51 protein-coding genes and 1 riboswitch (2 of these 52 running past the window's edge) are annotated in these 56847 nt (G+C 69.6%); of the genes, 23 read left to right on the top strand and 28 right to left on the bottom strand.

The genetic code is table 11. The features are described 5' to 3' along the window. The 4 genes in view from cobG to V8J36_RS14675 are tightly spaced (at most 9 nt apart) and all read right to left on the bottom strand, a layout consistent with a single transcriptional unit that may run on beyond the window. On the bottom strand, positions 1-72 hold the beginning of the coding sequence (gene cobG / locus V8J36_RS14690; protein ID WP_336468063.1) for a precorrin-3B synthase. Its footprint begins 1110 nt before the window's first position; 72 of the gene's 1182 nt are visible here — the first part of the coding sequence; the start codon lies at positions 70-72; its stop codon lies off the left edge, out of view. Further along, complete coding sequence (gene cobN / locus V8J36_RS14685; protein WP_336468062.1) at positions 69-3449, bottom strand: cobaltochelatase subunit CobN; 3381 nt, start codon at positions 3447-3449, stop codon at positions 69-71. Before cobN ends, cobG begins: the two co-directional genes overlap by 4 nt. 9 nt (positions 3450-3458) lie before the next feature. Then, a complete protein-coding gene (gene cobW, locus V8J36_RS14680) occupies positions 3459-4505 on the bottom strand; it encodes a cobalamin biosynthesis protein CobW (protein ID WP_336468061.1) in 1047 nt (348 codons plus the stop codon). Next, the gene (locus V8J36_RS14675; protein ID WP_336468060.1) at positions 4506-4865 is read right to left on the bottom strand and encodes a DUF1636 domain-containing protein; all 360 of its coding nucleotides are present in this window, start codon (positions 4863-4865) and stop codon (positions 4506-4508) included. A 93-nt stretch (positions 4866-4958) separates the two neighbouring features. Next, positions 4959-5180, bottom strand: a riboswitch (cobalamin riboswitch). A 37-nt stretch (positions 5181-5217) separates the two neighbouring features. On the opposite strand from V8J36_RS14675, the gene cobO reads away from it, so the two are divergent. Next, positions 5218-5862, top strand: a complete 645-nt coding sequence (gene cobO, locus V8J36_RS14670; protein WP_336468059.1) for a cob(I)yrinic acid a,c-diamide adenosyltransferase — start codon at positions 5218-5220, stop codon at positions 5860-5862. A 431-nt stretch (positions 5863-6293) separates the two neighbouring features. On the opposite strand, the gene V8J36_RS14665 is transcribed toward cobO, so the two are convergent. From V8J36_RS14665 to V8J36_RS14650, 4 genes are all read right to left on the bottom strand, one after another. Continuing rightward, positions 6294-7055, bottom strand: coding sequence for a DeoR/GlpR family DNA-binding transcription regulator (locus V8J36_RS14665; protein WP_336468058.1), 762 nt, complete (start codon positions 7053-7055; stop codon positions 6294-6296). A 117-nt stretch (positions 7056-7172) separates the two neighbouring features. Beyond that, a complete protein-coding gene (gene fba, locus V8J36_RS14660; protein ID WP_336468057.1) occupies positions 7173-8207 on the bottom strand; it encodes a class II fructose-bisphosphate aldolase in 1035 nt (344 codons plus the stop codon). Between the two features lie 136 nt (positions 8208-8343). After that, the gene (derI, locus tag V8J36_RS14655) at positions 8344-8802 is read right to left on the bottom strand and encodes a D-erythrulose-4-phosphate isomerase (protein ID WP_336468056.1); all 459 of its coding nucleotides are present in this window, start codon (positions 8800-8802) and stop codon (positions 8344-8346) included. An 11-nt stretch (positions 8803-8813) separates the two neighbouring features. Further along, positions 8814-9569 carry a triose-phosphate isomerase gene (locus tag V8J36_RS14650; protein WP_336468055.1) on the bottom strand — a complete coding sequence of 252 codons (756 nt, stop codon included), beginning with the start codon at positions 9567-9569 and terminating at the stop codon, positions 8814-8816. A gap of 124 nt (positions 9570-9693) precedes the next feature. Between V8J36_RS14650 and tkt the strand changes: the two genes are divergently transcribed. Beyond that, entirely contained in the window at positions 9694-11697 is a 2004-nt protein-coding gene (gene tkt / locus V8J36_RS14645; RefSeq protein WP_336468054.1) for a transketolase, read from the top strand. A gap of 75 nt (positions 11698-11772) precedes the next feature. On the opposite strand, the gene dhaL is transcribed toward tkt, so the two are convergent. From dhaL to V8J36_RS14620, 5 genes are all read right to left on the bottom strand, one after another. After that, the gene (gene dhaL / locus V8J36_RS14640; protein WP_336468053.1) at positions 11773-13515 is read right to left on the bottom strand and encodes a dihydroxyacetone kinase subunit DhaL; all 1743 of its coding nucleotides are present in this window, start codon (positions 13513-13515) and stop codon (positions 11773-11775) included. 87 nt (positions 13516-13602) lie between these two features. After that, positions 13603-14436 (bottom strand): sugar phosphate isomerase/epimerase family protein, encoded by an 834-nt coding sequence (locus V8J36_RS14635; RefSeq protein ID WP_336468052.1) that lies wholly within the window; start codon positions 14434-14436, stop codon positions 13603-13605. Positions 14437-14489: 53 nt separating this feature from the next. After that, complete coding sequence (locus tag V8J36_RS14630; RefSeq protein ID WP_336468051.1) at positions 14490-15248, bottom strand: SDR family NAD(P)-dependent oxidoreductase; 759 nt, start codon at positions 15246-15248, stop codon at positions 14490-14492. A 77-nt stretch (positions 15249-15325) separates the two neighbouring features. Beyond that, positions 15326-16363, bottom strand: a complete 1038-nt coding sequence (locus V8J36_RS14625) for a transketolase family protein (protein ID WP_336468050.1) — start codon at positions 16361-16363, stop codon at positions 15326-15328. A gap of 16 nt (positions 16364-16379) precedes the next feature. Then, complete coding sequence (locus V8J36_RS14620; RefSeq protein WP_336468049.1) at positions 16380-17234, bottom strand: transketolase; 855 nt, start codon at positions 17232-17234, stop codon at positions 16380-16382. Positions 17235-17529: 295 nt separating this feature from the next. On the opposite strand from V8J36_RS14620, the gene V8J36_RS14615 reads away from it, so the two are divergent. The 7 genes from V8J36_RS14615 (at position 17530) to V8J36_RS14585 (ending at position 23669) form a co-directional block, all read left to right on the top strand. Further along, complete coding sequence (locus V8J36_RS14615; protein WP_336468048.1) at positions 17530-18510, top strand: TRAP transporter substrate-binding protein; 981 nt, start codon at positions 17530-17532, stop codon at positions 18508-18510. Then, positions 18510-19076, top strand: a complete 567-nt coding sequence (locus V8J36_RS14610) for a TRAP transporter small permease (RefSeq protein ID WP_336468047.1) — start codon at positions 18510-18512, stop codon at positions 19074-19076. Before V8J36_RS14615 ends, V8J36_RS14610 begins: the two co-directional genes overlap by 1 nt. After that, positions 19073-20332: a TRAP transporter large permease gene (locus V8J36_RS14605; RefSeq protein ID WP_336468046.1), complete on the top strand. Its 1260-nt coding sequence runs from the start codon at positions 19073-19075 to the stop codon at positions 20330-20332. Before V8J36_RS14610 ends, V8J36_RS14605 begins: the two co-directional genes overlap by 4 nt. Positions 20333-20342: 10 nt before the next feature. After that, on the top strand, positions 20343-21230 hold the full coding sequence (locus V8J36_RS14600) for an NAD(P)-dependent oxidoreductase (protein ID WP_336468045.1): 888 nt from the start codon (positions 20343-20345) through the stop codon (positions 21228-21230). 174 nt (positions 21231-21404) lie between these two features. Next, positions 21405-22379 carry a LysR family transcriptional regulator gene (locus tag V8J36_RS14595; protein WP_336468044.1) on the top strand — a complete coding sequence of 325 codons (975 nt, stop codon included), beginning with the start codon at positions 21405-21407 and terminating at the stop codon, positions 22377-22379. 162 nt (positions 22380-22541) lie between these two features. Continuing rightward, positions 22542-23138, top strand: a complete 597-nt coding sequence (locus tag V8J36_RS14590; RefSeq protein WP_336468043.1) for a malonic semialdehyde reductase — start codon at positions 22542-22544, stop codon at positions 23136-23138. A gap of 36 nt (positions 23139-23174) precedes the next feature. Continuing rightward, the gene (locus V8J36_RS14585; RefSeq protein ID WP_336468042.1) at positions 23175-23669 is read left to right on the top strand and encodes a flavin reductase; all 495 of its coding nucleotides are present in this window, start codon (positions 23175-23177) and stop codon (positions 23667-23669) included. Positions 23670-23711: 42 nt separating this feature from the next. Here V8J36_RS14585 and aroQ read toward each other — a convergent pair whose 3' ends face one another. Both aroQ and V8J36_RS14575 read right to left on the bottom strand, forming a co-directional pair. Next, the gene (gene aroQ, locus V8J36_RS14580; RefSeq protein WP_336468041.1) at positions 23712-24152 is read right to left on the bottom strand and encodes a type II 3-dehydroquinate dehydratase; all 441 of its coding nucleotides are present in this window, start codon (positions 24150-24152) and stop codon (positions 23712-23714) included. Positions 24153-24248: 96 nt separating this feature from the next. Then, on the bottom strand, positions 24249-24428 hold the full coding sequence (locus tag V8J36_RS14575) for a hypothetical protein (RefSeq protein WP_336468040.1): 180 nt from the start codon (positions 24426-24428) through the stop codon (positions 24249-24251). A gap of 172 nt (positions 24429-24600) precedes the next feature. Between V8J36_RS14575 and queC the strand changes: the two genes are divergently transcribed. Genes queC through queE form a run of 3 tightly spaced genes read left to right on the top strand, consistent with a single transcriptional unit; the run spans position 24601 to position 26370 of the window. Then, positions 24601-25323: a 7-cyano-7-deazaguanine synthase QueC gene (queC, locus tag V8J36_RS14570; RefSeq protein ID WP_336468039.1), complete on the top strand. Its 723-nt coding sequence runs from the start codon at positions 24601-24603 to the stop codon at positions 25321-25323. Continuing rightward, positions 25316-25669, top strand: coding sequence for a 6-pyruvoyl trahydropterin synthase family protein (locus V8J36_RS14565; protein WP_336468038.1), 354 nt, complete (start codon positions 25316-25318; stop codon positions 25667-25669). Before queC ends, V8J36_RS14565 begins: the two co-directional genes overlap by 8 nt. After that, entirely contained in the window at positions 25666-26370 is a 705-nt protein-coding gene (queE, locus tag V8J36_RS14560) for a 7-carboxy-7-deazaguanine synthase QueE (protein ID WP_336468037.1), read from the top strand. Before V8J36_RS14565 ends, queE begins: the two co-directional genes overlap by 4 nt. Before the next feature lies 1 nt (position 26371). Here queE and V8J36_RS14555 read toward each other — a convergent pair whose 3' ends face one another. From V8J36_RS14555 to V8J36_RS14545, 3 genes are all read right to left on the bottom strand, one after another. Continuing rightward, on the bottom strand, positions 26372-27814 hold the full coding sequence (locus V8J36_RS14555) for a sugar porter family MFS transporter (protein ID WP_336468036.1): 1443 nt from the start codon (positions 27812-27814) through the stop codon (positions 26372-26374). Positions 27815-27928: 114 nt separating this feature from the next. Beyond that, a complete protein-coding gene (locus tag V8J36_RS14550; protein WP_336468035.1) occupies positions 27929-29155 on the bottom strand; it encodes an amidohydrolase family protein in 1227 nt (408 codons plus the stop codon). A gap of 136 nt (positions 29156-29291) precedes the next feature. Then, positions 29292-30653, bottom strand: coding sequence for a dicarboxylate/amino acid:cation symporter (locus V8J36_RS14545; RefSeq protein ID WP_336468034.1), 1362 nt, complete (start codon positions 30651-30653; stop codon positions 29292-29294). A gap of 200 nt (positions 30654-30853) precedes the next feature. On the opposite strand from V8J36_RS14545, the gene V8J36_RS14540 reads away from it, so the two are divergent. The 3 genes from V8J36_RS14540 to V8J36_RS14530 all read left to right on the top strand — a co-directional run bounded on the left by V8J36_RS14540 (position 30854) and on the right by V8J36_RS14530 (position 34864). Further along, entirely contained in the window at positions 30854-32542 is a 1689-nt protein-coding gene (locus V8J36_RS14540) for a sensor histidine kinase (RefSeq protein ID WP_336468033.1), read from the top strand. Next, complete coding sequence (locus tag V8J36_RS14535; RefSeq protein ID WP_336468032.1) at positions 32539-33873, top strand: sigma-54-dependent transcriptional regulator; 1335 nt, start codon at positions 32539-32541, stop codon at positions 33871-33873. Before V8J36_RS14540 ends, V8J36_RS14535 begins: the two co-directional genes overlap by 4 nt. Before the next feature lie 88 nt (positions 33874-33961). Beyond that, a complete protein-coding gene (locus V8J36_RS14530) occupies positions 33962-34864 on the top strand; it encodes a sugar kinase (protein ID WP_336468031.1) in 903 nt (300 codons plus the stop codon). 74 nt (positions 34865-34938) lie between these two features. On the opposite strand, the gene V8J36_RS14525 is transcribed toward V8J36_RS14530, so the two are convergent. From V8J36_RS14525 to V8J36_RS14515, 3 genes are read right to left on the bottom strand one after another with little or no spacing between them, the layout of a single operon-like run. Continuing rightward, the gene (locus V8J36_RS14525) at positions 34939-36468 is read right to left on the bottom strand and encodes a UxaA family hydrolase (protein ID WP_336468030.1); all 1530 of its coding nucleotides are present in this window, start codon (positions 36466-36468) and stop codon (positions 34939-34941) included. Then, on the bottom strand, positions 36465-37562 hold the full coding sequence (locus tag V8J36_RS14520; RefSeq protein WP_336468029.1) for a mannitol dehydrogenase family protein: 1098 nt from the start codon (positions 37560-37562) through the stop codon (positions 36465-36467). The genes V8J36_RS14525 and V8J36_RS14520 overlap by 4 nt, the downstream gene beginning before the upstream one ends. Next, positions 37555-38547 (bottom strand): zinc-binding alcohol dehydrogenase family protein, encoded by a 993-nt coding sequence (locus tag V8J36_RS14515; protein WP_336468028.1) that lies wholly within the window; start codon positions 38545-38547, stop codon positions 37555-37557. The genes V8J36_RS14520 and V8J36_RS14515 overlap by 8 nt, the downstream gene beginning before the upstream one ends. Before the next feature lie 127 nt (positions 38548-38674). On the opposite strand from V8J36_RS14515, the gene V8J36_RS14510 reads away from it, so the two are divergent. From V8J36_RS14510 to V8J36_RS14490, 5 genes are all read left to right on the top strand, one after another. Then, positions 38675-39568 carry a GntR family transcriptional regulator gene (locus V8J36_RS14510; protein WP_336468027.1) on the top strand — a complete coding sequence of 298 codons (894 nt, stop codon included), beginning with the start codon at positions 38675-38677 and terminating at the stop codon, positions 39566-39568. Positions 39569-39668: 100 nt separating this feature from the next. Next, the gene (locus V8J36_RS14505) at positions 39669-40361 is read left to right on the top strand and encodes a FadR/GntR family transcriptional regulator (RefSeq protein ID WP_336468026.1); all 693 of its coding nucleotides are present in this window, start codon (positions 39669-39671) and stop codon (positions 40359-40361) included. 20 nt (positions 40362-40381) lie between these two features. Beyond that, a complete protein-coding gene (locus tag V8J36_RS14500; protein WP_336468025.1) occupies positions 40382-41356 on the top strand; it encodes a C4-dicarboxylate TRAP transporter substrate-binding protein in 975 nt (324 codons plus the stop codon). A gap of 68 nt (positions 41357-41424) precedes the next feature. After that, complete coding sequence (locus V8J36_RS14495; protein ID WP_336468024.1) at positions 41425-41898, top strand: TRAP transporter small permease; 474 nt, start codon at positions 41425-41427, stop codon at positions 41896-41898. Between the two features lie 9 nt (positions 41899-41907). Next, positions 41908-43179, top strand: a complete 1272-nt coding sequence (locus V8J36_RS14490) for a TRAP transporter large permease (RefSeq protein WP_336468023.1) — start codon at positions 41908-41910, stop codon at positions 43177-43179. Between the two features lie 61 nt (positions 43180-43240). Here the strand turns inward: V8J36_RS14490 and V8J36_RS14485 are convergent, their stop codons facing one another. Then, positions 43241-44272 carry an NADP-dependent oxidoreductase gene (locus tag V8J36_RS14485; protein ID WP_336468022.1) on the bottom strand — a complete coding sequence of 344 codons (1032 nt, stop codon included), beginning with the start codon at positions 44270-44272 and terminating at the stop codon, positions 43241-43243. Between the two features lie 152 nt (positions 44273-44424). Between V8J36_RS14485 and V8J36_RS14480 the strand changes: the two genes are divergently transcribed. The 3 genes from V8J36_RS14480 (at position 44425) to V8J36_RS14470 (ending at position 51047) form a co-directional block, all read left to right on the top strand. Beyond that, positions 44425-45414: an asparaginase gene (locus V8J36_RS14480; protein ID WP_336468021.1), complete on the top strand. Its 990-nt coding sequence runs from the start codon at positions 44425-44427 to the stop codon at positions 45412-45414. Positions 45415-45649: 235 nt separating this feature from the next. Further along, the gene (locus tag V8J36_RS14475) at positions 45650-48298 is read left to right on the top strand and encodes a PAS domain S-box protein (protein ID WP_336468020.1); all 2649 of its coding nucleotides are present in this window, start codon (positions 45650-45652) and stop codon (positions 48296-48298) included. 211 nt (positions 48299-48509) lie between these two features. Beyond that, positions 48510-51047 carry a response regulator gene (locus tag V8J36_RS14470; protein WP_336468019.1) on the top strand — a complete coding sequence of 846 codons (2538 nt, stop codon included), beginning with the start codon at positions 48510-48512 and terminating at the stop codon, positions 51045-51047. Here the strand turns inward: V8J36_RS14470 and V8J36_RS14465 are convergent. The 6 genes from V8J36_RS14465 to V8J36_RS14440 all read right to left on the bottom strand — a co-directional run. After that, a complete protein-coding gene (locus tag V8J36_RS14465) occupies positions 51044-51838 on the bottom strand; it encodes an ABC transporter ATP-binding protein (RefSeq protein ID WP_336468018.1) in 795 nt (264 codons plus the stop codon). The genes V8J36_RS14470 and V8J36_RS14465 overlap by 4 nt on opposite strands. Further along, positions 51835-52722: an ABC transporter ATP-binding protein gene (locus V8J36_RS14460; protein WP_336468017.1), complete on the bottom strand. Its 888-nt coding sequence runs from the start codon at positions 52720-52722 to the stop codon at positions 51835-51837. The genes V8J36_RS14465 and V8J36_RS14460 overlap by 4 nt, the downstream gene beginning before the upstream one ends. Continuing rightward, a complete protein-coding gene (locus V8J36_RS14455; RefSeq protein WP_336468016.1) occupies positions 52722-53564 on the bottom strand; it encodes an ABC transporter permease in 843 nt (280 codons plus the stop codon). Before V8J36_RS14455 ends, V8J36_RS14460 begins: the two co-directional genes overlap by 1 nt. A 4-nt stretch (positions 53565-53568) precedes the next feature. After that, positions 53569-54597, bottom strand: a complete 1029-nt coding sequence (locus tag V8J36_RS14450) for an ABC transporter permease (RefSeq protein ID WP_336468015.1) — start codon at positions 54595-54597, stop codon at positions 53569-53571. Positions 54598-54774: 177 nt separating this feature from the next. Then, on the bottom strand, positions 54775-56394 hold the full coding sequence (locus V8J36_RS14445) for an ABC transporter substrate-binding protein (RefSeq protein ID WP_336468014.1): 1620 nt from the start codon (positions 56392-56394) through the stop codon (positions 54775-54777). A gap of 32 nt (positions 56395-56426) precedes the next feature. After that, on the bottom strand, positions 56427-56847 hold the final stretch of the coding sequence (locus tag V8J36_RS14440) for a hydantoinase B/oxoprolinase family protein (protein ID WP_336468013.1). The gene runs 1187 nt beyond the window's last position; only the last 421 of its 1608 coding nucleotides appear in the window; its start codon lies beyond the right edge, outside the window; the stop codon is at positions 56427-56429.

Genomic DNA, 56847 nt, shown 5'->3' with positions numbered 1-56847 from the left:
CACCAGCCCGTCGCCCGATGCCATCGGGCGCAGCGCGCCGGGGCACCAACCCTTGATGTCGAACCCGCTCATGGCGCGCCTCCCAACCCGGCCGCGATCGAATTGGACCTTGTGTGCCACAGCCCGGCGGCGGCAAGACGGCGAAAAACGTCCCTCAGCGCGGCAAGGGCGGCGGGGTTGGCGTCCTGCATGAAGGCCACGAGGTCGTCTCGGCCGAGCGTCGCCTGATGGTAGAGGTCGAAAAGATGCGGCGGCACCACCTGCGCGAGATGGGCGAAGGCGGCCATGTGCTCGGCCGTCGCCGCGATCTCGGCGGCGCCGCGGAAGCCGTGGCGCATCATCCCCGTGGCCCAGGCCGGGTTCGCGGCGCGGGCGCGGGTGACGCGGGCGATCTCTTCGGTGAGGCTGCGGGCGCGCGGGGCTTCGGGGTTGGTGTTGTCGAGGTGATAAAGGCTCGGTTTCGCCGCGCCGAGCGTCGCGGCGGCGGCGGCGAAGCCCGCCTCGTGCGCGGCATAGTCCGAGGCCAGCAGCAGGTCGGATTCGGCAAGGTCCTGGGCATGGACGAAGGCGTCGGCGCCGCGGACGCGGGTTTCGAGCGCGGCGCGGGCCTCGTGCGCCTCGCCGTCCGCGCCGATCGCCCAGGCCGAGGCGGCAAGCCAAGCCTCGCCGGCGGCGGCGCGGGCCTCGGGCGTGAAATCGTCAAGCTCGGCGGTCATGCCGACGCCGTAGAGGCCGGGTTTCGGGCCGAAGAGGCGGGGGATTTCCGTCAGATAGGGGTTGTCGGCGGGGTCTTCATCGCGCGCGGCCAGCGCGGCGGTGCCGGTCTCGAACAGCTGGGCGAGGCCCGGGAAGATGTCGCGGAACAGGCCCGAGACGCGCAGCGTGACGTCGATGCGCGGGCGGTTCAGGAGTGCGAGCGGTGTGACCTCGATCCCCGTCACCCGGCCCGAGCCGGCATCCCAGGTGGGGGCAAGGCCCGCGAGATGCAGGGCCATGGCGAAATCCTCGCCCGCGGTGCGCATCGTGGCCGAGCCCCAGAGGTCGACGACCAGCCCCGAGGGCCAGTCGCCCTGATCCTGCAGGTGGCGGCGGATCAGTTCCTCGGCCAGCCGCACGCCCTGCGCATGGGCGGCCTTCGAGGGCACGGCGCGGGGATCGACCGAATAGAGGTTTCGCCCGGTGGGCAGCACGTCGCTGCGGCCGCGGGCGGGCGAGCCCGAGGGGCCGGCCTCGACCCGCCGGCCGCCAAGCGCCGCCCGCAGGCCCGCGCGTTCGGCGTCGCCGCAGGCCCCGCGGCCGTAGACATGCAGCCCGTCGCCGAAGCGGCTTTCCTTCAGGTCGCAGACGAAGCGGTCGATCTGGGGAATAGCCTCGGCCGGGGCGGCGGTGGCGGGGATCGCGAGGTCGGTTTCCACGCCCGCGGCCTGCGCCTCGGTGCGGATCGCGGCGATCAGCCGGTCGCGCCGCGCCGGGTCGAGCCCGTCGGCGGTGGAATATTCGTCGAGCAGCCGCTCCAGTTCGCGCAGGCTCTCGGGCGTTTCCGAGGCGGCGAGCGGCGGCGGCAGGTGGCCGAGCGTGATCGCCCCGATCCGGCGGCGGGCCTGCGCGGCCTCGCCGGGGTCGTTGACGATGAACGGGTAGATCACCGGGGTCGCGCCGGTCAGCGCCTCGGGCCAGCAGGCGGCCGAGAGGGCGACGGATTTGCCCGGCAGCCATTCCAGCGTGCCATGCGCGCCCATGTGGATCATCGCGTCGACCCCTTGGGCGCGGAGCCAGAGGTAGAAGGCGACATAGCCGTGGCGCGGGGTGCGCGCGAGGTCGTGGTAGCTGTCGTCGCGGGTCGCGACCTCGCCGCGTTCGGGCTGCAGCGCGACCAGGGTGCGGCCGAGGCGGAGCGCGGGGAAGCGGAAGGTGGTGCCATCGCAAAGCGGGTCGGCCTCGGGGGCGCCCCAGGCTTGGATCAGGCTCTGCTGCAACGGCTCGGGCAGGGTGGCGAGGGCCGCGCGATAGGCGTCGAGCGGCCAGTCGAGGGTTTCGGACAGGAGCCGGTCGGCAAGGTCGGGTTCGGGGCGCGCGTCATGGCCGGCGGCGGCGAGGTCCGCGAGCAGCGCCTCGGTCGAGGCCAGCGCGTCGAGGCCGACGGCATGGGCGATCTGATGCGCGCGGCCGGGGTAGGTCGAGAGCACCACCGCGAGGGTTTTTTCAGCCGGGGCGAGGGTTTGCAGCCGTTGCCAGCCGGCAATCCGTGCGACGGCGGCGGCGATGCGGTCGGGGTCGGCGCGATGGGCGAAACGCGACCACTCGAGATCGGGGTCGCGGGGGGAGGGCTGCTTGAAGCTGATGACCCCGGCGGTCAGGCGGCCGTCGACCTCTGGCAGGACCACGTGCATCGCAAGGTCGGCGGGCGAGAGGCCGCGGTCGGACGCTGCCCAGTCGCGGCGCCGCGCGGTGGAAAGCGCGACCTGGAAGACGGGCGCGTCGAGGGCGTCGAACGGGGTGCGACCCTGCCCGTCGCGGGCCGAGAAGGCGGTGGCGTTGACCACGGCCGCGGGCGGGTGCGCCGCGAGATGCGCGGCGAGCCAGGCGGCGGTGGCAGGGGATTTCAGCGAGGGGGCGAAGATCCCGTAGGCCGCGAAACCCCGCGCCTCGAGCGCCGCGATCAGGGCGGCGATCGGGTCGGTGTCGGCGGCGGTCAGGTAGCTGCGGTAGAAGGTGACGGCGATCTGCGGGCGCGCCTTCTGGCCGGCGGGGGAAGGGGGCTCTGCCCCCGCGGCTGCGCCGCCCCCCCGGGATATTTTCGCCAATGAGAAAGCACCGGCGGGGAGGGGGCCGGTCGTGGGGTGCCAGAAGCCGTGATCGGGCAGGGTCTTGGCGCCGGGCGGGGGCGCGAGCCAGAGGCCGGCGGCGAGCGCGAGCTGCGAGAGCGCGGCTTCGGCGGCGAGGGCGCCGCCGGTGTCGCAGAGCGCCTTGAGCCGGTCGAGGGTCGATTTCGGGACCGTGGAGAGGGCCGTCAGGCGCGGGTCGTCCTGGCCGTCGGCTGGGAGGAGCGCCAGCGCGATGTTGCGGCGGCGGGCGAGGTCCTGAAGGGTCGCGAGGCCGTAGGGCCAATAGGCCTCGCCGCCGATCAGGCGCACGAGGATGGCCTTGGCGCCCTGCAGGGTGGTCTCGGCATAGGTGTCGGTCGAGATCGGGTGCTTCAGCGCGACAAGGTTGCAAAGTCTGAGGCTTGGCAGGTCCGAGGGGGGGTGATCCCCGTGCACCCCCTGTACACCCCCTGTACACCGCCGCGCTGCAGCATCGCGGGCTTTCGCCTGCCGCCAGCCTTCCGCGAAGGCGCCGAGGTCGCTGTCGGAGAAGGACAGCACCACCAGATCCGCGGGGCTCTGCCCGGGATCGTAGGGGGTGGCCGTCTCGTCGAGGCCGTGGCTTTCGCGGAAGACGACGTGCATCGGCGCCCGTCAGGCCTCGACGGGGTCGAGCAGGACCGAGCGGATCGCGGCGAGGTCGACATGGTCGTGCTCTGCGATCACCACGAGCCGCGAGGCGCGGGGCCGCGCGCCCCAGGGCGCGTCGAACTGGTGGCGCACACGCTCGCCCACCGCCTGCACCAGAAGCCGCATCGGCTTGCCGGTGACCGCGATGTAGCCCTTCACGCGCAGGATCTGCTGTTCGCGGGCGAGGCGCTGGATGCGGGTGGCGAGGTCGGCGGGATCGGCGATCTCGGGCAGGTCGATGACGACGGTGTCGAAATCGTCATGCTCGTGGTCGTCATGCCCGTCGTGATGCGAGGGGCGGTTGGCGAGGTCGTCCTCGGCCGCGGCGGACAGGCCGAGGATCAGGGCGGGGTCGATCGCGCCCTCGGTCACCGGGATCGTCGGCAGCGGGCGCGGCGCCTCGGCCGCGATCACTTCGCGCGCGGCGGCAAGGCCCGCTTCGCCCGCGAGGTCGGCCTTGGTCAGAAGCACGATGTCGGCGCAGGCGATCTGGTCCTCGAACACCTCCGACAGCGGGGTCTCGTGGTCGATGCTGTCATCGGCCTCGCGCTGGGCGTTCACCGCGTCCACGTCGGGGGCGAAGCGGCCGGCGGCCACGGCTTCGGCATCGGCGAGCGCGATCACGCCGTCGACGGTGATCTTCGAGCGGATCGCGGGCCAGTCGAAGGCCTTCAGGAGCGGCTTCGGCAGGGCGAGGCCCGAGGTCTCGATCAGGATGTGCTCGGGGCGCACGGGCTGGGCGAGCAGCTTCTCGATCGTCGGGATGAAATCGTCGGCGACGGTGCAGCAGATGCAGCCGTTCGCCAGCTCGAGGATGTTCTCTTCCGGGCAGTTCTCGTCGGCGCAGCCCTTCAGGATCTCGCCATCGACGCCGACGGTGCCGAATTCGTTGACCAGCACGGCAAGGCGGCGGCCGCCGGGGTTCTGCAGCAGGTGGCGCACCAGCGTGGTCTTGCCCGAGCCGAGGAAGCCGGTGATCACGGTGACGGGGATTTTCGTGAGGTCGGACATTCAGGCCTCCTGCTGGATGGGGGGGATGCGGGCAAGCGACTGCTTGCGGAAGATGACGGGCCGCTCGCGCCAGGGCACGAGCCCGTCGGCGGTGGCGGCATAGGCGGCGGCGCCCTTCAGGATCTCTGGCGCGTCGGCGGGGGTCATGTGGCCGTAGACATAGGCCCAGCGGCCCGGGGCCGAGAGCGCGACCGCGCAGCCGGTGTTGCAGGCCGAGAGGCATTCGACGGGCACCACGGTGACGCCCGCGGGCGCCGGGCCTTCGGTCAGGGCCGCGTGCAGGCGGGCGCCGGGACGCAGGCCGCCCTCGGGCACCTCTTCGGTGCCGCGGCAGGTGGTGCAGACATGCAGGACCGTCATCGCGCGGTGCCTCCCAGTGAGTGCGGGCGGGGGCCGAACGGGCGAAAGGGCGGGCATGCCGCCTTGCGCCGGTCGCGGAACACCCCGTCCGCCCGAAACTTTCCCGCGCCGGCAGGTCTCCCGGCTTGCGGATCCAGGGAGGAGGCCCCCCAGCGGTCCGTCCCGCCTTCCCGCATCCCCGAGGGGGCACAGTGGCCTTGGGCGGACCTTTCCGGTCACGGTCGCGGGGGCGGCTGCGCTTGACCGGGAGGACCCGGGCATCGCATTCCCTCTTCGCCTGCCCTATGGACAGGAACCAGCGCCCCGCCACCTGAGGCAGGAGGGGGGCTTTTGTCAAGCTGAGGAGGCCCGGATGAGCGACGAGACCAAGGTCGGGGAGAGCGCGCCGGCGCTGTCCGAGGACGAGCGCCACGCGAAGAAGATGGCCAAGAAGAAGGCCGCGCGCGACCGGATGATGGCGACCAAGGAGGGCGAGAAGGGGCTGATCATCGTTCATACCGGGGCGGGGAAGGGCAAGTCGTCCTCTGGCTTCGGGATGATCCTGCGCTGCGTGGCGCATGGCATGCCCTGCGCGGTGGTGCAGTTCATCAAGGGCGCCTGGGACACCGGCGAGCGGCGGCTGCTGACGACGCATTTCGGCGAGCTGTGCCAGTTCCACGCGATGGGCGAGGGCTTCACCTGGGAGACGCAGGACAAGGCGCGCGACATCGCCGCGGCCCGGGCGGGCTGGGAAAAGGCCAAGGAGCTGATCCGCGACCCGTCGATCCGCATGGTGCTGCTGGACGAGATCAACATCGCGCTGCGCTACGACTATCTCGACGAGGCCGAGGTGCTGGCCTTCCTGCGCGACGAGAAGCCGGCGATGACCCATGTCGTGCTGACCGGGCGCAACGCGCGCGAGGCGCTGATCGAGGCCGCGGATCTGGTGACCGAGATGACGCTGGTCAAGCATCCGTTCCGCTCGGGCGTGAAGGGGCAGGCGGGCGTCGAGTTCTGACCCTGCCACAGGTGCCGCGCGCGGGGGTCGTCCGCGCGCCGGCGCTTCGGCGGTTCGCGCGCCGAGGTCTCAGGGGCCTGGGTGTGATCGGGCAGGGGCCGGGCTGCCCGGCATGCGACGGCGTTCGGCCTGCCGCTGGTGCGATGCTGGCTTTCGCGCCCGTGACGCCGGGTGACCCCGGGAAGGACCGCGCGATCTTCTGCGCCCCGGCGTCGTCGCGCTCGGGGAGGGGCAGTCGGGTCGGCTTGGGCCGTCACTGCGGTCGACCAGTCTTGCCCGCCGATGATGGTCGGCAAGGAGGCGCGCCCGGTTGACGGCTGCTGTGGGCCGTCGCGTGGCAGAGAGACGCGCAATGTGCGGTGTCACCGCCGGCTCGCCTCGGCGCGTCGGGGCCGGGGCGATCGGGCGGCGGGTGGCGAAGGCCGGGGCGCTCAGGTGGCGATGGTCAGGGGGATGCCGGCCGTGGCGAGGGCTGCCTGCGCGCCGGGGGCGGGGGCGGCGTCGGTGATGACGGCCGCGAACTCGCCCAGACCCGCCAGGACGTGCAGCGCGGTGCGGTCGAAGCGCGCGTGGTTCACCAGAAGCGCCGAGCGTTCGGCGCAGTCCATCATCCGCCGCTTCACGCGGGTGATGTCGTCATCCATGTGGAAGGCCTGCAGCCCCGCCACCGCGGGGGCCGAGATGAAGGCCAGATCGGCGCGCAGGCCCTTCAGCGCCTCTTCCGTCACCCGCCCGATCCAGGCGTTGTACTTGGCCGAGTAGCGCCCGCCGAGCGCGATCACGGTCATGCCCGGTTCTGTCTTCAGCGCCTCGATCACCGCGTCGTTGTTGGTGATCACGGTCAGCGGCCGCCGTTCGGTCAGCATCGCGCCCAGCATCGCCGCCATCGAGCCGTCGTTGATGATCACCGTCATCCCCGGCTCGACCAGCGCGAGCGCGGCGCGGGCCATCCGCTCCTTGGCGTCGTGGCCCTGCAGCTGGCGGAAGCGGAAGTCGCTTTCGAACTGGGTGCCGGCCTCGATCGAGGCGCCGCCGCGGATCTTGCGCAACAGCCCCTCGGCCTCGAGATCGTCGAGGTCGCGGTGGATCGTCATCTTGGAAACGCCGAAGGCCCCGGCCAGCGCGTCGAGCTGGACCGAGCCTTCGCGCACCAGCTCGTCGAGGATGCGCTGCCGGCGGTCGTCGCGCTTCATGCCGCGCAGCCGTCGTGAAGAGATGCCGTCATGCGCCGCGCGCCCCGTCGGTGTCCTTGGTCCCGCGCCACCCTAACCCGCTGTGAGGGCGGGGAAAAGGGGCGCGGGACGCCGGGGTCAGTAGCGCTTGCTCATCGCTTCGAGCGGGACCGGGGTGATCTGGTCGGCATGGCCGGCGGTGCCGAAGGCTTCGAACCTTGCCTTGCACAACTCCTTCACCAGGCCCATGCCTTCCTTCAGGTATTTGCGCGGGTCGAATTCGCCGGGGTTCTGGGCCAGCACGCGGCGCACGCCGGCGGTCATCGCCATGCGGTTGTCGGTGTCGATGTTGACCTTGCGCACGCCCGAGCGGATGCCGCGCTGGATCTCTTCCACCGGCACGCCCCAGGTCGGGCGGATGTCGCCGCCGAAGTTGTTGATGACCTGCTGCAGGTCCTCGGGCACCGAGGACGAGCCGTGCATCACCAGATGCGTGTTCGGCAGGCGGCGGTTGATCTCTTCGATCACCGTCATGGCGAGGATCGCGCCGTCGGGCTTGCGGGTGAACTTGTAGGCCCCGTGCGAGGTGCCCATCGCGACGGCCAGCGCGTCGACGCCGGTTTCCCTCACGAATTTCTCGGCCTCTTCGGGATCGGTCAGCAGCTGGTCTTCCGACAGCTTGCCGGTGGCGCCGTGGCCGTCCTCCTGATCGCCCATGCCGCTTTCCAGCGAGCCGAGCACGCCCAGCTCGCCCTCGACCGAGACGCCGCAGGCATGGGCCATCTCGACCACGCGGGCGGTGATGTCGCGGTTGTAGGCATAGTCGGCCGGGGTGACGCCGTCGGCCTTCAGCGAGCCGTCCATCATCACCGAGGTGAAGCCGTGCTGGATCGCGGTGGCGCAGGTCGCGAGCGTGTTGCCGTGGTCGAGATGCATGCAGATCGGCACTTCGGGGAAGGTCGCGACCAGCCCGTCGATCAGCCGGGCCAGCAGGATGTCGCCGGCATAGCTGCGCGCCCCGCGCGAGGCGGCGAGGATCACCGGCGCGTTGGTTTCGCGCGCGGCGGAGACGATGGCGAGGCCGGTCTCCATGTTGGTGACGTTGAAGGCCGGGACGGCGTAGCCGTGTTCGGCGGCATGGTCGAGAAGCTGGCGCAGGGTGATGCGGGCCATGAGGGGTCCCCGTGGGTCGGAAGCTGGATGAGGGTGGTCCCGACCTTGCCGGGGCGGGTAGTGGGCGGGCGGTGGGCTGCGGTGGCCGCCCGCTGCCCCGGGGGGCGGCGGGCGGGCCGGTGTCAGGTGGCCGGTGTCAGGGGTGGTACTTCGCGTCGAGCGCGTCGATCGCCTGCACGTTGCCGGCGGACTTGCCCGCGGGGTCGAAGGCGGCGGTCAGGAAGGCCTCGGCGATGTCCTTGGCCAGTTCCGCGCCCACGACCCGCGCGCCCATCGTGATGATCTGCGCGTTGTTCGAGGTCGCGGCCTTGCCGGCGGAATAGGTGTCGTGGGTCTGGGCGGCGCGGATGCCCGGCACCTTGTTGGCCGAAAGGCAGACGCCGATGCCGGTGCCGCAGCACAGGATCGCGCGGTCGTAGGTGCCGTCGAGCACGCCGGCCGCAACCCGTTCCGAGAGGTTGGCATAGAAGGCGTCGGGCCCGGCCTCGGTGCGCGAGGTTTCGGTCACCTCGTAGGCGGGGTTCTGCTTCAGGTGGTCCGCGAGGATCTTCGCGAGGCCTTCTCCGGCGCTGTCGCCGGCAACCGCGATCTTCATGGGGCTTCTCCTCAGAGCTTTGCGGCGCAGCGCGCCAGGATGTCGAGATAGCCGGCCACGTCCCAGGCAGAGCGCCCGATGAAGAGGCCGTCGATATGCGGGCAGGCGATCAGTTCCTCACAGTTGCCCGTGTTGACGGAGCCGCCGTAGAGGCAGGGCACGCGGCGGCCGAGCACGTCTTCGGCCACGGCGATGATCTCTGCCTGCCGGGCGTCGGCGTAATCGGCAGTGGCGGGGATGCCGTTTTCGCCGATGGCCCAGACCGGCTCGTAGGCCAGCCAGATCTCGGCCTGCGTCTGCGCGCCGGACAGTTTCGAGAGCGCGCCGCGCACCTCGCGTTCCAGCACCTCGGCCGCGCGGCCGCTTTCACGGTCGGCGAGGGTCTCGCCGATGCAGATCAGCGGGATCAGCCCGTGGCGCACCGCGGCCTCTGTCTTCAGGCCGACGGTCTCGTCGGTTTCGCCGAAGAATTCGCGCCGCTCGGAATGGCCCAGCTCGACGATGTCGAGCCCGCAGTCGACCAGCATCGGGGCCGAGACCTCGCCGGTCCAGGCGCCGCGGTCGGCCCAGTGCATGTTCTGCGCACCGACCTTCGCCGGGGTGTCGGCCAGCATCTGCTTGACCTCGCGCACAGCGGTGAAGGGCGGGATCACGAAGCTCTGGATCCGGGGATCGAGCGGCGCGGCGGCCAGCCCCGCGGCAAAGGCGCGGGCCTCGGCCAGCGTCTTGTTCATCTTCCAGCTGGTGCCGATCCAGGCCTGGGTCATGCGTTGTCCTCCCGAGTCTTCCGGACAGAGAGATAACATTTCGGCGTGATGAAACAACATAAAAAATGTGATGTTGTTAGAATCTGATGTTACGCATAGTTTGCGCTAACAGGAGGACTTCCAGATGCTCGACACCCAGACCCTTGCGGCGAAGGCCGCGATCGACCCGCAGAATTTCGCGCTGGCCAACTGCCTGCGCGCCTTGGCCATCGATGCGGTGAACGCCGCGGACTCGGGCCACCCCGGCGCACCGATGGGCATGGCCGATGCCGCGACCGTGCTGTTCCGCAACCATCTGAAATTCGACGCCTCGGCCCCGGACTGGCCGGACCGCGACCGGTTCGTGCTGTCGAACGGCCATGCCTCGATGCTGCTTTACGGGCTGCTGCACCTGACCGGCTACGAGGACATGACCATCGGGCAGATCCGCAACTTCCGCCAATGGGGCGCGATCACCGCGGGCCATCCGGAATGGGGCCATGCCAAGGGGGTCGAGACGACGACCGGCCCGCTGGGGCAGGGGATCGCCACCGCGGTCGGCATGGCGCTGGCCGAGCGCGCGCTGGCGGCCGAGTTCCCGGGGCTGGTCGATCACCGCACCTGGGTGATGCTGGGCGACGGGTGCCTGCAGGAGGGGATCGGGCAGGAGGCGATCTCGCTGGCCGGGCACCTCGGGCTGGGCAAGCTGAACGTGCTTTACGACGACAACGACATCACCATCGACGGGGCGACCTCTGTCAGCTTTTCCGAGGATGTGCCGGCGCGGCTGCGCGCCTGCGGCTGGCATGTGGTGCGCTGCGACGGGCATGACGCGGCGGCGCTCGATGCGGCGATGGCCGAGGCGAAGGCCGAGACCGGCCGGCCGAGCCTGATCGCGATGAAGACGGTGATCGGCTTCGGGTCGCCGAACCGTGCGGGCACGGCCAAGGCGCATGGCTCGCCGCTGGGGGCGGACGAGGGCGCGTTGGCCAAGGCGGCGCTTGGCTGGACGGCGGCGCCCTTCGAGATCCCCGCGGATCTGGCGGCGGAGTGGCGGGCGATCGGGGCGCGCGGGGCCGCGGCCCGGGCCGAGTGGCAGGCGCGGCTGGACGGCTCGGCCGAGGCCGGGGCGTTTGCGCAACGGCTGTCGGGCGATCTGCCCGCGGGCTATGGCGCGGCGGTGGCGGCGGCGCGGGCGGCGCTGTTCGACGCGCCCCAGGCGGTCGCGACGCGGCGTGCGAGCCAGATCGCGCTCGAGGCGCTGGCGGCGGCGGTGCCGGCGATGATCGGCGGCTCGGCCGATCTGACCGGGTCGAACCTGACGCGGGTGCCGGCGGTCGACAGCCAGTTCACCCCGCAGGCGCCGGGGCGCTACATCGGCTATGGCGTGCGCGAATTCGGCATGGCGGCGGCGATGAACGGGCTGGCGCTGCATGGCGGGTTCCGGCCCTATGGCGGCACCTTCCTTGTCTTCTCGGACTATGCGCGCAACGCGATCCGGCTGTCGGCGCTGATGGGGCTGCCGGTCACCTACGTGATGACGCATGACTCGATCGGGCTGGGCGAGGACGGGCCGACCCACCAGCCGGTCGAGCACCTGGCCTCGTTGCGGGCGATCCCGAACCTGCTGGTGTTCCGTCCCGCCGATGCGGTCGAGACGCTGGAGGCCTGGGACATCGCGCTGCGCACGCCGGGGACGCCGGCGCTGCTGGCGCTGTCGCGGCAGGCGGTGCCGCAGCTGCGCGGGCGGGGCGACGAGAACCTGACCGAGCGCGGCGCCTATGTGATCCGCAGCTTCGGCAGCGGGCGCGATGTGACGCTGCTTGCCACCGGGACCGAGGTCGCGCTGGCGATCGAGGCGGCCGAGGCGCTGGCAGCCGAGGGCGTCGCGGTCGCGGTGGTGTCGATGCCGAGCTGGGAGCTATTCGAGGCGCAGCCCGCCGACTATCGCGCCGAGGTGCTGGGCACGGCGCCGCGGCTGGCGGTCGAGGCCGCGGGCACCTTCGGCTGGACCCGCTACGTCGCGCGGGACGAGGACGTGATCGGGCTGCGCGGCTTTGGCGCCTCGGCCCCGGCCGAGCGGCTTTACGAAGAGTTCGGCATCACCCGTGCGGCGATCGTCGCCAAGGCCCGCGCGCTGATCGGCTGAGCCTGACGAAGAAGCCCCCGCCCGGTGACGGGCGGGGGCCTTTTCATGCGGCCTTGAGACGGGCGTTTCGGTGGATCACTCCAACGCTTCGGCCATCGCGCGCAGGGTGACATGGGTCGAGCAGGCGCCCGGGTCCATGTGCCCGATCGAGCGCGCGCCCAGCTTGGCCGAGCGTCCGCGGCGGCTTTCGATATCCGCGGTCGCCTTGGCGCCGGCCTCGGCCGCGTCGCGGGCCGCGATCAGCACCGCGTGCTCGTCCGCGCCGGCGGCGGCGGCGGCGACGGCCGCTTCGGCCGCCGGAAGCCAGGCGTCGATCATGGTCTTGTCGCCCGGGGCGGCGCCGCCGCGCGACAGGATCCCGTCGCACATGCCCTTCACCCAGGCCGCCATCGCGGTGCCGTCCAGCGCCAGCCGGTCCTCGACCGCCGCCGCCGCGCCGCGGAAGGCCGAGGCATAGAGCGGCCCCGACGAGGCCCCGACCGCGGTCAGGAAGGCCTGGGCCATGTCCTCGCAGGTTTCCGAGATCAGCCGGTCCTCGGGCAGGGTGTCGAGCACCTTCGACACCGCGGTCCAGCCGATGTCCATGGTCACGCCGTGGTCGCCGTCGCCGATCACGCCGTCAAGCTGCGAGAGCCAGTCCTTGTTCTCGCGGATCGCGGCGGCGATGGCGCGCATCTGGGCCACGAAGCGGTCGGGCGTGACGCTGCCGCCGGTGGCGAGGGTGGCGCGGTCGCGGCGGGTTGCAGCCTCGGCGGTCTTCACCCGGCGCGGCGAGAGGCGGCTGCCGGTCGAGGGCGCCTGCGGCGCGCCGACCACGAGGCCCGGCGTGTGGCAGGGATGGTCGAGCAGCGGCGTCAGCTGGTCGTCGAGCTTCAGCAGCGTGACCGAGGCGCCGGCCATTTCCAGCGAGGTCGCGTATTCGCCGACCCAGCGGGCGTGAATGTCGACCCCGCGCGCGTCGAGGATCTGCTTCACCCGGCGGAAGATCACGAACAGTTCGAGCGGGGTGGTCGCGCCCAGCCCGTTGACCAGCACCGCGACCCGGTCGCCCGTGGCCAGCGCCAGTTCTTCAAGGATCGGGGCCATCAGCGCATCGGTCACCGCATCGGCGGGGGCGAGCTTTTCGCGCCGGATCCCGGGCTCGCCATGGATGCCCATGCCGATTTCCATCTCGTCGGCGCCCAGCTCGAAGTTCGGGGTGCCGGTCTGCGGCAGCGAGCAGGCGCCAAGCGCCACGCCCATCGAGCGGCACATCGCGTTGGCGTGCTGCGCAAGCTCGACCACGCGGTCGAGACGTTCGCCGGTATCGGCGGCGGCACCGGCGATCTTGAAGACGAAGAAGTCGCCGGCGATGCCGCGGCGCTCGCCCTTGCGGGCGAGGGGGGCGGAGGCGACGTCATCGGCCACCGCGACCTGGCGGGTGGGGGTGCCTTCGGCCTCGAGCGCCTCGAGCGCCATGGTGAAGTTCAGCACGTCGCCGGTGTAGTTGCCGTAGAGCAGCACGACGCCCGCCCCGCCGTCGACGGCGCGGCCGGCCTCGGCGATATGTTCGGGCGAGGGCGAGGCGAAGACGTTGCCCACCGCCGCGGCATCGGCGAGGCCGCGCCCTACATAGCCCGCGAAGGCCGGTTCATGGCCCGAGCCGCCGCCGATGACGATGCCGACCTTGCCGTCGCGGGGGCCGTCCTTGGCCACGATGGCGCGGCCAGTCGCGCCGGCAGTGGTCAGGATGTCGGGATAGGCGCCGAGGAATCCCTCGATGAACTCGGGGATGATGTCCTCGGGCGCGTTGATCAGCTTCTTGGTCTTGGTGGTCATGGCTCCTCCGGACATGGGTCACCGAATGGTGTGCGAGTCGGCGGCGCTCCTCCGCGCTGCCGTCCTGCATTCTGCATACACTATAATTTAGACAGACATGCAATGATTACCCGGCACCAGCCGCTTCGCGGCGGCGACGGTGCGGGCAAGCCAGACATGTTCCTCGGCGCGGGTGGCGGCCATGTCCTCGGGTCTGTGGGGCAGCCAGTGTTCGAGGATCACGCTCATGTCGGGATCGCGGTCCGCCAGCGCTTCGATCACCTCGGACAGTTCCGCCCGGCCCTCGCCCAGCGGCGTGCCGTGGATGCGGAAGCCCACGCCATAGGGATCGGGGGTGATCTCGTAATCCTTGAAGTGCAGGTTGATCGCGTAGGGGGCGAGCATCCGCACCGTGGTCATCGGCCATTCGCCGGCGCAGATCGAGTTCGCCACGTCGAGGCAGACCCCGAGCGCCTCGTCGGAGACGGCGTCGAGCAGCTGCACCATGCGCGGCGAGGGGTAGTTGAAGTGGTTCTCGATAGCGAAGCGCAGGCCCGCGCGCTTGCCGTCGGGCAGAAGTTCGCGGATCTGGGCGGCAAGCTCGGGCACCGGGATCAGCGCGTCCTCGGCATCGAGCGCGACGCGCAGGATGTTCGAGCCGATGCGTTCGCCGATCGGGATGTAGCGGGCGAGTTCGGCGGCGTCGAAGCTTTGGGTGCCGAGTTCCAGCGTCATGCCGTAGCTGTCGGCGCGGGCCTTCAGCGCGAGATGCTCCTCGGGTGAGAGCCGGTCGAGCGGCAGGTTGTCGGCATATTGCACGACGGCAAGGCCGTGGGCATGGGCGGCTTCCAGCACTTCCATCGCCGTCATCGGCACCGGGGGCTGCTGGTCCTTGATGCCGATCGACCAGCGGAAGGCATAGCTGCCAAGGCCGAGTTTCATGGTCGTCTCCTCCCAGAGGGTCCGCGCGCCCGGCGAGGGCGCGCGGGACAGGATCAGTGGATCAGCGAGCCGCCGTTCACGTCGACTTCCGACCCGGTCACGTAGGACGACAGGTCCGAGGCGAGGAACAGCGCGCAGCCCGCGACATCCTCGGCGGTGCCGGCGCGGCCCATCGGGATACCGTCGAGCACCGCGGCGCGCATCTCGTCGGTCAGCTTGCCGGCGGTGATGTCGGTGGCGATGAAGCCCGGGCAGATCGCGTTGACGCGGACGTTGAAGGGCGCCATCTCGCGCGCGCAGGCCTTGGTCAGCCCGAGGACGCCGGCCTTGGCGGCCGAATAGTGCGGGCCGCCGAAGATGCCGCCGCCGCGCTGGGCCGAGACCGAGGACATGTTGACGATCTTGCCGGCCTTGTTGGCCTTCATGTGCGGGATCACGGCCTGGGTGCAGTAGAGCGTTCCGCGCAGGTTGACGTCGAGCACGGCGTCATAGTTCGCGGGCGCGATCTCCATGAACTTCAGCGGCTGGGTGATGCCGGCGTTGTTCACCAGGATGTCGATGCGGCCCCATTTGGCGATGAGCGCGTCCATGACCTTCTGCACGCCGTCCAGATCGGTGACGTTGCAGGCCATGCCGACATGGTTCGGGCCGAGGTCGGCCGCGGCTTCCTTGGCCTGCGCCTCGTCGAGGTCGAGGATGGCGACGGTCGCGCCGTGGTCGGCGAAGAGCTTCGCGGTGGCCTTGCCGAGGCCGCGTTTCGAGGCAGCACCGGTGATGACGGCGAATTTGCCCTCGAGCAGAGCAGTTCCCATTGGTTCCTCCCTTGGGATCGTGTGGCCGGGGCGGCGATGCCGGGGCCCGGCCGGAGTGGTGACAGGGGTGGGGGGCGTCAGAGCCAGTCGCGGATCTGGCGCCCGATCGCGGCGGTCGAGATGCCGTAGCGGTCGTGCAGCGTCGGCAGGGCGCCGGCGTCGAGGAAGCGGTCGGGCAGGCCGATCATCCGGAACGCGGGCGTCACGCCGTTGGTCAGAAGCGCGCCCGCCACCGCCTCGCCCAGACCGCCGACGACGGTGTGGTTCTCGGCGGTGACCACGAGGCGCCCGGGCTTGCCGGCCTCGGCCAGGATCGTTTCCACGTCGAGCGGCTTGATCGTCGGGCAGTGCAGCACGCCGACCGAGATCCCGTCCTTCTCCATCTCGACCGCGGCGTCGAGCGCGCGCATCGTCATGAAGCCCGACGAGATCACCAGCGCGTCCTTGCCGTCGCGCAGGAGTTTCGCCTTGCCCAGCTCGAACTTGTAGTCCGGGCAGTGCTTGCGGATCACCGAGGGCACGGCGCCGCGCAGCAGGCGCATGTAGACCGGGCCTTCATGCGCGGCGATGGCGGGGACCGCCTCGGCCACGTCGATCGCGTCGCAGGGATCGACGATGGTCATGTTCGGCAGGCCGCGGAAGATCGCCAGATCCTCGGTCGCCTGGTGGCTGGGGCCGTAGCCGGTGGTCAGGCCCGGCAGGGCGCAGACGATCTTGACCGGCAGGTATTCCTCGGCGATGGCCATGGCGATGAAGTCGTAGGCCCGGCGCGAGGCGAAGACGGCATAGGTGGTGGCGAAGGGCATGAAGCCTTCGCGCGCCATGCCGGCGGCGGCCGAGATCATCACCTGTTCGGCCATGCCCATCTGGTAGAACCGGTCGGGGAAGGCCTTCGCGAAGACGTGCAGGTCGGTGTATTTCGCGAGGTCGGCGGTCAGGCCGACGATGCGGTCGTTCTTCTGCGCCTCTTTCACCAGCGCATGGCCGAAGGGCGCGGGGACCGCGTCATAGCCTTCGGCGGCGAGCGAGGCGATCATCGCCGAGGTGCGGCCGCCCTCGCCCGGTTTCGGGGGCGTGCGGGGGGTCCATTTGCGGTGCGGATCGTATTTGGTCATGGCGCTTACTCCGCTTTCACTCGGGCCGGGTCGCGTCGAGATGCGCGAGCGCCTTCTGCCATTCATCGGCTTCGACGCGGACGAAATGGGTGATCTCGCGCTCTTCGAGGAAGGGCACGCCCTTGCACATCAGCGTGTCGCAGATGATCACCCGCGGCTTCGGCTCGCGCAGGGCGCGGGCGGTGTCGAAGGCCTCGACCAGCGCCGCCATGTCGTTGCCGTCGACGCGCTGGACATGCCAGCCGAAGGCGGCCCATTTCTCGGGCAGCGGTTCCGAGGACAGGGTCTGGGTCGACTTGCCGTCGGCCTGCTGGTCGTTGAAGTCGATCAGGCAGATCAGGTTGTCGAGCTTGTGGTGCGCGGCCGACATCGCCGCCTCCCAGGTCGAGCCTTCGCCCAGTTCGCCGTCCGACATCAGGTTGTAGACGAAGGCCGGGTTCTTCTTAGCCTTCAGCCCCAGCGCCATGCCGACGCCGATGCCCAGGCCCTGACCCAGCGAGCCGCCGGTGATCTCCATCCCCGGCGTGTAGGCGGCCATGCCCGACATCGGCAGGCGCGAGTCGTCGGTGCCGTAGGTCTCGAGCTCGGTCTCGGGCAGGATCCCCGCCTCGATCAGCGCGGAATAGAGCGCGATGGCGTAGTGCCCGATCGACAGAAGGAAGCGGTCGCGCCCTTCCCATTCGGGATCCTCGGGCCGGAATTCCAGCGCGTGGAAGTAGGATACGGCCAGCACGTCGGCGACGCCGAGCGCCTGGCCGACATAGCCCTGCCCCTGCACTTCGCCCATGCGCACGGCCTTGCGCCGGATTTCCCAGGCGCGGCGCGCAAGACTGGTGTTCGACAGCTGAGCTGCCGCACTGCGTTCGGTCATGTCTCCTCCCTCGGTCCGGGGCACCGGGGCGCCCGCGTCCCCTTTTGATGCGCCTTGGGATGGACGGCAGCAATTAAGCAAATCGAACGATCTGTTAAGCAGAGCTTAGGTGACGTGGGCGGGCGGATCGGTAAGGGTCAAGCCTGACAGACGGGGAGGACGTCTGGCGGAGGAGCGGGGCGGCGCGTCGATTTGCGTCGCCGTCAGGGGAGAGGCGCGGTGACGCCCGTATCCCCATTGCGTCCGGGCGGTCCCCCCATGTCATTGATGACGCGAGTCAAAGGGAGGAGACCGTATGAATCTTCGTCATTTCTTCGCCGCGGTGAGCACCGCTGCGCTTTTCGCGATCCCGGCCGGGGCGCAGACGTTCCAGCTGTCGCACAACGCGGCGCCGGGCAACCCCAAGGACGTGGCCTCGCAGAAGTTCGCCGAGCTGGTGAAGGAAAAGTCGGGCGGCAAGATGACCGTTGACGTCGGCGGCTCGGCCCAGTTCGGGGACGATGCCGAGACCATCACCAACATGCGCCTGGGCACGATGGCCTTCTCGGCCAACTCGCAGGGCACCACCTCGGGCGTCGTGCCCGAAATCGCGCTGCTGGGTCTGCCGTTCCTGTTCCAGAGCCTGGACCAGGCCGAGGCGGTGATGGACGGCCCCGTCGGTGACGAGATCGCCAAGGCCGCCGAGGCGCAGGGACTGGTGGTGCTGGCCTGGTGGAACAACGGCATCCGCGAGACCTCGAACTCGAAGCATCCGATCACCAAGCCCGACGATCTGAAGGGCATGAAGATCCGCACGCCCCCCGATCCGATGACCATCGACATCTTCACCGCGCTTGGCGCCTCGCCGACGCCGATGGCCTTCTCGGAGCTGTACATCGCGCTGCAGCAGGGCGTGGTCGACGGGCAGGAAAACCCGCTGATCAACATCTATTCGTCGAAGCTGCACGAGGTGCAGCCCTATATCTCGATGACCAACCACAAGTACGAATCGACGCCGTTCCTGGCCTCGAAGGTGGTGTTCGACGCGCTGTCGCCCGAGGATCAGAAGATCATCCGCGAAGCCGCGGACGAAGCCGGCAAGGTCAACCGCGACATGGTGAAGGAGCAGTCGGGCGAGCTGCGCGGCAAGCTCGAGGCCGCGGGCATCAAGGTCAACGACGTCGATCCGGCGCCCTTCGTCGAGGCGACGCAGCCGGTCTACGACAAGTGGCGCCAGCAATATCCGAAACTGGTGGACGAGCTTGTCGCGGCCGCCAAGGCAGCAAAGAGCCAATGATGGCAGCTGACAGCATCAAGGCTGGCACGGCCAAGGCGGGACATCCCGCCTTGCGCCTGGCCAATGCGATCGGAAAGGTCATCGACGTGGTGGCCATGACGATCGCCATCGCCTGCATCGTCGTGATGTTCTTCTCGCTGATGCTGGAAGTCATCGTCCGTTACGTCACCCATACCGGCCTTGGCTGGCCGAACGAGATCCCGAACCTGCTGTTCCCCTGGCTGATCATGGGGGGCATCGTGCTGGCCGCGCAGCGCGGCGCGCATATCGCCGCCGAGGCGATCCGCGGCTTCCTGTCGCCGGTGCAGCTGCGGATCCTGATGATGGGCATCCACCTGCTGGTCGCGGTGGCCTTCGCCTTCCTCGCGCAGCTGTCGCTGCAGGTGATCGCGATCACCCGCATGCAGGTCTTCCCGATCACCGGGCTTGGCCAGTCCTGGGCCTACATGTCGATGCTCTTCGGCTTCTGGGGCATCGCGCTTTCGTCCCTCGTCAACCTCGTGCGGGTGGCCTTCGCCGCCGACCCGAGCGCGGTGCAGCACACCGATCCGGAGCACATGACATGACCTTCATCATGACCGGGATGTTCTTCCTGCTGCTGGCGCTGTCGGTGCCGGTGGGCTACGGGCTGATCGTCGCCGCCGGCTCGGCGATCCTGATCAACGGCGGCCAGCCGACGGTTCTGGCGGTGGTCAAGCTGTTCCAGCCGACGCAGAGCTTCCCGCTGCTGGCGATCCCGTTCTTCATCCTGTCCGGCTCGCTGATGATGTCGGGCACGCTGGGCCAGAAGCTGGTGAGCTTCGCCGCAGCCCTCGTCGGACGTTTCCACGGCGGCATCGGCCAGGTGACGGTCGTCGGCTGCACGATCTTCGGCGGCGTGTCGGGCTCTGCCGTGGCCGAAGCCTCGGCGCTCGGATCGATGCTGATCCCGTGGCAGAAGAAGGAAGGCTATCCGGCGGGCTTCGCCGCCGCGGTGACCGCTGCCTCGGCCGTCATCGCCGGGTTGATCCCGCCCTCGATCGCGCTGATCCTATATTCAACCGTCTCCAACGTCTCGATCGCGGCGCTGTTCTCGGCGGCGATCCTGCCCGGCCTGCTGCTGGCGGGCGGCTACATGACGGTTTGCTACGTCTCTGGCCGGGTGCGCGGCTTCCCGCGGCTGGGCAAGGAGGCGGGGCTCGCCTCGCTGCTGCCGACGCTGAAATCGGCGCTGCCCGCGCTGTTGATGCCGCTGTTCATCGTCGTGCTGCTGCGCGCCGGCATCGCCACGCCGACCGAGGTTTCGGTCATCGCGGTCTTCTACGCGCTGGTCGTCAGCACCGTCTTCTACCGCGACCTGACGATCACCCGGCTGTTCCACGCGCTGAAGGACACGATCCTGACCACGGGCATCGTGATGCTGGTGATCCTGGCCTCGAACCTGGTCGGCCATGTGCTGATCACCGAGCGGATCCCCGCCACCGTCGCCACCTGGTCGATGGAGACGCTGAAGGAGCCGTTCCTGATCATCCTGATGATGAACCTCATCATGCTGGTCGTGGGCATGTTCCTGGACCTGCCGGCCGCGATCCTGCTGCTGGGCCCGACCTTCGTCGCCATCGGCAACGCGATCGGCATGGATCTGGTGCAGATGGGCGTGATGATCACCGTCAACCTGTCGATCGGTCTCTTCACCCCGCCGATCGGCACCACGCTCTTCGTCGCCGCGGCCATCGCCAAGGTGCCGATCGGGACGGTGGTGAAGGAGCTCTGGCCCTTCTACCTCGTGGCGGCCGGCGTGCTGATCATCGTCTCGTACATTCCGTTCCTGACCTTCTACTGAGGCGATGAAGATGAGCGACGCAAAGACCATCGCCTTCGTCGGACTGGGCTCGATGGGCCTGCCGATGGCGACCAACCTCGTGAAGGCGGGGCACCGGGTGCGGGGCTTCGACATGCGCGAGGCCGCCATGGACGCGCTGGCGGCCGAGGGGGGCGAACGCCCCGCCTCGCTCGCCGCGGCCTGCGAGGGCGCCGGGGTGCTGGTGCTGATGGTGGTGAACGCGGCGCAGGCGCGCGGCGTTCTGATCGGGGCGGGGGCGCTGGCGGCCCTGCCCGAGGGGGCGCATGTCTGCCTGATGGCGACCTGCCCGCCCGACGAGGTTGCGACGCTGGCGGCCGAGGTCGCGGCGGCGGGCCGGGTCTTCGTCGACTGCCCGGTGTCGGGCGGCGTCGTCGGCGCGAAGGCCGGCACGCTGACGATCATGGCCGGCGCCGCGACACCGGCGTTCGAGGCGGTGGCCCCGGTGCTGCGGGTGATGGGCGACAAGCTTTATCACTGCGGGACCGAGCCGGGGCAGGGCGCGGCGGTGAAGGCGATCAACCAGCTTCTGTGCGGCGTGCATCTTGCCGCCGCGGGCGAGGCGATGGCGCTGGGGCAGAAGGCCGGCGTCGACACCGCGACGCTGCTGGAAATCGTCTCTGGCTCGGCGGCGTCGAGCTGGATGCTGAAGGACCGCGGGCCGCGGATGCTAATGGACGAGCCGCCGGTGACCTCGGCGGTGGACATCTTCGTCAAGGATCTGGGCATCGCGCTGGCGGCGGGCCGGGCGGCGGGCATGGGCCTGCCGCTGGCCGCAGCCGCCCACCAGATGTTCCTCGCGGAAAGCGGCGCGGGGAACGGGGCGCTCGATGACAGCAAGGTCGTCGCCGCCTACCGGCGTCTGAACGGGATCGGCTGATCCCCGGCGCCACCGGCCGGGAGGTCCTCCTCCCGCGCTTCCCGGCCCTGTCCGCCCGCCACCTCGTCCGGAGCCTCCTCCCGCCGGACCGGGTGGCGGGCGTGACGCCTGCAGCGGCTTGACGCGCGCCGGCCCCCTGCCTCTTGTGGGGCCCTGCACGGACCGGAGGCGCAGATGCCGATCAGCCCCAACCTCAATTGCCTGGCCTATTTCGAGGCGGTCGCCCGCACCGGCCGGGTGTCGCTGGCCGCGGCCGAGCTTGGCGTGTCGCCCGCGGCGGTCAGCCAGCAGCTGCGCCAGCTGGAAGAGCAGTGGGGGGTGCGCCTCTTTCGCCGCACCGACCGCAAGCTGACCCTCACGCTGGACGGCGAGCGGCTGTTCCAGACCACCACCGCCGCCTTCCGCATGATCCGCGGCGCCCGCGCCGCCGTGCTGCGCCAGCGCGACAGCCGCCAGCTTTCGGTGCGCTCCAGCCCCAGCTTCGCGGTGCGCTGGCTGACGCCGCGGCTGAAGGGGTTCCTTGACGCGAACCCGGACTGGGGCGTGCGGGTCGATGCGACCCCCGACTTCTCGGATTTCGAGACCGAGGTGATCGACCTCGACCTGCGCTATGGCTCGGGCAGCTGGGAGGGCTTGCAGACCGAGATGGTGGTGAACGACTTCGTGCTGCCGATGTGCAGCCCCGAGTATCGCGACCACCTGCGGGGCCTGTCCGACGACCCGGCGGTGCAGCTGGGGCAGGCGCGGCTGATCCATTCGGTAAAGGCGCTCTATCAGTGGGATCTGTGGCTGGCGGTGCATGGCATCGACCGCCCCGAAGAGATGGCGCCGCTGCGCTTCGACCGCTCGTCGATGGCGATCCAGCTGGCGCGGGACGGGGCGGGGCTGATCCTCGATTCCGCGACGCTGGCGCATGAGGATCTGGAGCGCGGCACGCTGGTGCCGCTGTCGCCGGCCTTTGCGGTGGTCGAGTTCCCGGCCTATTGGATCGTCTGCCCGCCGCGCCACACCAACCGGCGGATCGTGCGGCTGTTCAGCGACTGGATGCGGCACGAGGGGCAGCTTTACGACACCGGGATCCGGGCGCTGCTGGACGGGCTGGGCTGCCGGCTGCGGATCGCCGACGAGGGTGAGCCGGGGCTGCTGTGACCGGTCCGCGCCGCCGCTGCGGAGATTGTTATTGCTGGAAAATGCCGCGTCTCTGGCAGATTTGACCAAGTGTCGGGCCTGCGGCGCCGCAGGGGCGGCAAATGGGTTGTGGCCCTGTCGCGCCGGTCGTAAGCGAGGAGCGACGCAGCGCAGAGGCAAGAGATGAGCATCGATCCGGCACTGTCCGAAGCGGCCCTTGCGGCCCTGTTCCAAGAGGCCCGCACCCAGAACGCCTGGGCGGAGCGGCCGCTGCCCGCGGGCACGGCCGAGCGGCTGTGGGATGCGGTGAAGATGGGGCCGACCTCGGCCAACTGCCTGCCGGGGCGGCTTCTGTTCATCGAAAGCCCCGCGGCCAAGGCGCGGCTCGAGCCGCTGATGTCCTCGGGCAACCGTGCGAAGACGATGGCTGCGCCGATGACGGTGATCGTCTGTCAGGACATGGCCTTCTACGACAAGCTGCCCGAGCTGTTCCCGCATGTGGACGCCCGGCCGTGGTTCACCGGCTCGCCCGAGAAGATCCGCGACACCGCGGCGCGGAATTCGACGCTGATGGGCGGCTACCTGATCCTTGCGGCGCGGGCCATGGGTCTGGACTGCGGGCCGATGTCGGGCTTCGATGCCGCGGGGGTCGCCCGCGAATTCCTTGACGGCACCGGCTGGGAGCCGAACTTCATGGTCAATATCGGCTATGGTGATCCGGCGGGCGTGCAGGCGCGCCTGCCGCGGCTGGCCTTTGCCGATGCCTGCCGCATCCTCTAGCCGCTTCCCCCGGCCGCCTTTCTGGAAGGAACCGCCATGCTGACCGAAGACCACGTCGCCCGCGAACTGTTCCGCGACGGCATGTCCCGTCTGGCGGGGGCGGTCAACATCGTGACCACGATGGCCGAGACCGGGCCGGTGGGGTTCACCGCCTCGGCCGTCTGTTCGGTCTCGGACCAGCCGCCGACACTGCTGGTCTGCGTCAACAACGGCTCCTCCGTGGCGCCGGCGTTCCGGGCCGCGCAGTCGCTTTGCGTCAACACCGTCGGGCCGCGCTATGCCGAGCTTGCGCGGCTGTTCGGCGGCAGGACCCCGATGGCCGACCGCTTCGCGCAGTCGGTCTGGCATGACGGGATCACCGGCGCCCCGATGCTGGACGAGGCGCTGGTCTCGTTCGACTGCCGGGTGAGCGAACGGGCCGAGGTCGCGACTCATTCGGTGCTGTTCTGCCGGGTGGTCGATGTGCGGATGTCGGTCGAGGACCTGCGCGCCAGCGTCTGGTTCGGCCGCAGGTTCCACGAGCTGGACTGACGCAGCCGCGGCAGGGGCGCTGTCTGCGGGACGGGCTGTTCCTCAGCCCTGCGCGAGCGTGGCGACGCGGCGCAGGCCCAGCCGATAGCCCTCGGTCCCGCAGCCGGCGATCACGCCGTCGGCGCGCAGGCTGACATAGGAGTGGTGGCGGAAGGCCTCGCGCTTGTGGACGTTCGAGATATGCACCTCGATCACCGTCCCCTCGAAGGCGTTCAGCGCGTCGAGCACCGCGACAGAGGTATGGGTGAGGGCGGCGGGGTTGATCACGATGCCGACGGCCGCTTCGCGCGCCTCGTGGATCCAGTCGACGATCTGGCCTTCCCAGTTCGACTGCAGGAACCGCAGTTCGAGCCCCAGTTCGCTGGCAAGGGCGGTGCAGTCGCGTTCGACATCGGCCAGCGTCTCGTGGCCGTAGATATGCGGCTGGCGCTTGCCGAGAAGGTTCAGGTTGGGTCCGTTCAGGACATAGACGAGCTTCGTCATGGGGCTATCCGGCGTTTGGGAGCCGCGCCCGTCAGCGGATGCGGCGACGCCGGACCTTTGCCCAACGTCGCCGGATTGCCAAGCCGAAGCTTGCGCTCAGCGCAGGGCGCCGACCGCGCCGCCGGCAACCGCGCCGGCCGCCACGTTGTTGTTCGTCGCCGCCGCCAGACCGCCACCGATCAGCGCGCCGGTGCCGACACGCATGCCCTTCGAGTTGCCACAGGCCGCAAGGCCGATGACCGAAAGGCAGGCGACGATCAGAATACCACGTTTCATAGTGTCCTCCACGGGATGGTCCTTGGCCCCCAACTGCGCAGGGGCGATCCGGTTCCCGCCCGTGGCGCCACTCTTGTGGCCGCTCTTGTCGCCACTCTTGTCGCCGGGCCGTCGCGCGCCTATAAGGGCCGCCCCGGTCGCAGCCTACCCGGGTAACAAAACAAGGGTCCCTATGAAAACGCTCGTCATCTGCTCCGGCGGACTGGATTCGGTGTCGCTCGCCCATGTCACGGCGGCCGAAGGCCGGCTGTCGCGCCTTGTCTCCTTCGACTACGGCCAGCGCCACGCGAAGGAGGTCGACTTCGCCCGTGCCGCCGCCGCGCGGCTGGGCGTGCCCTTCCACCTGATCGACCTGCGCGCGATCGGTGCCGCGCTGACCGGCTCGGCGCTGACCGACGATGTGGCGGTGCCCGACGGGCACTACCGCGAAGAGACCATGCGGATCACCGTGGTCCCGAACCGCAACGCGATCATGCTGACCGTGGCTTTCGGCGTCGCCGCGGCGCAGGGCGACGGTGCGGTCGCGACCGCCGTGCATGGCGGCGACCACTTCATCTATCCCGACTGCCGCCCGGCCTTCACCGAGGCTTTCGACGCCATGCAGCGCGCGGCGCTTGACGGCTATGCCGATGTGCGGCTGGTGACGCCCTTCGTGCATCGCTCGAAGACCGACATCGTCACCGCCGGCGCCGCGGTCGGCACGCCCTTCGCCGAGACCTGGTCCTGTTACAAGGGCGGCGAACGCCACTGCGGGCGCTGCGGTACCTGCGTCGAGCGGCGCGAGGCCTTCCACATCGCCAGCGTCGCGGACCCGACCGATTACGAGGATCCCGATTTCTGGGCCGAGGCCGTGGCGCGCAAGGCCGCAGAAGATCAGGAGACGGGCCGTGTATAGGATCGCCAAGGAATTCGCCTTCTCGGCCTCGCACCAGCTGCACGGGCTGGCCGAGGATCATCCCTGCGCGCGGTTGCACGGGCACAACTATGTCGTGGTGGTCGAGCTTGCCGCGCCCGATCTCGACGCGGTGGGCTTCGTGCGCGACTACCGCGAGCTGTCGGCGCTGAAGCGCTACATCGACGACAGCTTCGATCACCGGCACCTGAACGAGGTGCTGGACGGCAACCCCACGGCAGAACGGCTGGCGAAGCATTTCCACGACTGGGCGGCGGCGCGCTGGCCCGAGGTGGTGGCGGTGCGGGTGTCCGAGACGCCGAAGACCTGGTCGGAGTATCGCCCGTGACCCTGCGCATCGCCGAGATCTTCGGCCCCACCGTGCAGGGCGAGGGCGCGCTGATCGGCGAGCCCACGGTCTTCGTGCGCGCCGGCGGCTGCGATTATCGCTGTTCGTGGTGCGACAGCCTGCACGCGGTCGACAGCGCCTTCCGCGCGACATGGGCGGCGATGGAGCCCGAAGAGATCTGGGCCGAGGTCGAGAGCCTGTCGGGCGGGGTGCCGCTGACGGTGTCCATCTCGGGCGGGAACCCGGCGATCCAGGACTTCTCGGGACTGATTGCGCTGGGGCGGGCCAAGGGCTATCGCTTCGCCTGCGAGACGCAGGGCTCTGTCGCGAAGCCGTGGTTCGCGGATCTTGCCATGCTGGTCCTCAGCCCGAAGCCGCCGTCGAGTGGCGAGAGCCCGGACTGGGCGGCCTTCGACGCCTGTCTTGCGGCCTCTGGCGCGGCGCCGAAGGCGCTGAAGATGGTGATCTTCGACCGCGCGGATTTCGACTGGGCGCGCGGGGTGGCCGAGCGCTATCCGGACCTGCCCCTGTTCCTGCAGCCCGGCAATCCCGAGGTCGACCCGGAATTGCCGGTCGATCCGCAGCGGCTGGCCGACCGGCTGTTGTGGCTGGTCGAGGCGGTGACGGAGGCGCGCTGGTTCCGGCCGCGGGTGCTGCCCCAGATGCATGTGCTGATCTGGGGCAACCGGCGCGGGGTGTAGCTCAGCGCCGCTCGTGCGCCAGCGCCATCTCCTCGAGGCTGCGGCCCTTGGTCTCTTCGACCAGCCGCCAGACGAAGAAGAACGAGACCAGCGCGCTGAGCGCGTAGAGCGCATAGGCCAGGTCGAGGCCGACGGCGGCGAGGATCGGGAAGGTCGTCGAGACCACGAAATTCGCCAGCCATTGCGCGGCCCCGGCAAGACCGAGACCCATGCCGCGGATCCGGTTCGGGAACATCTCGCCCAGCAGCACCCAGACCGCGGGGCCCCAGCTGGCGCCGAAGCCTATGATGAAGACATTGGCCGCGACCAGTGCCACCGTGCCCCAGGGCTGCGGCAGGCTGACGGCACCGCCTTCGGTCACCGCATAGCTGAAGGACCAGGCCATCGCGCCAAGGCTCAGCGTCATCAGCGCCGAGCCCCAGAGCAGCAGCCTGCGCCGGCCGATCGAGTCGATCAGCAGGATCGCCACCACCGTCGCCGCGACATTGGTGATCGACATGATGACCGAGATCAGGAAGCTGTCGCTTTCCTGGAACCCGACCGAGCGCCAGAGCGTGGTCGAGTAGTAGAAGATCACGTTGATCCCCACGAGCTGCTGGAACACCGACAGGATGATCCCGAGCCAGACCACCGGCAGGAAATAGGCGCGGCCCCCCGTCAGGTCGCGGAAGGACTTGCGCGCCTCGGCGCTGACGGTGCCGCGGATCTCTTCGATCTTCTCGGCCAGCCGCGCGGGGCTGGCGATGCCGACGACGCGCGACAGGATCTCGCGCGCTTCCTCGGTCCGGTTCTTCTCGACCAGGTAGCGCGGGCTTTCGGGCAGGCCCATCGCCAGCAGGCCGTAAAGCGCCGCCGGCAGCAGTTCCGACAGGAACATCCAGCGCCAGGCGGTCAGGCCCATCCACATCTCGCCCGCGGCGCCGCCGGCGATGCGCGCGAAGATCGCGCTGACCAGAAGGGCGAGGAAGATCCCCAGCACGATGGCCATCTGCTGCAGCGTGCCCAGCCGCCCGCGGTGTTCCGAAGGCGAGACCTCGGCGATGTAGGCCGGCGCGATCACCGAGGCGAACCCAACGCCGACCCCGCCGACGACGCGCCACAGGATCAAGTCCCAGACGCCGAAGGCCAGCCCCGAGCCGAGCGCCGAGACCGCCAGCAGCACCGCGGCCACCACCATGGTGCGCACCCGTCCCAGCCGTTCGGCGCAGACGCCCGCGTACCAGGCGCCGACCATCGCGCCCAGCAGCGCGCAGGAGACGGTGAAGCCGATCGCGGCGGCCGACAGGCCGAACTCGTCGCGCACCGCGTCGACGGTGCCGTTGATGATCGAGCTGTCATAGCCGAACAGGAAGCCGCCGAGGGCGGCGGTGCCGGTGCTGAGCACGAGTTGGCGCGACAGGATGCCGTCGCGCCCGCGCTCGGTCGCGGGCGTCGTCAGGGTCACGTGGGGATCCTTTCCATTGGGGAGGCGGAGGAGGGTTCCGTTTCGCCGCAAGATGGCCCGGTCACGGCCCCGGTCAATGGTTTGGCGGCGGCTGGCGCGGGGCCTTGCGTCGCGTCAGCCGGGCGGATGCAGGCGGGGCGCGGGGTGGTCGAAGCTGGGCCGCCCGGCCTTCAGCCCCCAGAGCGGGCGGGCGATGGTCGCGACCGCCTCGGCCCCGTTGCGCGCGGGCAGCAGCACGAGGTCGGCGGGGGCGCCCTCGGCGATCGCCGGGGCGCGGCCCAGCAGCGCGGCGGGGGCATCGGTCACCATCCGGAAGGCGCGGTCGAGATCGGCCTCGGACCCCAGCTGGCAGACGTTGGCGTAAAGGTTCGCCATCCGCGACAGCGAGCCGTCGCCGAAGGGGGTGAAGGGGTTCAGCACGTTGTTGGTGGCGATGGTCGCGCAGACGCCGCAGTCCTGCGCGCGATGCGCCGGGGCAAGCCCGCGCGGCACGTTGTGGTCATGGGCGCGGCCGGTGATGAAGAGGTCGGTGGCGGGCAGCACGGTCAGCGCGATCCCGGCGTCGGCCAGAAGAGCGAAGCTTTCCGCCAGCCGGTCCGGCGGCAGCGCCGAGAGCTTGGTCACATGCCCGACCGCAACCCGGCCCTGCCAGCCCCGCGCGACGGTCTGGCGCGCGACCTCGTCGAGATGGCGCCAGCTGGGGTCGAGGTCGAAGTCGAGGTGGAAGTCCAGATCCACGTCGATGTCGCGCGCCATGTCGAACAGCAGCGCGATCTGCCCCGCGGGGTCGCTGTCGGTATAGGGACAGCCGCCCAGCAGGTCGGCGCCCTCCGACAGGGCCTGGCGCAGCAGCGCCTCGGTCCCCGGCAGGTTCAGCAGGCCCTCTTGCGGGAAGACGCAGATCTGCAGGTCGATCCCCCATGCATAGTCCGCCTTCAGCCGCCGCACCGCGCGGAAGCCCGCAAGGCCGATCGTCGGGTCGATCTCGACCTGGGTGCGCACGAGGTTGGTGCCCTGTCCGATCGCCATGTCCAGCACGCGCGCGCCGCGGGCGTAGACATCGGCCTCGGTGAAGTCGCGCTTGGCGGCGCTGACTGCGGCGATGGCCCCGGCCAGCGTGCCCGCCGGGTTCGCGGCGCGGTCCATCAGGCAGGCCTTGTCGAGATGCAGATGGCTGTCGGTGAAGCCGCGGATCAGAAGCTGGCCGCCTGCCGCGCGTTCGGGGGCCGGGCTGTCGATCCGCGGCGCGATCGCGGCGATGTGGCTGCCGGCGATGCCGATGTCCATCGGGAGGGTGTGGCCGTCGATCCGGGCCTGCCGGATCACGAGGTCGAGGGTCATGGCGCCGTCCTGTCTGCTTGCCCGATGCTTCGGGCAGCGGCGCGGCGATGTCCAGCCTGTTGAAAAGGCTGCGGGGAAAAGACGACGGGCGCCCGCTGGGGGCGCCCGCCGGGGTCGGGGAGGACCCTGTTCCGTGTCAGTCGGCGCTGGCCTCGTTCAGGCGCAGCCCGGCGGGGGCGCCCTTCAGCTCGCGATGCGGGGCGGCCGTCGCCGTGGCATCGCCGTTCAGCGCCGCGTTCAGGGCATCGCGGTCCAGCGCGCCGTGCCAGCGGCTGACGACGATCGTGGCGACCGCGTTGCCGATGAAGTTGGTCAGCGAGCGGCATTCCGACATGAAGCGGTCGACGCCGAGGATGATCGCCATGCCGGCGACCGGCACCGTCGGCACCACCGAAAGCGTGGCGGCGAGGGTGATGAACCCGGCACCGGTGACGCCCGCGGCGCCCTTCGACGACAGCATCGCGACCGCCATCAGCAGCAGCTGCTCTTCGAGGCCGAGGTGGGTGTTCGTCGCCTGGGCGATGAACAGCGCGGCCAGCGTCATGTAGATGTTGGTGCCGTCGAGGTTGAACGAGTAGCCGGTCGGGACCACGAGACCCACGACGGGACGCGCGCAGCCGGCCTTTTCCATCTTCTCCATCAGCGAGGGCAGCGCCGATTCCGACGACGAGGTGCCCAGCACCAGCAGCAGTTCGGCCTTCAGGTAGGCGATCAGCTTGACGATCGAGAAGCCGTTGGCACGGGCCACCGCGCCCAGCACGACGAAGACGAAGAGCAGCGAGGTCAGGTAGAAGGTGCCTACCAGCGCGGCAAGGTTCACCACCGAGCCGATGCCGTATTTGCCGATGGTGAAGGCGAAGGCGCCGAAGGCACCGATCGGGGCGGCCTTCATCAGGATGTCGACGACGCGGAACATCGCCTGGCTGACGGCCTCGAGGAAGGACACGACGGGCTTGGCCTTCTCGCCGATCAGGATCAGCGCGATGCCGAACAGGATCGCCACGAACAGCACCTGCAGGATGTTGCCCTGCGTGAAGGCGCCGACCAGCGTCGTCGGGATGATGTCCATGAGGAAGCCGGTGACGGTCGTCTCATGCGCCTTGGTGGCGTAGTCGTTGACCGCGGTCGCGTCGAGCGTGGCCGGGTCGATGTTCATGCCCGCGCCGGGATGCACGACGTTGGCGACGATCAGGCCGACGATCAGGGCGAGCGTCGAGAAGGTCAGGAAGTAGGCGAAGGCCTTGCCCACCACCGAGCCGACGCCCTTGAGCGAGCCCATGCCGGCGAGGCCGGTGGCGATGGTCAGGAAGATCACCGGGGCGATGATCATCTTCACCAGCTTGATGAAGGCATCGCCGAAGGGTTTCATCGCAGCGCCGGTCTGCGGATAGAAGTGACCCAGCAGCGCCCCGAGCGTGATCGCGCAGAGAACCTGGAAATAGAGCTGCCGGTAGAACGGGCGCGGCTTGCGCGCCACGGCGGACTGGTCGATCTGCATGAAGGCTCCTCCACCTGCGATGACACTTTCGTGTCGAAAAGCATACAGAGCCGCGTCACAGAGGTGAAAAAGGCGGCGCAAACCGGCAATGCGTTGATTTCATGGCTCTTGAAGGGGGTGGGGTGGAGTATTTTGTGTGGAAATCCGCATGGTCGATTTCGACTGGTGCGAAAATCCGCACAGGGTAGGATGGCGGCAAGATGCCCAGCGACGCCGATTCCCACCGCCCCTCGTCCCGCCGCCTTCCCCCCCGGCGGCGCTTCGTGCTGCGGCTTGGGCTTTGCCTCGCGGCGCTGGTGCTGCTGGGGGCGGTCTTCGCGGCGGCGCGCGGGCAGGCGCTGGTCCGGCTTGGGGCGCAGACCGAGGCGGCGGCGCGGATCCGGGCGCTGGCGCTCGACTCGATCCTGGCCAAGCAGCGGGCGGTGGCGGCGATCCTGGCCGACGACCGCGAGGTGATCGCGGCGCTTGGCGCGCGCGAGACCGGGGCGGCGGTGTCGCGCAAGCTGGAGCGGGTGCAGGCCGAGACGCAGAGCACGGTGATCTACCTGCTCGACGATCAGGGCCGGGCGATCTCGGCCTCGAACTTCGACGAGCCGGGGTCCTTCGTCGGGCAGGACTACAGCTTCCGCGACTATTTCCGCGCGGCGATGACCTCGGGCACCGCGCTGCAGTTCGCGCTGGGGACGGTCAGCAACCGGCCGGGTCTGTACCTGTCGCATGACGTGCGCGACGGCTCGGGCGCGATCGGGGTGGTGGTGGTGAAGGTCGAGTTCGACGCGGTCGAGGCCGCCTGGGCCGCAAGCCGCGACCGCACCCGGGTGACGGACATGGGCGGAACCGTGCTGCTGTCGAGCCGCCCGTCCGAACGTTTCGCGCCGATGCCCGCGTCGCAGGGCGACCATCTGTCGGTCGCGGTGCCGGTCGAGGGCGCGGACTGGCGGCTGGTGCAGGAGGTCTCGGGCGCGCCGGCGCTGGAGACCGCGGCGCTGACCACCGGCGGCGTCGGGCTGGCGCTGGGGCTGGGGGCGCTGGGGATCGGGCAGGCCAGCCGCGCGCGGCGCCGGGCCGAGCGGCGGCAGGCGGCCGAGCGGCAGTATCGCGACGATCTGGAACGCGCGGTGGCCGAGCGGACCGAGGCGCTGTCGGCCGAGATGCACGAACGCCGCGCGGCCGAGCGGCGGCTGGCCGAATTGCAGGCGGATCTTGTGCAGGCCAACAAGCTGGCCGCGCTGGGCCAGACCGCGGCGGGTGTCGCGCACGAGGTCAACCAGCCGCTGGCGACGATCCGGGTGCTGGCGGAAACCGGGCTCGACGTGCTGGGGGACGAGGGCGATCCCGAGGTCAGCGGCAATCTGGCGACCATCGTGCGGATGACGTCGCGGATCGCGCAGATCACCACCGAGCTGCGCAATTTCGCCCGCAAGGCCACCGGCGAGATCACGCAGGTCTCGCTGGCCGAGGCGGTGAAGGCCTCGCTCCTGCTGACCGAAAGCCGGCGGCGTTCGGGCGACATCCCGCTGGAGCTGGCGCCGATCGACCCCGGCCTGCGGGTGATGGCCGAGACGGTGCGGCTGGAGCAGGTGCTGGTGAACCTCTTGCAGAATGCCGAAGAGGCACAGGGCGGCCAGCCGCGGCCGTGGATCCGGCTGGGGGTCGAGGCAGGCGACGATGCGGTGACGGTGACGCTGGCCGACAATGGCCCGGGGCTCGACCCCGCGCAGGCCGAGCGGCTGTTCACGCCCTTCGCCACCACCAAGCCGGGCGGGCTTGGCCTTGGGCTGGTGATCGCGCGCGAGATCGCCCGCGAGTTCGGCGGCGATCTGCGCGCCGATCCCCCCGTGCCGGGGCAGGGCGCGGTGTTCCGCCTGACGCTGAGGCGCGCGCCATGACCGAAGACCCCGGACCGCTGGTGCGGCTGATCGACGATGACGAGGACCTGCTGACGGCGCAGGTGCAGTCGCTGCGCCGCGCGGGCTTCACGGTCGAGCCCTTCGCCGATCCGCGCGCCGCGCTCGAGGGGCTGGGGGCGGATTATCCCGGGGTGGTGCTGTCCGATGTGCGGATGCCGGGCATCGACGGGTTCGAATTGCAGCGTGAACTGCAGGGGCGCGATCCCGATCTGCCGGTGATCCTGCTGACCGGGCATGGCGACGTGCCGATGGCGGTGGCGGCGCTGAAGGGCGGGGCCTGGGACTTCCTGACCAAGCCCGCCGCGCGCGACGACCTGATCGCGGCCCTGCGCCGCGCGACCGCGGCGCGGGCGCTGGTGATGGAGAACCGCGCGCTGAAGCGCGCCGCGCGCGAGGCGGCGCCGGTCGATCCCTTTCTGGCCGGCGACAGCGCCGCGATGCGGTCGTTGCGCGGTGCGGTGGCGCGGCTGGCCGAGGCCGGGGCAGAGGTGCTGATCCTTGGCCCCACCGGTTGCGGCAAGACCCCGGTGGCCGAGGCGCTGCACCGCGACAGCCCGCGCCGGGCCCGCGCGCTGGTGACCATCGACTGCCCGACGCTCGACCCTGCGCGCTTCGAGGTCGAGATGACCGGCAGCGCCGCCACGGGGCAGGTCGGGCGGGTGCAGGGGCGGCTCGAGGCCGCGCATCGCGGGACGCTCTATCTGTCGGGGATCGACCGGCTGGCGCCCTCGCTGCAGCCGCGGCTGCTGGCGATGATCGAGGCGGGCGAGATCTGGCCGCCGGGGACGGCAGCGCCGCGGCCGCTCGACCTGCGGGTGCTGGCCTCGGCGCGCGAGGATCTGGGCCGGATGGCGCAGGAGAGGCGGTTCCTGCCCGACCTGCATTACCGCCTGTCCGGCGTGGTGCTGAGCGTGCCGCCGCTGGCCGCGCGGCGCGAGGATCTGCCCGCGCTCTTCCGCCGCTTCCTTGTCGAGGCCTGCCAGCGCCTGTCGCTGCCGCTGCCCGAGATGACGGTGGCGATCAAGGCGCGGCTGGCGGGGCATGGCTGGCCCGGCAACCTGCGCGAGCTGCGCCAGTTCGCCGAGGTGGTCGCGCTGGGCCTGTCCTCGGCGCCCGAGGCCACGGCCAGCGGCGAGGCGCCGGGCCTGTCGGATCTGGTCGCGGGCTACGAGGCCGAGCTGATCCGCGAGGCGCTGCGGCTGGCGGGCGGCCACGCCACGCAGGCGATGGAGCGGCTGCGGCTGCCGCGCAAGACCTTCTACGACAAGCTGGCCCGCCACGGCATCCGCGCCTCTGACTTCCGGGGCTGAACGCCTTGCGCGCAAGGGGATTTCGTCCTTGTGCCTGCCCCCCGCTTGTCTAGAACCGTGGGGAGGAATGACGATCAGGAGGTGTAGGGTGAAGGTTCTGTCCGTCGGCGAATGCATGGTGGAGCTTTCGGGCACCGGAGAGCCCGGCCAGTGGCGCAGCGGCTTTGCCGGCGACACGCTGAACACCGCCTGGTACCTGCGCGCGCTGCTGCCCGCGGACTGGTCGGTCGACTACCTGACCGCCGTGGGTACCGACCCGCTGTCCGACGCGATGCTGGACTTCCTGTCGCAGGCCGGCATCGGCACCGGCGCGATCGCGCGGCACCCGACCCGTGTGCCCGGCCTCTACATGATCGACCTGAAGGACGGCGAGCGCAGCTTCACCTACTGGCGCGACAGCTCGGCCGCGCGGACGCTGGCCGATGATCCCGCCCGGCTCGACGCGGCCTTCGCGACGGCGGATGTCGTCTATTTCTCGGGCATCACCATCGGCATCCTGACGCCCGAGGCGCGCGCGACGCTGTTCGCGGCGCTGGAGCGCGCGCGGGCCGCGGGCAAGACGGTGGTGTTCGATCCGAACCTGCGTCCGAAGCTCTGGCCCTCGGGTGAGGCGATGTGCGCGGCGACGACCGAGGCCGCGCGTCGCGCCGACATCGTGCTGCCCTCGCATGACGACGAGGCGCACTGGTTCGGGGATGCCTCGCCCGAGGCCACGGCCAGGCGCTATCTGGCGCTGGGGGCGGGCGAGGTGCTGGTGAAGAACGGCGGCGCCGAGATGGTGCTGGGCACGGATCAGGGCCTGTCCGAGATCCCGGCGATGGAGCGGGTGAAGCCCGTGGACACGACCGGGGCCGGCGACAGCTTCAACGGCGGCTATCTGGCGGCGCGGCTGACCGGAGTGCCGGCGGCCGAGGCGGTGGCGAGGGGCCACGGCGTGGCGATGAAGGTGGTGATGCACCGCGGCGCGCTGATGCCGGTCTCGGCGCTTTGAACTGAGGGTCGCCCGGGCGGGAGAGAGAGAGTCGCCCGGGCGCCTGTGACGCGGATGCCGGTTCAGAGCACTGCTCAGAGCACCGCGCCGATCTTCCACGGCACGAATTCGTTGTCGCCGTAGCCGAAGTCTTCCGATTTCGTGTGCTTGCCCGAGGCGGTGTCGAGCAGCAGGTCATAGATCCGCGCGCCCATCTCCTCGAGGCTCAGGCCCTCGTCCACGACGACGCCGCAGTCGATGTCCATGTCTTCGTGCATCTGGCGATAGAGGGTCGAGTTCGAGGCGAGCTTGATCGAGGGCGCGGGCTTCGCGCCGAAGCACGAGCCGCGCCCGGTGGTGAAGGCGATCAGGTTCGCGCCCGAGGCAACCTGCCCCGTGGCCGCGACCGGGTCGTAGCCGGGGCTGTCCATGTAGACGAAGCCCGGCACGTCGATGCGCTCTGCATAGGCGAAGGCGCCCGACAGCGGCGAAAGCCCGCCCTTCGCGACCGCGCCCAGCGATTTCTCGAGGATCGTGGTCAGCCCGCCCTTCTTGTTCCCCGGCGAGGGGTTGTTGTCGAGCGAGGCGCCGTTGCGGTCGGCATAGTCGCGCCACCAATCGATCATCGCGGTGATCTTCGCGCCGGTCTCGGGCGTGGCGCGGGCGATCAGCAGATGCTCGGCCCCGAAGATCTCGGGCGTTTCCGACAGGATCGAGGTGCCGCCGGCCGCCACCAGCATGTCCGAGGCGACGCCGAGCGCCGGGTTCGCGGTGATCCCCGAGAACCCGTCAGAGCCGCCGCATTGCATGCCCAGCGTCAGTTTCGACACCGGCTGGGTCGTCCGCCGGTCCTCGTTCGCGGCGCGCGCGATCGGGTCGAGCAGCTCCAGCGCCCGGCGCACGGCCGAGGAGGACCCGCCGACCTCCTGGATGTTGAAGGACAGGAAGCGTTCCTTCGTCCAGTCGGTGGGCTTGTAGAGGGTCAGCTGGTTGACCTCGCAGCCAAGGCCCACGATCAGCACGCCGCCGAAGTTCGGATGGTCGCGGTAGCCCTTCAGCGTGCGCACGAGCGCGTCGAAGCCCTCGCCCTGGTTCGCCATGCCGCAGCCCTGGTCGTGCACGATCGGGGCGAAGCCGTCGATATTGGGGTATTTCGGCTTCAGGATCCGGTTCGCGGCATCGGCGATGGCGTTGCACACGGTCGACGAGCAGTTCACCGAGGCGAGGATGCCGATGAAGTTGCGGGTGCCGACGCGGCCATCGGGGCGCAGGTAGCCTTCGAAGGTCGTGCGCGCGGGCACGGCATGGGTGACGCCGTGCTGGTCCGAAAGGTCCGAATGCGTTTCCGACATGCCGATATTGTGGACATGGACATGCTGGCCGGGCGCGATGTCGGTCTTGGCCTCGGCCATGATCTGCCCGTATTTCACCACCGCCGATCCCGCCGGCATCGCCCGCACCGCGAACTTGTGGCCAAGCGCCACGTCGTCGGTCAGCGTCACGCCCTCGACCGTCTCGCCGGCGCTCAGCGGGCGCAGGGCGATGGCGACGGTGTCGGCCGGGCTCAGGTGCATCGAGATCGGCGCGTTGGCTGCACGATGTGGCAGGATCGGAGGCTGGCTCATGACGTGGCTCTCTCGATGATGGCTTGCAGGCGCGGCACGGCCGGCCCCGCGGTTCCGACCCAGTCGGTGAAGGCCTTGATGCGGCGCTCGACCTTCTGGGGATGGTTCTGGGCGATGTCAGCGACGCGGTGGTCGAGGAACGGGTTCTCGAAACGCTCGAGCGTGGTGGCGAGATAGGCGCGGGCCTCGTCGCCATAGCCCTTGGCCGCGAAGCCCGGCAGGACCTCTTCGGCATAGATCGCATCCAGCGTCTCGCGCGCGGGACCGGTCATCATCTGGCGCACGAAGCGGTCGGGGTCGGCACCCTCGGCGGCCCAGAGGTCGGCCAGCGCCGTGTGCCCGAGGTTCAGGATGTGCAGCTTCAGACGCTCGATCTCTTCGAGGTCGGGAACAAGCTGCACCGCCGGGTGGACGCAGGGCAGGGTGACGCCCGGACCCGCCTCGACCGCCCAGAGCGCATAGGGCTCGGCCACCGCGCCCGCGGGCTCGATCGGGGCCGAGACGATGCGGTCGACGAGGCTGTTGACCCAGACGCAGGCCGAGAGCCAGTCGGTCAGCGCGGCGGGCGCGCCGTTGGCCGCGGCGATGTCCAGCACGCGGGCCTTCAGGACGCGGCCGTTCTCGGGCACCAGCTCCATCGGGTAGATGGTCAGCGGCGCGCCGCCCGCCGCCTGCCGGTGCGCCAGCAGGTGGAAGAGCTTCGCGGGATAGCTCATCGCCTGGTCGAAGGCGGGCGCGGTGTCGGCCGGCATCGGCAGATAGCCGCGGTCGCCGGTGTTCGACAGGATCGCGGTGACCTCGGAGGCCGCCAGCGCGCAGAGCGCGTCCCAGTCCGTCGCGGTGGACAGCGTGCGCTTGACCGAGGTCACGCGGCGCTCTTCATCCAGCGTCCGGCCATTCTCGATCCCGCGGATCCGCACCGGGTAGCCGTCCGGCGCGGCCAGCGCGCCAAGGCGGCCGGCGCGCGCGGCATCGCCCGAGCTTTGCACGACGGTGACCGCGACTGGAGTCCCGGCCTCGGCGAAGAACAGGTCGGCATGCGCCTGCAGGAAGCGCGAGGTGCCGAATTGCAGGATCGGGGTCACGTCAGACACGGATGATCGCCTTGATGAGCGTGCCGCGGTCGCCGGCCCAGAGCGGCAGGTTGGTCACCGCGTCCTCGAAGCTGGTCGCATGGCTGGCGAGCTTGTCGACCGGCACGCGACCGTCGCGGATGCAGGCCATCACGTGCTCGAAGTCCGACTTCAACGCATTGCGCGAGGCGAAGAGCGTGGTCTCGCGCTTGTGGAATTCGGGGTCGGCGAAGCTGAGGTCGCCCTTCACGACCGACAGCAGCACATAGGCGCCGCCGTGCCCGACCCAGTTCAGGCCGGCGTTCATCGCGTGGATGTTGCCGGTGGCGTCGAAGACCGTGTCATAGGCGCCGGGCTGTTCCTCGCCCACCAGTTCGCAGCGGGCCTCGGGCAGCACCGACTGCGCGAGCTTCAGGCGGTCGGGCGAGCTGTCGCGCAGCGTGACCTCGGCCCCGTCGATGGCGGCGAAGATCGCGGCACCAAGGCCGATCGGGCCGGCGCCGACGATCAGCGCCGACGAGCCCTTGCGGATCCGCGCCCGCGCCACGCCATGCGCGCCGATGGCAAGGAATTCGACCATCGCGGCGGCGGTGTCGGTCAGGCCGGTCGCCGGGTAGAGGTTGCCCTCGGGGACGACGATCTCTTCGCACATGCCGCCGTCGGTGTGCACGCCGAGCACCGCGATCGCCTCGCAGCAGTTCGGCTTGCCGTTCGCGCAGGCGCGGCAGGTGCCGCAGGTCAGGTAGGGGTTCACCACCACGAGATCGCCCACGGCGATGGTGCCGTCGGAACTGGCCTCCATCGCGCGGCCCGACAGTTCGTGGCCCATGACGCGGGGATAGGCGAGGAACGGCTGGTGGCCGCCGTAGATGTGGTAGTCGGTGCCGCAGATGCCGATGTGGCCGACCTTGACCCGGACATGGCCCGGCTTCGATTCGGGGCGCGGACGCGAGGTCAGCTCCAGCTTTCCGGGCTCAACACAGAGCAGCGCCTTCATCTCGGTCATGTCGCTTCGGCCTTTGGTGCAGTTGTCAGGACGTGTTCGGTTCTTTATTGAATAAATACTTTCACCGTCAAACGCTTTCAAGCGGCGTTTCGACGATCCCCCGAAACGCGGTCAGGAGGCCTTCGCGATGGCGCGCGACAACCGGCTGTTCAAGGCGCAGGTGAACCGGCTGCTCGACCGGCTGGCGGCGGGCGGGGCCGAGGCGCTGGGGTCCGAGGCCGAGCTTGCGCAGGCGCTCGACGCCAGCCGCACCACGGTGCGCGCGGTGCTGTCGCATCTGGCGGGGGCGGGGGTGCTGGCCTGGGACGGGCGCGAGAAGCGGCTGCTGCGCGCGCCTTCGCCCGCGGATTACTTCGATGTCGAAGAGACCCGCGGCAGCCATGCGCTGATCGAGGAGCGGTTCCTGCAATGGGTGCTGCAGGGCGACGTGCCGCCGGGAACGGTGCTGAACGAGACGCAGCTGGCGCGGCAGTTCGACGTGCCGCTGGCCGCGGTGCGCGAGTTCCTGATCCGGTTCGAGCCCTTCGGCCTGATCGAGAAGACGCCGAACCGCCATTGGGTGCTGAAGGGCTTCACCCGCGCCTTCGCCGAAGAGATGTTCGACGTGCGCCTGATGTTCGAGCGTCGCGCGCTCGACCGGTTGATCGCCGAGCCGGACCCGGACCTGCTCAAGCGGCTCGAGCTGCTGGCCGAGGCGCATCGCGCGGTGATCGGGGGCGGCGAGGACGAGGCGCTGGCCTTCCCCGAGCTTGACGCGCGCTTCCACGCCTGGATTTGCGCCGGGGCGCGCAACCGCTTCATCGCGGACTTCAGCCGCACCATCGCGATCATCGTCCACTACCACTACCTGTGGAACAAGAAGGACGAGGTCGGCCGCAACCGCGATGCGGCCGCCGAGCATCTGGTGATTCTCGATGCGGTGCGGCGCGGGGATGCCCCGGCCGCGATGGCGGCGCTGGATCGGCATCTGGCGACCGCGCGGCGCACCCTCTTAGCCTCTGTAATCTGGACAGATTCCTGATTTCTGCATGGCCGCCATGCGTGGGGCGATTGACTTCCGCCCCTGTCATCCCATAGTTTGGTCCAACCACAGAACCAAAGGCGCCGGAGGAGGGCGGGGTTTGGCCGGAGTTTCAGCCGTCGAGGACGTGAGGGGCGTGCTGCGCCGCGAGATCGTCACGCTCTATGCGGCAGGGGACTACCTGCCGAATGAGCGCGATCTGGCCGAGCGCTTCGGCGTGGCCCGCAACACCATCCGCGAGACGATGATCCATCTCGAGGCCTTCGGGCTGATCGAGAAGACCAAGCGCGGCGCCAAGGTGCGCGAGCCCGATTTCGACCCGATCTTCGAGGTCTTTACCCAGCATTTCGACGCCAGTCCCGGCAAGCTCGAGGATGTGCTGAACTTCCGCCGCATCGTCGAGACCGGGGCGGCGCGCTATGCCGCCGAGGGCGCGGATGCCGAGGTGATCGCGCGGATGGAAGAGGCCAATCGCCGGATGGGCGAGGCGGTAACCGTCTCGGAAGCCGCGGGGCACGATTACGACTTCCACCTCGGGCTGGTGGAGGCTTCGCGCAACGACGTGCTGTTGCGCATGTACCGCGTGATGGCGGTGACGCTGCGCTTCTACCTCGAGGTCGGCAAGTCGCAGCGCCCCGACACCGAGGCCGCCGTCGCCCAGCACAACAGCATCATCGAGGCGCTGAAGGCCCGCGACCGCGTCGCCCTGGCCAAGGCGCTCGACATCCATTTCGACCATTCGGGCTCGGTGCTCGCCATGATGAAGGCGCGCAGCGGGACCGTCCAACCCTGACCATCCTCGGGAGGATACCGATGAAACTGACTGCCCTGACCCTGTCCGCCGCCTTGGCCGCGCTTCTGGCCGGCCCGCTGGCCGCGCAGGACGTGACCGTGAAGGTCGCCTACGAGAACAACCCGGGCGAACCGGCCGACCTCGTGATGCACCGCTGGGCCGACCTGGTGAAGGAGAAGTCCGAGGGCAAGGTCGCGCTCGAGCTCTACCCCTCGTCGCAGCTCGGCGCCAAGCAGGACGTGATCGAGCAGGGCCTGATGGGCGTCAACGTCGTCACGATCGCCGACGTGGGATTCCTGACCGACTATGACCCGGACCTGGGCATCCTCTTCGGCCCCTACCTGACCGACAGCCCGGAAAAGCTGTTCCAGATCTATGATTCCGACTGGTTCAAGCAGAAGGAAGAAGAGCTGAAGGCCAAGGGCATCCACATCGTCATCAAGAACTACCTCTATGGCACCCGCCAGCTGCTGACCAAGACCAAGGTCGAGACGCCGGATGACATGAAGGGCCTGAAGATCCGCACGCCGAACAACCCGATGCAGATCAAGGCGATCGAGGCGATGGGCGGCACCGCCACCCCGATGCCGCTGGGCGACGTCTACCCGGCGCTGACCCAGGGCGTGATCGACGGCGTCGAAAACCCGCTGCCGGTGCTCTATGGCCAGAAGCTGCACGAGCAGGCCAAGCACCTGTCGATGATCGGCTACCTGACCAACACCTCGCTCTGGCTGGGCGGCGAGGCCTTCTTCTCGACCCTCGATCCCGAGGTGGTGAAGATGCTCGAGGACACCGGTCGCGAAGCCGGCCTCTACAGCCAGGAACTGGCGGCCGAGGCGGACAAGAAGATCCTCGCGGACATGGAAGCGCAGGGCGTCGAGATCACCTATCCCGACCTCGCGCCGTTCAAGGAGAAGGCCAAGGCCTTCTACACCCAGTTCCCCGACTGGTCGGCCGGTCTCTACGACCAGATCCAGGCGCAACTGACCAACTGAGCCCTCCCGCCGCCGCCGCCCCGCGCTCCCCCGCGGGCGGCGGCTCTTTCCTGTCAGGACAGTCCCAGATGAAATACATCGCCGGCCTCGCTTCGGCCCTTGGCGGGGTGATGATCGCGATCCTCGTGACGATCACCGCCGCCGCCGTCTTCATGCGCTATGTCGTCGGCGCGCCGATCCAGTGGACCGAAGAGGCCTCTGGCATCCTGATGATCTGGATCGTCATGCTGGGCGCCATCTCCTGCGAATGGCGCCGCCAGCACCTGACCATCGACTTCGTGGTGATCGCGCTGCCGCCGACCGCGCGCCGGGTGATGACCATTCTCGTCGCGCTGGCCTCGATCGCGGTGCTGATCCTGATGGCCTGGCTGGCCTGGCAACTGGCGCAGACCGCCAGCTTCAAGCGCACGCAGATCCTGCGCGTCTCGTGGTTCTGGCTCGACCTCGCGGTGGTCGTCGGCGCCATCGGCACCGCGGCGGTCACCCTGCACCAGCTTTTCTTCCCCCCCGAGCCCGTCTCGGACGACCAGATCGGACACTGAGACAACACCATGAGCTGGTTCATCATCATCCCGATCATGCTCGCCATGTTCATGCTGAACATGCGCATCTACCTGGCGATGTTCGCGGGCATCGTCGCCTATTTCGTCTTCTTCTCGAACGTGCCGCTGGCCATCGCGGTGCAGCGCTTCATGTCCCCGGCCGAGAACACCTCGCTGCTGGCGATCCCGTTCTTCGTGCTGCTGGGCACGCTGCTGGGCTCGGCCGGCGTCGCGAACCGCCTGCTGAAGCTGGCCGACCTGCTGGTCGGGCGGCTGACCGGCGGGCTCGGACACACCAACGTAATGCTGTCCACGCTGATGGGCGGGATCTCGGCCTCGAACCTCGCCGACGCGGCGATGATGTGCCGGATGATCGTGCCCGAGATGGAGAAGCAGGGCTACAAACGCTCGATCGCCGCGGCGATCACCGCTTGCTCGTCGCTGATCACCCCAATCATCCCGCCGGGGATCGCGCTGATCGTCTATGGCCTGGTCGCCGACGTCTCGATCGGCTCGATGTTCGCCGCCGGCATCCTGCCGGGCATCCTGTGCTGCGTGCTGCTGCTGTTCGCGGTCTGGGCGGTCGCCAAGAAGCATGGCTACAAGCCCTCGCGCGAGAGCTGGCCGACCGCTTCCGAGACCGGTACCGCGCTGCTGGGCGCCTGGCCCGCGCTGTTCCTTGTCGTGGTGATCGTCGGCGGCATCCGTTTCGCGATCTTCACCCCGACCGAGGCCGGCGCCATCGCCACCATCGTCACGCTGATCATCGGCCTGTTCGTCTATCGCGAGATGAAGATGCGCGACGTGACCTCGGCCCTGACCGAGACGGCGCGGCAGACCGCCGCGGTACTGCTGGTGATCATGACCTCCTCGGCGCTGGCCTGGATCTTCTCGCTGGAGCGGGCCGGGATCGGCATGGCCGAGTTCATCACCGGGCTGACGACGAACCCCTATGTCTTCCTTGCGGCGATCAACCTGCTGCTGCTGGTGCTGGGGATGTTCATCGAGGGCACGGCGCTGATGATCATCCTCGTGCCGCTGCTGAAGCCGGTGGTGCTGCAGCTGGGCATCGATCCGGTGCATTTCGGGCTGATCATGATCCTGAACCTGTCGATCGGCACGCTGACGCCGCCGGTGGGGACGGTGCTGCTGCTGGTCTGCAACCTGACGCGGGTCTCGATCGTCGAGTTCGTCCGCGACGGCTGGCCGTTCCTGCTCGCGATTTTCTTGGCGCTAGTGATGGTCACCTACATCCCGTTCCTGTCGCTGGCGCTGATCTGACGGCGCACGCCCTGGGAACGACGCGACGCCCGGTGCCTGGCCGCACCGGGCGTCTGCCGTTTCAGGCCAGCCGGATCAGCGACTTGCCCTCGTTCTGCCCGGCGTAGAGCCGGGCCAGCGCCCCCGGCGCCGCCTCGATCCCCTCCTGCAGGTCGGTCTTCCAGCGGATCGTGCCGGCATGGGCCATCCCGGTCAGCGCCGCCGCGGCCTCGGCCCAGCGGGCCATGTGGTCGAAGACGACGAAGCCCGACCAGATCAGGCGCCGTGTCAGGATCTCGCGTTCGTTGCGCGGGCCGGTCGGCGGCGGCGCCCAGCTGGCGACAGAGGCGGTGCCGCATTGCACGATCCGCCCCGCGACCCGCATCTGCCGCAGGGCGGTGTCGAGGATGCTGCCCCCGGTGTTGTCGTAATAGATGTCGATGCCGTCGGGGGCCGCGGCCTGCAGCCGCCCGGCGAGGTCCGGCGCGCGGTAGTCGAGCGCGTGGTCATAGCCGAACTCGGTCAGGCAGGCCTCGATCTTGGCCGGGCTGCTGGTCAGCCCGATGGTGCGGCAGCCCATCGCCTTGCCGATCTGTCCCACGAAGCCGCCGACCGAGCCCGCCGCGGTCGAAACCAGCAGCGTCTCGCCCGCCTGCGGGCGGCCGAGCGCGGTCAGCGCCACCCAGGCGGTGATGCCGTTGATGCCCAGGAGGCTGCCGAAGGCTTCCAGCGGCAGGTCCTCGCGGCAGCGGTGCAGCACGGCGGACGGCGGCACCGCGGCATAGTCCTGCCAGCCGAAGAAGCCATAGACGATCTCGCCCTTGGCCAGTTCGGGACTGCGCGAGGCCAGCACCACCGCCACCGCCAGCGCCCGCATCGGCGTGCCGAGCGGCACCGGCCCGGAATAGTTCGCCACGTCCGCCGCCCAGCCGCGCTGCGCCGGATCGACCGAGAGGTAGAGATTGCGCACGAGGATCTGCCCTTCTGCCGGTTCCGGCACCGGCGCGCTTTCGATGCGGAAATCCTCGGGCGCGGCGATGCCGGTGGGGCGATTGACCAGCAGCACCTGCCGGTTCTGCGGCGGCAGGCTGGGGGTGGGGACGGAACGGGGCATCGGCGGCTCCTCGGGCTTCGGGGCTTGGGGCGTGGCGAACGCTAGGCCCGCGTCGCGGCCGCAGGCCAGCCCTACGTCGCGTCCCGCCCGAAGCGTTGCGCGGTGGCGCGGCTGCGGGTAGGAACCGCGACGCAGGACATGGGAGAGCGGCGATGACGGAACGGGCGAAGGTGCTGGTGATCGGTCTGGGCGGCACGATCGCGATGGCGCCCGGCGCGGCACCGGGCGTGGTGCCCAAGTTGTCGGCCGAGGCGCTGGTCGCCGCGGTGCCGGGCCTGTCCGCCGTGGCCGAGGTCGAGGCGATGAGCTGGCGCCTGCTGCCCAGCGCGCATCTGACGCTGGACGACATCGAGGCGCTGGCCGGCCTGATCGCCGAGCGCGGCCCGGGCCTGACCGGCGTCGTCGTCACACAGGGCACCGACACGATCGAAGAGACGGCCTTCGTCCTCGACCGCCTGCTGGCGCCGGGCCTGCCGGTCGTGGTGACGGGGGCGATGCGCAACCCGTCGATGGCCGGGGCCGAGGGGCCGGCGAACCTGCTGGCGGCGGTCACCGTCGCGGCCAGCCCCGCGGCGCGCGGGATGGGCGTGCTGGTGGTCATGAACGACGAGATCCACGCCGCGCGCTTCGTGCAGAAGCGGCACACGACCTCGACCGCGGCCTTCGTCTCGCCCTCGCTCGGGCCGGTGGGCTGGCTGAACGAGGGACGGGCGGTGCTGCCGCTGCGCCCGGACCGCAGCGCTCTGCCGCTGCCCGCGGCGGCGGTCGATCCGGCGCCGAAGGTCGCGCTGCTGACCATCGGCATGGGCGACCGGGGCGAGCTGATCCGCGCCGCGCTCGACGCGGGCTTCGACGGGCTGGTGCTGGCCGGGGTCGGCGGCGGCCATGCCGCGCCGGATGCGGTCGCCGCGCTGGCCGATGCCGTCGCGCGGGTGCCGGTGATCCTGACCAGCCGTTCGGGCGGCGGCGCGGTGCTGACCTCGACCTATGGCTATCCCGGCTCCGAGATCGACCTGATCGGCCGCGGGCTGGTCCCGGCGGGGCTGCTCGACCCGGTCAAGGCGCGGCTGCTGCTGCTGCTGCTGCTGCGTCGCGGGGCCGATCGGGGCCAGATCGCGGCGGCCTTCGCGGCCGAGGCCTGATCCGCAATTCCACGAGAGTTCCGGCGCAGACTTCCTCCGGGGCGGTCGCGCGCACTGCTGTGCACAACCAGCGATTTCATTCGTACGCGAATATGTCCAACCGCGGTCGCATCTTCGCCGCAACTGCTAACTAGGTCTCCGAAACGGAGCGTCATCAGACACTTGCTGACCGCCCGCGACGAAAGCCGGACTGGGCACCGCGAGATCGGGCCGCAGGCGGAGACGAGAGGCAGAGATGTATATCGAACCCGTGGCCGGTGGCGGCCGAGACGATGTTGTCGATCTTGGCCAGCTGATGGCCGCGATCGACCGTGCACAATCGGTGATCTGGTTCGACCTCGACGGCACGATCGTGACGGCCAACGAGAACTTCCTGCGGGTGACCGGCTACGAACTGCCCGAGATCCGGGGCCGTCATCACCGGATGTTCGTCGAAGAGGCGCATGGCCGCTCGGCCGCCTATCGCGCGTTCTGGGAGGCGCTGGGGCGTGGCGAGGCGCAGAAGGGTGCCTTCATGCGGCTTGGCAAGGGCGGCCGGCCGGTCTGGCTCGAGGCCAGCTACATCCCGATCCCCGGTGCTGACGGGCGCCCCGAGCGGGTCGCGAAATTCGCCTTCGATGTGACCGCACAGCATCTGGCAGCGGCCGACCACGCCGGGCAGCTTGCCGCGATCTCGCAATCGCACGCGATCATCGAATTCGATCTCCAGGGCCATATCCTGGCCGCCAACGACAACTTCCTGCGCGCGACCGGCTACGGTCTTGAAGAGATCCGCGGCCGCCACCACCGGATGTTCGTCGATGAGGCCGAGGCAGCGAGCGCGGTCTACGCCAACTTCTGGCAGAACCTGCGCGACGGCCGCTTCGACAGCGGCGAGTTCAACCGCCAGGGCAAGGACGGTCGGCGCGTCTGGTTCCAGGCCAGCTACAGCCCGGTCTTCGACAGTCGCGGCAACGTGGTCAAGATCGTCAAATATGCGACCGACGTGACCGAGGCCAAGTTGCGCTCTGTCGACTACAAGAGCCAGTTGAGCGCGCTGTCGAAGGCGCAGGCGGTGATCGAGTTCGCGCTGGACGGCACAGTGCTGACCGCGAATGACAATTTCCTGGCCACCTTCGGGTATCAGCTGGCCGAGATCCAAGGCCAGCACCACCGCATGTTCGTGGCCCCCGGCGAGGCGGGCACCGCCGAATACGCCGAGTTCTGGCGCACCCTCTCGGCCGGCGAGTTCCAGGCGGCGGAGTATCGCCGGATCGGCAAGGGCGGGCGCGAGGTCTGGATCCAGGCCAGCTACAACCCGATCTTCGACCCCTACGGCAAGCCCTTCAAGGTGGTGAAGTTCGCCACCGACATCACCGACCGCATGCGCGAGCGGGGCGAGGACACCGACGGGGCGCAGACCGTGTACCGTTCGGCGCAGGAGGCGCTCGAGGCCAACGAAGAGCAGTTCCGCACCACCATCGATCTTGCCCCGATGGGCATGGCGCTGCTGGATGAGGACTGCCGGCTGCTGCATGTCAACGGCGCGCTCTGCCGCTTCACCGGCTACGGCGCGGAAGAGCTGCTGAGCATGCGCCTGTCGCAGATGATCCCGCCGAACCGCCGCGTCATCTCGGAACGCGATCGCGCCGCGATGCGCTCGGGCGACATCAAGCTGCTGCAGCTGGAACGCCGGGTGATCCGCAAGGACGGCACCGAGGCCTGGGCGCTTCTGCACATCTCGCAGCAACGCTCGGCCCGCACCGAGGCGGTCGAGTTCATCGTGCAGGTGCAGGACATCACCGAGCGGCGGCAGATGGAGCAGATGAAGTCGAACTTCGTCGCCACCGTCAGCCATGAACTGCGCACGCCGCTGACCTCGATCAAGGGCGCGTTGTCGCTGGTGCTGGGCACGATGGCGAGCGGTCTGGAACAACGGGCGGAACGGCTGCTGGGCATCGCGCTGAAGAACTGCGACCGGCTGACGATGCTGGTCAACGACATCCTCGACATGGAGAAAATCTCGTCGGGTCAGGCGCGGTTCCGCCCCGTCGAGACGCAGATCAGCACTCTGCTGGAACAGGCAGTGGCGATCAACCAGCCCTATGGGCAGGAGCACGGCGTCACTTTCGAGCTGTCGCTGCCCTCGCGAGAGGCCTGGATCCGGGTCGATACAGACCGCTTCCAGCAGGTCATGTCGAACCTGATGTCGAACGCCGCGAAATTCTCGCCGAACGGCAGCACCGTCCGCATCGCGGCGGCGATGCGGGATGGGCGTGTCCGGCTTGGCGTGATCGACGCCGGTCCGGGCGTGCCCGACGAGTTCCGCGAACGGATCTTCACCCCCTTCAGCCAGGCCGACAGCTCGGCCACGCGCGAGAAGGGCGGGACCGGCCTGGGGCTGAACATCTCGCGCCAGATCGTCGAGCGGATGGGCGGCGAGATCGGCTTCGACAACCTTGTCGGCGGCGGCTGCGAGTTCTGGGTGATCCTGCCAGAGGTCGCGCCCTCGGCGGTGAGCGAGCCCGAGATCGAGCGCATCGGCGACGGCAAGCGCCGGCCCGCGATCCTGCACGTCGAATATGACCGCGACTTCGCCGAGGTGTTCCGCTCTGCCTTCGCCGGCCGGGCCGTGACCACGCAGGCGGTGACGCTGGCCGAGGCCGCCTGGTATGCGCGCCAGAGCCATTTCGACCTGGTGATCATCGATTGGGACGGCATCCGCAGCGGGGCGGGCGAACTGCTGGACGCGATCGAGCGGCTGCAACCGAACGTGCCGATCTACGGCCTGAGCGCGAGCGAGGCCCCGACCGACCGCCGCGTCCGGCGCAACCTGATCAAAAGCCGCGTGCGGCTGGACGAGGTGGCCACCGCCTTCCTCGGCCCGGTCGCGGGTCTGGCGTGACCTGACCGCCCGCCGCGAAGTGCGACGTGGCCGGGGCCCTGACCCCCGGGCCTTGAGAAATGATGTATTTCGGGGGAACCTGACTGCCGGTCCCGCGTTCGGGCGCGGGGCATGATGGCGAAGGCCACGACCAGCGAAGGCACGACGGGGGGGCAGGACGGATCTTGGAACGCGGGCACGGCGATGTGCCGCCGGCAGGGCGGTGGCGGGCATGACGGACGGGATCGACTGGCCGATCGGCGACTCTCAGATGGCCCGGATGGTCCGCGGCTTCGACTGGGCCGCGACCTCGCTCGGGCCGATCGTGGGCTGGAGCGCGCAGCTGCGCTCGACCGTCGACACGATGGTCAACTCGCCCATTCCCAAGGTGCTGATGTGGGGCGCGGACCATGTGATGGTCTACAACGACGGCTATGTCTCTATCGCCGGCGCCTATCACCCCCGCGCACTGGGCGGCACCGTTCCGGGCATCTGGCCAGAGATCTGGGACTGGAACCGGCGCATCCTTGAAGAGGGCTTCCAGGGCCGGGCGCTGTTCTACCAGGACCAGGCGATGACCCTGAACCGCTACGGCGCGCCCGAGGAAGTCACCTTCGACCTCTTCTACACCCCGATCCACCTGGGTGACGGCAGCGTCGGCGGGGTGCTCTGCACCGTGCTCGAGACCACCGCCAAGGTCGCGGCAGAGCGTGCGGTGCAGCGCAGCAACCAGCGGTTCCGGCTGGCGATCGACGCGGTGAACGGCGTGCTCTGGACCAACGACGCCGAGGGGCGGATGAGCGGCGAGCAGCCCGGATGGGCCGCGCTGACCGGTCAGAGCCTTGAGGAATACCAGGGCTATGGCTGGGCGCGGGCGGTGCATCCCGACGATGCCGCGCCGACGGTCGAGGCCTGGCAGCGGGCGGTCGCCGCGCGGTCGACCTTCCTGTTCGAGCACCGCGTCCGCCGCCATGACGGCGCCTGGCGCAACTGCTCGATCCGGGCGCTGCCGGTGATCGACGCGTCGGGCGCGCTGGTGGAGTGGATCGGCGTCCACACCGACATCACCGAGCAGCGCGAGGCCGAGCAGCTGATCCTCGAACATGCGCGCAGCCTTGAAGCCGAGGTCGCGCAGCGCCAGGCGGCCGAGGCGCAGCTGCGGGCGCTGAACGAGACGCTGGAAAGCCGCGTCGTGTCCGAGATCGAGGCGCGCCATCAGGCCGAGCTCGCGCTGGCGCAGGCCCAGAAGCTGGAGACGATCGGCAAGCTGACCGGCGGTGTCGCGCATGACTTCAACAACCTGTTGCAGGTCGTCTCTGGCAACCTGCAGCTTCTGGCGCGCGACATCGCCGGCAATGCCCGGGCCGAGGGGCGGATCACCAATGCCATGGCCGGGGTCGCGCGCGGGGCGAAGCTGGCGGCGCAGCTTCTGGCCTTCGGGCGGCGGCAGGCGCTGGAGCCGAAGGTGGTCAACATCGCCCGGTTCGTGCGGGCGATGGACGACCTGCTGCGCCGCGCCGTGGGCGAGGCGGTCGAGGTCGAGATCATCACCGGCGGCGGGCTGTGGAACACCTTCATCGACCCGACGCAGGTCGAGAACGCGCTGCTGAACCTTGCGATCAACGCCCGCGATGCGATGGATGGCGGCGGCCGGCTGACGATCGAGATGGGCAATGCCAGCCTCGACGACGGCTACACGCGCCATGAACCCGACGTGTCCCCGGGGCAGTACGTGATGCTTGCGGTCACCGATACCGGCTGCGGCATGGACGCCGAGACCATCGCCCGCGCCTTCGAGCCCTTCTTCTCGACCAAGCCCGAGGGCAAGGGCTCGGGCCTCGGGCTGTCGATGGTCTATGGCTTCGTCAAGCAGTCTGGCGGCCATGTGAAGATCTATTCCGAGCCCGGGCATGGGACGACCGTCCGCCTGTATCTGCCGCGCTCTCTCGAGGCCGAGGATGTCGAGGTCAACGCCCCGCGCGAGCCCGTCGTCGGCGGCACCGAGACGGTGCTGGTGGTCGAGGATGACGAGGATGTCCGCGCCACGGTGGTCGAACTGTTCCGCGATCTTGGCTACCGGGTGCTGAAGGCCGTCGACGCGCAATCGGGGCTGGCGGTGATCGAAAGCGGGGTGCCCATCGACCTGCTGTTCACCGACGTGGTGATGCCGGGGCCGCTGAAGAGCCCCGAGATGGCGCGCAAGGCCAAGGAGCGGTTGCCGCGGCTGGGGGTGCTGTTCACCTCGGGCTATACCGAGAACTCGATCGTCCATGCCGGGCGGCTTGATGCCGGGGTCGACCTGTTGTCGAAGCCCTACACGCGCGAGGATCTGGCGCGGAAGGTGCGCTCTGTGCTGGCGGCGCAGTCGAAGGTGCCGGCGGCAATCGGCGCCGGCAACGTCGATTACGGGCAGGCACGCAAGGCCTGCAGCATCCTGCTGGTCGAGGACGACGTGCTGATCCGGCTCGACATGGCCGAGACGCTGCGCGATTTCGGGCATCAGGTGGTCGAGGCCGGCACCGCCGCCGAGGCCGAGGCGCTGTTCGCCGCGGTGCCCGTGGACCTGCTGTTGACCGATCAGGGCCTGCCCGACCGCAGCGGCACTGAACTGGCCGCCGCGCTGCGCCTGAAGATGCCGACGCTGGCGGTCGCCTTCGCCTCGGGCGACAGCGGCGTGCGGGCCGACCGCGCGGTGACGCTGGTCAAGCCCTATGGCGAGCGCGAACTGCTCGACGCCGTCGCGCGCGCCATTGCGCTGGCCACGGACTAGACGCTCCGGCGCCGCCCCACCTGCGGGATCGCGGCGATCAGGGTCTTGGTGTACTCGGCCTGCGGCGCCTCGAACACCGCCTGCGCGACGCCCTGTTCCACCACGCGGCCACGGTGCATGACCAGAAGCCGGTCCGAGATCAGCCGCACCAGGTTCAGGTCGTGGCTGACGAAGATGAACGACAGGCCCAGCTCGCTGCGCAGGTCCAGAAGCGTGCGGATCACATGCGCCTGCAGCGAGGCATCGAGCGCCGAGGTCGGTTCGTCCAGCAGTATCATTTTCGGGCGCAGCACGATCGCGCGGGCGATGTCCACGCGGGCGCGCTGCCCGCCCGACATCTGGTGCGGGTAGGCCGACATCAGCCGTTCGGGCAGGCCGGCAAGGCGCGCGGCCTCGGCCACCAGCTCTGCCGCGCGGCCGCGTTCCGCCGCGGTGCCCAGCCGGTGGACCGGGTCGCCGATCGCCTCGCGCGCGCGGAACCGCGGGTTCAGGCTGGCCAGCGGGTCCTGGAACACCATCTGCAGCGCCCGGCGTTTCGGATGCCGGGCGAATTTCGCGCCGGAAATCCGGGTGATGTCCTCGCCGTCGAAGGTGATGCGGCCCTCGTCATGCGGGATCAGCCGCGCGGCGATCCGCGACAGCGTGGTCTTGCCCGAGCCGCTTTCCCCGACGATCCCCAGGATCTCGCCGGGCATGACATGGAAGTCGACGGCATCGACCGCGGTCACGCTGTTCCCCCCGGGCACCGGGTAACGCTTGGTGATCGCGCGCAGATCGAGAAGCGGGGTCATGAGCGGGGGCCCTCCGCGCCGGGGGCGCTGTCTTCGGGATCGGTCCAGGTCATCGGGCGCAGCTCCGAGGCATCGGTCTTGCCATAGGGCAACGCGTCCAGAAGCGCGCGGGTATAGGGATGCTGCGGGTCGGTGAAGACGCGGTCGGCCGGGCCTTCCTCGACGATGCGGCCGGCGTTCATCACCACTGCCCGGTCGCAGTATTCCGAAGCCAGCGCGAGGTCGTGGGTGATGAAGATCACCGCGACGCCGCGGGCGCGGGCGGCCTCGGTCAGCGTGTCCATCACCAGCTGCTGCGTCGTCACGTCCAGCGCCGAGGTCGGTTCGTCCGCGATGATCAGCTCGGGGTCCGAGGCCAGTGCGGCCGCGATGCCGATGCGCTGGCACATGCCGCCCGACAGTTCGGACGGATAGGCACGCGCGCGTTCTTCGGGCAGGGCGATGCCGATCTGCGCCATCAGCCCCACGACCTTCTGCAGCGCCTGTTTGCGGCTGAGCCCGGTGGTGTCATGCGCCAGCACGATGTCGGCCAGCGTGTCTCCCACGCGACGGATCGGGTTCAGCGACGCCTTGGCATTCTGGAACACCATCGCGATGCGCCCGCCGCGGATCCCGCGCATCTGGCGTTCGCTGAAGGACAGCAGGTCCTGCCCGTCGAAGCGGATCGCACCCTTCGCGATGCGCGCGTTGGCGCCCAGAAGCCGTAGGACGGTCAGTCCGGTGACCGACTTGCCGGAGCCGGACTGGCCGACAAGGGCCACCAGCTCGCCTCGGTCGAGATGGACCGAGACGCCGCGCAGTGCCGGCAGCAGCCCCTGTGCACCGTCGAAGCCAAGCTGGAGGTCTTCGATCTCGAGAAGCCGGTTTTCGTGAGTTCGGGTCATCAGCTGCGCCGCCTCGGGTCCATGATGTCGCGGATGCCGTCGCCGAGAAGCGAGAAGCAGAAGACGGAAAGCGCCAGTGCCGCGCCGGGGAAGACCACGACCCACCATTGGCCAGAGATCATCATCGCCGCGCCCTCCTGGATCATGATCCCCCATTCCGGGGTCGGCGGCGCCACCCCGAGCCCGATGAAGGCGAGGCCGGCGGTGTTCAGGATCGCCCAGCCGAGGTTCAGCGAGATCTGCACGATCACGGGCGGCAGGGCGTTCGGGATCAGGAAGGTGAAGAGGATCCGCCCCAGCCCGTTGCCGTTGATGATCGCGGCCTCGACATAGCCCGCCTCGCGGCGCTGGGTGATCTCGGCCCGCATCAGGCGGAAGTAGAAGGGCAAGTTGATGATCGCGGTCGCCAGAACGATCGACTGGACCGAATTGCCAAGGACCGCGACCAGCGCCATCGCAGCCACGAACAGCGGGAAGGCCATCATCACGTCGACGAGGCGCGACAGAAGCTTGTCGACCCAGCCGCCGAGATAGCCCGAGAAGGCGCCGACCGCCGTGCCCGCCGCGGCGGACAGCGCCACGGCGATGATCGCGATGGCGAAATCGAGCCGTGCGGCGGTGATCACCCGGCTGAAGATGTCGCGCCCGAGGTGGTCGGTGCCGAACCAGTAGCTGGCCGACGGCGGGCGCAGCACCTCGCGCAGGTTCGTCTGCAGCGGATCGTGCGGCACGATGTAGGGGCCGATGATCGCCACGACCATCAGCACCACGATCAGCACGCCGGCGATCGCGGTGACAAGGTTGCGGCGCAGGATGAAGCGGATGTCGGCAAGGCTCAGCATCGGCTCAGCCTCGCAGCTTGTAGCGCGGATCGACCGCGGCCGAGATCACGTCGATGACCAGCGTCATCAGCACGAAGATCACCGCCACGATCAGCACGAAGGCCTGCACCGGGGCATAGTCGACCGCGATCAGCGAGTTGACGGCATAGGCGCCGATCCCGGGCCAGGAAAACAGCTTTTCGATCATCACGTTGGCACCGAGCATCGTCGACAGCACCATGCCCATCGTCGCCAGCACCGGCAGCATCGCATTGGGCAGCGCATAGCGCAGGATCACCCGCGCCCGCGACAGGCCGAAGGCGCGCGAGGCCAGCACGTAGTCGCTGTCGAGCGCGTCGATCATCGCGCCGCGCATCATCCGCAGCAGCGGCGCCACGGCGAAGATCGCCATCGAGGCGGCGGGCATCACCATCTTGGCCAGCGCCATGCCGAACAGCTGCCAGTCGCCTTCCATCAGCGCGTCGATCGTCGCGAAGCCGGTGATCGGCATCGGCGGGATGATCATCGAGGGCCAGCGCCCGATCGGTTCCGACGCGACGCCGAGGCGGAAGTAGAAGATGTAGATCAGCAGCAGGCCGAAGAAGAACACCGGCATCGCCGCCGCGAAGGAGGACAGCACCCGGCAGAGCTGGTCGAACCAGCTGTGACGGAAGATCGCGGCAAGGATCCCCAGCGGCAGCGACACCGCGACCGCCATGACGAAGGCCATCACCGCCAGTTCGATCGTGGCCGGCAGGCGCACCGCGAAATCGGCCAGCACCGGCTGCCCGGTCTGCATCGAATGGCCGAAGTTGCCCTTCAGGATCTCGCCCACGTAGATCAGGAACTGCTCGACCACCGACCGGTCGAGGCCCATCTCGCGGCGGATCGCGGCGATCTCTTCGGGGCCGGCGCCGGGCGAGGTCGCATACTGGATCGCCGGATCGCCGGGCAGGGCGCGGATCAGCACGAAGGTCACGATCAGCACGCCGATCAGGACGGGAACCGCGCTCCAGACGCGGGCGAGGATGGCGCGGGCGAGCGAATGTCGCATGTCGGGCGGGGGTCCTTGGTCTCGGCCGGGCCGTCGAGGGCGGCCGTCATTGCGCCGGGGCATCCTGTCGCCCCGCGCGGGAAAGGAAAAGGCCGGACCGGCGGGGGAGAGGTCTCCGGCCAGGGAGAGGGGCCGGGCGAGGGGATCGCCCGGCACAGGTCCGCATCAGGCCCCGTCTCAGGCCTTGTCGAGGTGGCGCAGTTCCAGCGAGCGGTGGAACATGTAGGTGTAGCCCGACATCGCCGGCGAGATCACCGTGTCCTGGAAGGCCGACCACAGCGGGATCACCGGCACCTCGGTCCGCGCCAGCTCGATCATCTGCATGACCAGCGCGTCGTATTTCGCGGGGTCGTTCTCCCAGCGGGCATCGGCCACGGCCTTGACCATCTCGGGGTTGGCGTAGCTGCCGAAGTTCCAGCGGGTCTCGCCCTGATAGAAGATCCGGAAGAAGTAGTCGGGCGAGCGCAGCCAGGCGCCGGCATTCGCGATGAACAGAGGCAGCTTCTTCTCGGTCAGCAGGGTGCCCATCTGGCCGGCGGGCACCTTGTTGATCGTGACCTTGATCCCGATCTTGCCAAGCGCCTCCTGCATCAGGATCGCCACCGGTTCGCCCACGGTCACGTCGTCGGCGTCGATCGAGAAGGTGGTTTCGAACCCGTCGGCGAAGCCGGCCTCGGCCAGCAGCGCCTTGGCCTTGTCCAGGTCCTGCGTGTAGGGCAGCGGTGCCGGCCACTGGGTCGAGCCGGCCTCGGCCGGGCCGCCGAACATCGGTACGCCGCGCTCGTAGAGCACCGCCTCGAACATGTCCTGATAGGGAACCGACCAAGCGATGGCCTGACGCACCTTCACGTTGTCGAAGGGGGCGATCAGGTTGTTCATCGCGATGTAGGTGACGGTCGCCGGGTTGGCGATGCCCAGCACCTTGACCTTGCCGGCATCCATCAGATCCTTGACGTCGCGCCCGGGCAGGTCGCGCACGAGATCGGCCTCGCCGCGTTCGGCGGCCAGACGGCGCGAGGCCGCCTGCGGGACGATCTGGTAGAGGATGCGGTCATTGGGCAAGCGGTCGCCGTTCTTCCACTCGGCGAAGGGTTCGAGCACGAACTGCTGGCCGGCCTGATACTGGCCGAGCTTGAAGGGACCGCCGCCGGCGACATTGGTCTTGAGCCATTCGGTGGCCCAGGGATCCTCGGCGGTGGCGTGCTCCTTCGCGACCTTCGAGTTGATGATCGCGGGGAACAGTAGCGCGAGGTTCGGCAGGGTGAAGCGGTCGGCCTTCGGCACGGTGATGGTGATGGTGGACGGATCGACGACGGCGAACTGGCCCACGTCGGTCATCGAGCCGGTGCCCATCTGGTTCTTCGCGGTGGTGACGTTCACCGCGCGGTCGAGCGACCATTTCACGTCCTCGGCCGTGACCGGACTGCCGTCGTGGAAGGTGGCGTCGGGCCGCAGCTTGAAGGTGATCACCGTGCCGTCGTCCGAGACGGTCCAGCTTTCCGCGGCCTGCGGCACGAGGGTGTCATAGTCGTAGATGAAGGCGCCGTCCTGTCCCTCGCCGGTCAGGGGCTTCTGTCCGAAGGTGATCAGCCGGTCATAGACGTTCCAGATGATGTTGACCGAGGGGATGTTGTAGCCGGTGCCGGCCGGGTCGAAGGTGTTCGGCGCGCCTTCCGCCAGCACCCGGATCACGCCGGCCTGGGTGGCGGCGCGCGCGAGGCGGGGGTTGAAGGTCAGCCCGAAGGCCGCGGCGCCGCCAAGGGCGAGGCCCTGGCCGAGGAAGTCGCGTCTGCGCATCGTTGGTCCCATCCTGTTGGTGTGCTTGTTATTCATTCCGCCGCCGTCTCGGCAACCGCGGAACGGCCGTAGCCGCCGCCGCCCGAGCTTTCGACGACAACCAGATCGCCGCGGGCGATCCGGATGTTCTGCTTGCCGCGCAGTCTTTCGCTGCGCCCGTCGGCCCGCGTGAGCACCGCCCCGAAGGGCGCGCCCGGCGCGCCGCCGTCCAGCCCGTAGGGCGGCACGACGGCGCGTTCGAACATGGTGGTCACGGTGGTGTCGTCCCCGCGCATCCGGTAGCCGCGCAAGATGCCCTCGCCGCCGCGATGCGCGCCCTCGCCGCCCGAACCGGCGCGCAGGCGCTGGAATTCGACCGTGATCGGGTATTCGGCCTCGATCACCTCGGCGGGAGTGTTCATCACGTTGGCCAAGTGTACCCGGGTCGAGGCCATGCCGTCGCGGTCGATGCGC

The sequence above is a fragment of the Frigidibacter sp. MR17.14 genome, from assembly GCF_037095735.1.
In the GTDB taxonomy this organism is placed as follows: Bacteria; Pseudomonadota; Alphaproteobacteria; order Rhodobacterales; family Rhodobacteraceae; genus Frigidibacter.
This window is presented reverse-complemented; position numbering and strand designations above follow the sequence as displayed.

Coding starts and splice junctions, on each gene's coding strand:
- fba (WP_336468057.1), bottom strand. CDS start 8,207: ATGGCCCGCATCACCCTGCGCCAGCTTCTCGACCATGCCGCCGAACAC.
- V8J36_RS14625 (WP_336468050.1), bottom strand. CDS start 16,363: ATGACCAAATACGATCCGCACCGCAAATGGACCCCCCGCACGCCCCCG.
- V8J36_RS14595 (WP_336468044.1), top strand. CDS start 21,405: ATGCCGATCAGCCCCAACCTCAATTGCCTGGCCTATTTCGAGGCGGTC.
- V8J36_RS14525 (WP_336468030.1), bottom strand. CDS start 36,468: ATGAGCCAGCCTCCGATCCTGCCACATCGTGCAGCCAACGCGCCGATC.
- V8J36_RS14455 (WP_336468016.1), bottom strand. CDS start 53,564: ATGCTGAGCCTTGCCGACATCCGCTTCATCCTGCGCCGCAACCTTGTC.
- V8J36_RS14550 (WP_336468035.1), bottom strand. CDS start 29,155: ATGACCCTCGACCTCGTGATCCGGCAGGCCCGGATCGACGGCCACACC.
- V8J36_RS14575 (WP_336468040.1), bottom strand. CDS start 24,428: ATGAAACGTGGTATTCTGATCGTCGCCTGCCTTTCGGTCATCGGCCTT.
- V8J36_RS14600 (WP_336468045.1), top strand. CDS start 20,343: ATGAGCGACGCAAAGACCATCGCCTTCGTCGGACTGGGCTCGATGGGC.
- queC (WP_336468039.1), top strand. CDS start 24,601: ATGAAAACGCTCGTCATCTGCTCCGGCGGACTGGATTCGGTGTCGCTC.
- cobN (WP_336468062.1), bottom strand. CDS start 3,449: ATGCACGTCGTCTTCCGCGAAAGCCACGGCCTCGACGAGACGGCCACC.
- V8J36_RS14445 (WP_336468014.1), bottom strand. CDS start 56,394: ATGCGCAGACGCGACTTCCTCGGCCAGGGCCTCGCCCTTGGCGGCGCC.
- derI (WP_336468056.1), bottom strand. CDS start 8,802: ATGAAGATCGCGGTTGCCGGCGACAGCGCCGGAGAAGGCCTCGCGAAG.
- V8J36_RS14495 (WP_336468024.1), top strand. CDS start 41,425: ATGAAATACATCGCCGGCCTCGCTTCGGCCCTTGGCGGGGTGATGATC.
- dhaL (WP_336468053.1), bottom strand. CDS start 13,515: ATGACCACCAAGACCAAGAAGCTGATCAACGCGCCCGAGGACATCATC.
- V8J36_RS14665 (WP_336468058.1), bottom strand. CDS start 7,055: ATGAAGCGCGACGACCGCCGGCAGCGCATCCTCGACGAGCTGGTGCGC.
- V8J36_RS14615 (WP_336468048.1), top strand. CDS start 17,530: ATGAATCTTCGTCATTTCTTCGCCGCGGTGAGCACCGCTGCGCTTTTC.
- V8J36_RS14510 (WP_336468027.1), top strand. CDS start 38,675: ATGGCGCGCGACAACCGGCTGTTCAAGGCGCAGGTGAACCGGCTGCTC.
- V8J36_RS14610 (WP_336468047.1), top strand. CDS start 18,510: ATGGCAGCTGACAGCATCAAGGCTGGCACGGCCAAGGCGGGACATCCC.
- V8J36_RS14545 (WP_336468034.1), bottom strand. CDS start 30,653: ATGCAGATCGACCAGTCCGCCGTGGCGCGCAAGCCGCGCCCGTTCTAC.
- V8J36_RS14480 (WP_336468021.1), top strand. CDS start 44,425: ATGACGGAACGGGCGAAGGTGCTGGTGATCGGTCTGGGCGGCACGATC.
- cobO (WP_336468059.1), top strand. CDS start 5,218: ATGAGCGACGAGACCAAGGTCGGGGAGAGCGCGCCGGCGCTGTCCGAG.
- V8J36_RS14535 (WP_336468032.1), top strand. CDS start 32,539: ATGACCGAAGACCCCGGACCGCTGGTGCGGCTGATCGACGATGACGAG.
- V8J36_RS14635 (WP_336468052.1), bottom strand. CDS start 14,436: ATGAAACTCGGCCTTGGCAGCTATGCCTTCCGCTGGTCGATCGGCATC.
- V8J36_RS14490 (WP_336468023.1), top strand. CDS start 41,908: ATGAGCTGGTTCATCATCATCCCGATCATGCTCGCCATGTTCATGCTG.
- V8J36_RS14475 (WP_336468020.1), top strand. CDS start 45,650: ATGTATATCGAACCCGTGGCCGGTGGCGGCCGAGACGATGTTGTCGAT.
- V8J36_RS14630 (WP_336468051.1), bottom strand. CDS start 15,248: ATGGGAACTGCTCTGCTCGAGGGCAAATTCGCCGTCATCACCGGTGCT.
- V8J36_RS14465 (WP_336468018.1), bottom strand. CDS start 51,838: ATGACCCCGCTTCTCGATCTGCGCGCGATCACCAAGCGTTACCCGGTG.
- V8J36_RS14590 (WP_336468043.1), top strand. CDS start 22,542: ATGAGCATCGATCCGGCACTGTCCGAAGCGGCCCTTGCGGCCCTGTTC.
- tkt (WP_336468054.1), top strand. CDS start 9,694: ATGCTCGACACCCAGACCCTTGCGGCGAAGGCCGCGATCGACCCGCAG.
- V8J36_RS14605 (WP_336468046.1), top strand. CDS start 19,073: ATGACCTTCATCATGACCGGGATGTTCTTCCTGCTGCTGGCGCTGTCG.
- V8J36_RS14450 (WP_336468015.1), bottom strand. CDS start 54,597: ATGCGACATTCGCTCGCCCGCGCCATCCTCGCCCGCGTCTGGAGCGCG.
- V8J36_RS14675 (WP_336468060.1), bottom strand. CDS start 4,865: ATGACGGTCCTGCATGTCTGCACCACCTGCCGCGGCACCGAAGAGGTG.
- V8J36_RS14460 (WP_336468017.1), bottom strand. CDS start 52,722: ATGACCCGAACTCACGAAAACCGGCTTCTCGAGATCGAAGACCTCCAG.
- V8J36_RS14540 (WP_336468033.1), top strand. CDS start 30,854: ATGCCCAGCGACGCCGATTCCCACCGCCCCTCGTCCCGCCGCCTTCCC.
- aroQ (WP_336468041.1), bottom strand. CDS start 24,152: ATGACGAAGCTCGTCTATGTCCTGAACGGACCCAACCTGAACCTTCTC.
- V8J36_RS14650 (WP_336468055.1), bottom strand. CDS start 9,569: ATGACCCAGGCCTGGATCGGCACCAGCTGGAAGATGAACAAGACGCTG.
- V8J36_RS14500 (WP_336468025.1), top strand. CDS start 40,382: ATGAAACTGACTGCCCTGACCCTGTCCGCCGCCTTGGCCGCGCTTCTG.
- V8J36_RS14485 (WP_336468022.1), bottom strand. CDS start 44,272: ATGCCCCGTTCCGTCCCCACCCCCAGCCTGCCGCCGCAGAACCGGCAG.
- cobW (WP_336468061.1), bottom strand. CDS start 4,505: ATGTCCGACCTCACGAAAATCCCCGTCACCGTGATCACCGGCTTCCTC.
- V8J36_RS14515 (WP_336468028.1), bottom strand. CDS start 38,547: ATGACCGAGATGAAGGCGCTGCTCTGTGTTGAGCCCGGAAAGCTGGAG.
- V8J36_RS14620 (WP_336468049.1), bottom strand. CDS start 17,234: ATGACCGAACGCAGTGCGGCAGCTCAGCTGTCGAACACCAGTCTTGCG.
- V8J36_RS14585 (WP_336468042.1), top strand. CDS start 23,175: ATGCTGACCGAAGACCACGTCGCCCGCGAACTGTTCCGCGACGGCATG.
- V8J36_RS14470 (WP_336468019.1), top strand. CDS start 48,510: ATGACGGACGGGATCGACTGGCCGATCGGCGACTCTCAGATGGCCCGG.